Genomic DNA, 57,671 nt, shown 5'->3' with positions numbered 1-57,671 from the left:
TTAGTGTTATTATAAATATTATTATTTAATTAGAAATATACAATTTAAACACATACAATATAAACATAATATATTTATATTATTTTAAATGGGTTATTTTAAACAGTAATTAAATAAGATATTATTTTGTAAAAAATTATTTTCTATTTTTTTAATATTAATAAGCTCATTTTTCAATTTTTCTTAACAATGATAAGAGAAAAATGGAGTTTTACATCCTCTTTTACAATAAATAAAAATGATACTTTAATCTGGTGTTGTTCTCTAAGCTTAGAGCTATACAGATGTTATTGCTTATCATTAATAAAACTAATGTGATTGATGGCGTAGAGATTACAAAGGGCTAATTTTTTTGCATGTAATTCATATTTTTACAAGACTTTAAAAATAACACAGAAAAAATGAGAGAGGAAGGAATAGTGAACAAGAGTGATAAGCTTTTTCATTTTCTAGTGTTATGATTACTTTTGTATTTTATGGTTCATTCATTGTATGTATGATCAATTCCAAAATTTTTATTTTAAGCTTATAGTGAATCTATATTTTAAACTGTTATTGAAGTATTGTCGTGATTGAGATTAAAATATCACAGTAGTGAACACTCTGATTTAATAGAGAAGATTGTTTGCTAGCAAATAATCTATCCATATCAACGTTATTTAAATTTTTTCCAAAATATATATCTATGCTAATTTTCGTGATTGATATCTTTTCTAAGATGAAAAGGGGCATGAGCTGATTTGAATATCCATAAAATTTTTCATATTAACTCAAAAAATATACGATCACATCATTTTACGGCTATTCTAGATTATCATTTTGATAAACTGAAGAAGTATAACGATTAGCATTACAAAGGTTTGTGCAAAAATGCTTTTATTGGACATTATTAAATTTTTTATGATTTATATTTTTAATCATTTTATCTTGGTTAGAAAGAAGGTGTATTCATTTTTATTTCTCTATTTTATCTTAAAGTTGTGGAATTATATTAATGTTAGAAAGTTATAATTGTGGAAGACAATGAACTTTATTAAAATTATTCCACGTTTTTGTAGAAACGTATGGCTGTGAAATCGTTGAAATGTGTAATAGCTTATGGCATTAGATTTGGCGCATTTACCAAAGTTATCCCTTATCTTACTTAATTTAGCTTTTTCAATCAAAGAATTAAGCTGGTGCTTACGCTAATTGTAGCTGGGGCAAATATTTTTTCTTAATCTATACTAAGGAAAAATTATTTTATAAAAATATTTATTTTACTATATTATATAAAAAAATAAAAACATTGCGTGTAACTAAAAAACAATATATTGATATTTTTATATTATAAAATAATAATAATAGTTATGATAATAAATCTAAATTTATAATAAAAACAACAAAATAAATTTATTTTTATCATTAAATTACATAGTATAAATTACAAATAAAATAATTGACAACTCTTAAATAAACATGTAATGGATATATTACAAGTGTAATATAATATAAAAATAACAATTTAAATAAAATTATTAATTAAATTTTGTATTATATTTTTATTGTAATAAGATAAATATACTTTATTGATATATAACGGAATGTTTTCTATTTAGAGGGGCAGTAAAGAAAATTTATTTTATTAAATATTGTAATTAGGTGGTTATGATGAAAATATTCAAGCATTGTATAGTATGTTTTGTTGCAGTAGCGATTTTCTTTTCACAGATTTTAAGAGCCAATGCTGATTCTTTAAATGATAGATTTCAAAATGCTGGTTTTATTTCTGTAATGACACAAGAAAATAGAGTTATTAAAGCTGTTGGTATGATTATTAGCCAGTTTGGAGGACAAGGGGCTGAGAAAAATGTCCAAAAAGTTGCGGGTTTAATGGGGATGGAGACAGCGATTTTTGCTTTAATCGCATATTTTGTATATTTCTTTACTAGAAAGCCGCCGAGTCCTAACAGAGAGACAGGTGGAAGAACATTCGATGCTTTTGCTCATAGTTCATGGGCTTTGAATTAAAAGATATTATCCTTGATAAACTTTGAATTATTCTGTTATTGAATGTTTTATATTAAATAAATCGTGATATTTAATCACGGTTTATTTATTTTTTTTAATCTTAATGACATTGATAAGTTTATCCTTTTATATCATTAAGATATTGTTTTGTGGATGCCAGTATATGGTGCATTAAATTCAGCTAATCAGTTGCTTTTTAAATTTACTTAAATTTTTTCCTCTTCAAAATGCGCATTTTAGCTAAGTTTGTGGTTGATATTTTTTTATGATGAAAACGCGAATGCATTAATTGAGATATCCATAAACTTTGTATATCAACTCAAAAAATACAAGGTCACACAATCTTACGACTATTTGTGGGTTTTATGTTGATGAACTGAATAAGTATAGCGATGCGTCTTACAAATATTTGCAAAAATGCTTTTATTGGAATCTTTTAATCTCTTTGTGGTTTACAATTCATTTTATCATTTTATCTTAAGCAAAGAGAATGTGAATTCATTTCTATTTCTCTATTTTATCTGAGAAGGGTGGAGTTATACGAATGTCAAAAAAAGTCATGATCGTGGAAGATAATGAGCTTAATATGAAGTTATTTCGCGATCTTGTAGAAGCGAGTGGTTATGAAACCGTTGAAACGCGTAATGGTCTTATGGCATTAGATTTGGCGCGTTCATCAATGCCATCTCTTATCCTTGTGGATATCCAGTTGCCAGAGGTCTCTGGAATAGATGTTATTAAACAATTAAAAGAAGATGAAAAACTTCGATCAATCCCCGTTGTTGCTGTAACAGCTTTTGCTATGAAAGGCGATGAGGAGCGAATTCGTGCCAGTGGATGTGAAGAATATATGTCAAAGCCTATTTCTGTCCCTCATTTTATCACAATGGTAAAGCATTTCTTGGACTAAAGCTTGTTAAGTGGTGATAGAAAAAGCATTGAAAAGCTTATAAGATTGCTAAAGTTGTCGCGTAAATATTTTTGTGCTTCAGCACGTGGATATATTACAAGTTAGTAAAACAGATTTTAAAAATTGAAACTGAAGTTTTGAATTTTTTCGGTTTATTTTTCTTGCCTTTTATCTTAAGAGAAGAAGTTGTTTTGCATTCTTGTTTTTTCTAATCGGTATAGATTTGTTCCTACATTCATCTAAAAGTTTGTTTTAGTAGGGGAAAAAGCCCCGTTTTTGTCCGAGGCTTTATGCATTGCAAAAATTGAAATTAACGCTTTGAGAATTGGAAAGAACGACGTGCTTTTGCTTTACCGTACTTTTTACGTTCAACAACACGGCTATCACGGGTAAGAAACCCACCTTTTTTCAAGATTGAGCGAAGTTCTGGTTCGTAATAGGTTAAAGCTTTGGAAATGCCATGGCGCACTGCACCGGCTTGTCCGGAAAGACCACCGCCTGCAACGGTTGCAATAATATCAAATTGGGTATCCCTATTTGTTGCAACAATTGGTTGACGAAGAATCATTCTAAGAACAGGACGAGCAAAATATTTGTCAAATTCCTTATTGTTGATCGTGATTTTTCCAGAACCTGGTTTAATCCATACACGTGCAACAGCGTCTTTACGCTTTCCTGTTGCGTAAGCACGTCCTTGTGAATCAAGCTTTTGCACGTGAACAGGAACAACATTTTCATGTGTTTCTGTAATACTTGTTACTATGCTAAGCTCAGAAAGAGAATTAATTTCAGCCATAATCAAGCAATCCTTTTGTTTTTGCGGTTTAAAGCACCAACGTCAAGAGATTCAGGCTGTTGTGCTTCATGTGGATGTTGGTTTCCAGCATAAACACGCAGATTCTTCAATTGACGGCGACCAAGAGGCCCACGAGGAATCATACGTTCTACCGCTTTTTCAATAACGCGTTCGGGAAAACGCCCCTCAAGAAGTTGACGTGCTGTACGTTGTTTTATTCCACCAATATAGCCGGTATGCCAATAATATTTTTTATCCGTATATTTTTTGCCAGTGAGAGCTATTTTATCTGCATTAATGACAATAACGTTGTCACCATCATCAACATGTGGAGTAAATGTAGCTTTATGTTTGCCACGTAAGCGGTTCGCAACAAATGTGGCAAGACGACCTAAAACAAGGTTTTCTGCGTCAATAATAACCCATTTTTTCACCACTTCAGTTGGCTTTTGTGAAAAAGTTGCCATAGAAGTATCCTTTATTAGAACCCTTTTAATATAAGGGAATTTTTACTGTTTTGCGTTGAAAATTGTTACCATAGCGAAATATTTAACGCATACTACTTGCTCTGATATAATGTCTTTTGATTGACGTCAAGAGAAAATAAAAACTTTATAAAACAGCATGTTATGAGAGAGGTATTATAATACCATATTAAAGAAGTTTGTGGATCATTTAAATTTAAAATGAATGTTGCAAAAGACTATTTTATCTTTAACGCATGATTGTATTTTATCGTTCTTCATTATAAAATAAACAATAATGCAGTCGCCTCGTTATTTTCTCAATGTTGAATCTTCTGCTTGTGGTCAAGCTTGGTTAGATGCCCTTGATGTTCAAGGGATAAATAATGCGCGCGCTATTTCTCAAAAATTTGGTTTTCCAGATCAGCTAGCTCGAGTACTTTCAGCAAGAGATGTGGATGAAGCTGAGGCTGTTGCTTTTATTAATCCAACATTGCGTACGCTTATGCCTGATCCAGAAAGTTTTAGGGATATGCAATGCGCTGCAGAGCGTATTGTTAAGGCTCTTTTCAATCAAGAACAGGTTGCTGTGTTTGGTGATTATGATGTTGATGGTGCTTGTTCATCGGCACTTATAGCGCGTTTTTTTCGTTATTTTGGTATTGAAGTCAAAATTTATATTCCTGATCGTATTGTTGAAGGCTATGGTCCGAATGAACAAGCAATGAGGATGCTTGTGCAAGAAGGCGCTCGGTTAATTATCACTGTTGATTGTGGCGCAAACAGTCCAGATGCCGTAAAAGCAGCTAGGCTTGCTGGGGCTGATGTTGTGATTTTAGATCATCATCAAATGTCAGAGATTCATCAAGAAGCTATTGCTCTTGTCAATCCTAATCGTCCTGATGATTTTTCTGAACAGGGTCATTTATGTGCAGCGGGTGTTGTCTTTGTTACATTAGCTTGGGTTCATCATTTACTGCGGAAAAAACAATTCAAAGGGAAACTGCCTGATCTTCTCAGTATGCTTGATCTTGTTGCATTGGCAACCATATGTGATGTTGTTCCATTACAGGGGGTTAACCGTGCTTTTGTGATAAAAGGGCTGCAAGTTGCTCGTTCTATGCATAATCTAGGAATAACAGCTTTAACAAAGGTTGCACGAATAGGGGAGCCGCTTAATAGTTTTCATTTAGGTTTTTTATTAGGTCCTAGAATTAATGCAGGAGGGCGCATTGGTGATCAAGCTTTGGGAGCACGTTTGCTTAGTTGTGAGAATAAAGATGAAGCGGACAGAATAGCAGAACAATTAGATCGGCTTAATCAAGAACGCCAAGAAATGGAGAACATTCAATTAGCACAAGCGGAATCTTATATTACTTCTCTTTATCAAGATCAAGAAATACCATTGTCGCTTGTAATTTCTCATAAAGAATGGCATCCAGGAATTATTGGTATTCTTGCTTCCCGTCTTAAAGAGCGTTTTTTTTGTCCTGTTTTTGCTATTGCTTTGAAAGAAGATGGAAATGGCATAGGGTCGGGACGCTCAATTAATGGTATAGATTTAGGAGCACTCGTTCGTGAAGCTGTTACATTAAATTTATTAGAAAAAGGAGGGGGACACAGTATGGCAGCAGGAATTACAATTCAATCAACAAAAATTGAAATTTTTCGAAAATGGCTAGAAGAAAAAGTTTCTTTAATGGTTTCACAGTTGCGTGCAAAAAAATCTCTTAGTATAGATGGTTCTCTTTCTGCTTCCGGTGTTAATGAAGCGCTGTTTGAATTGCTTGAAAAAGCAGGGCCATTTGGGGCAGGGAATGCAACACCTGTTTTTGTTCTTCCCTCTCATCGACTGGTGAATCTATCTGAAGTTGGTAAAGGACATCTTCGCCTCATTGTATCTAATGTTGAAGGAAAAAAACTACAAGGAATAGCTTTTCGTGCTGTAGGGACATCACTTGGTGATTTTCTTTTTGAAAATATTGGTGAAATGATTCATTTAGCTGGTCATCTTAGTTTGAATTATTGGAATGGAACGATCAATCCGCAACTGCGCGTGATTGACGCAGCCGCAGTGGTTTGAAAGGGATATTTTTTATATTAGATGTCTAGATTAGAAGCAAAAGTAGAGTTTTCTTGTATGAAACGAAATCGTGCTTCTGGTTTTGTTCCCATGAGACTTTCTACAGTCTTTTTCGTTTCTTGTATTTCCACGGCATCAATAGAAACACGAAGCAATGTACGTTTTTGAGGATGCATAGTCGTTTCTTTAAGTTGTTCTGCGCGCATTTCACCCAGCCCTTTAAAACGCCCGATTTCGATTTTAGCTTTTCCAGTAAATTCAGTTTTGAGCAATTCATCCTTATGAATGTCGTCACGAGCATAAGCAACTTTTCCTCCTTGCGATATTCTATAAAGGGGAGGGACGGCAAGATATAAATGTCCCTGATGAATAAGGTCAGGCATTTCTTGAAAGAAGAAGGTAATGAGCAGTGACGCAATATGAGCACCATCAACATCAGCATCTGTCATGATGATAATACGTTCATATCTGAGATCTTTTTCACGATACTTGGAGCGTGTTCCACATCCAAGAGCAAGGATAAGATCGCTAATTGTTTGGCTTGAGTTCATTTTTTCATGTGCAGCACTAGCGACATTTAAGATTTTACCACGAAGAGGTAAAATTGCTTGGTTTGCTCTATTTCTTGCTTGTTTAGCAGATCCTCCTGCAGAATCCCCTTCAACAATGAATAGTTCAGCACCCAAAGCATGGTTCTGGCTACAATCTGCAAGTTTACCGGGCAGACGTAATTTACGGACAGCAGTTTTTCGACTTATTTCTCTATCTTGGCGTCGTCTAACACGTTCTTCAGCACGTTCGATAACCCAATCGAGAAGTTTTGTTGCTTCTTGTGGGGAATTTGCTAACCAATGATCAAAAGGATCGCGGATTGCATTCTCAACGATACGCTGTGCTTCAATGGTTGCTAATCGATCTTTTGTTTGTCCAACAAATTCAGGGTTACTGATAAAGACTGAAAGTATTGCGGCTGTTGAAATCATAATATCGTCAGACGTAATAATTGCTGCGCGCTTGTTTCCTATTAACTCAGCGTAGGATTTCAATCCACGCAAAAGAGCTTGGCGTAATCCTATTTCGTGTGTTCCGCCTTCTCCTGTAGGAATCGTATTGCAGTAAGATTGCACACAAGAATCACCACCATGCCAAGCGATCGCCCATTCAACGCAGCCATGGCCGTTATTTTGTTGTGTTTTGCCAGAAAAAATTTCTGACGTTACTCGATATTCATCTTTTAGTGACGCAAGTAAATAGTCTTTAAGCCCATCGGGAAAATGAAAAACAGCTTTTTCAGGAATATTTTTTGCGCCTTCAAGTATGACGGGATCACAACACCAGCGAATTTTTACGCCACCAAAAAGATAGGCTTTGGAGCATGTCATCTTATAGATTTTTTCTGGATCAAAAGCTGCTTTTTCACCAAAAATTTCATGATCAGGATGAAAACGAACGCGCGTACCACGACGATTATAAACATCTCCCAGATCTTCCAATCCAGATTGAGGAATACCGCGTGAGAAACGTTGGCGGTACAGTTTTCGTTCTCGTGCAACTTCAACTTCCATATCATCAGAAAGAGCATTGACGACAGAAATTCCTACTCCATGAAGTCCACCAGCAGTTTGATAAGCTTTTCCATCAAATTTTCCGCCTGAGTGGAGTTGTGTCATAATAACTTCAAGAGTAGATTTCTCGGGCATTTGAGGATGATTTTCGACAGGAATACCGCGTCCATTATCTGTAACGGTTATATAACCGTTCCTATCTAATGAGACTTCAATAGAATCTGCATAACCCGCAACAGCTTCATCCATCGCGTTATCAATAATTTCGGCAAATAAATGATGAAGTGCTTTACTGTCTGTTCCACCAATATACATTCCAGGGCGTAAACGTACGGGCTCTAACCCCTCAAGTACTCGAATAGAGAGAGCATTATAGTCATCTTCTTGCATATCTTTCGCACTTTTTTTTGAAATCATCGCTTTTGATTTCATTGGAGACTGCAGAGTGCTTTCTTTTGTATTTACCCGAGATTGGGCTTTATTTAAAACACTAAAAAGATCCTTGTTGTTATCGCTCATAGCGTTTAACTATCCACCTCATAAAATATTTATTAAAATAAATTTTATGCCTGTTTTTTATTTAAAAATCAATGCACTTAGGAAACATCAATTGTTGGACCAAAAATTTCTTCAAAAGCGTGTTTGAGAGCGATATCAATATCATACATTGTTACAGAGTACCCTAGATCAAGAAAGCTTGTTACACCATGGTTTGTAATTCCACAAGGAACAATTCCTGAATAATGGGCTAAATTAGGATTAACATTGATAGAAACTCCATGAAAGCTTATCCATTTGCGCACTCGAATGCCAATAGCTGCAATTTTATTTTCAGAAGAAAGATCATTTTGTTTTGATGGGCAATGAGGCTGTTTAATCCAGACACCAACGCGATCTTCTCGTCGTTCGCCTTTAATATTAAAATTTGCAAGCATCTGTATGATCCATTCTTCTAATGCACTAATGAAAGCACGAATGTCTTGTTTTCGGCGTTTAAGATCAAGCATGATATAAGCAATACGTTGTCCTGGACCGTGATATGTAAATTCACCTCCACGTCCTGCTTCATAAACAGGGAATAAATGGGGTGCTAAAAGATCTTTTTTGTTGGCACTCGTCCCCGCTGTATAAAGGGAAGGGTGTTCAAGAAGCCAAACTTGTTCATGTGCGGTTTTTGCAAGAATTTTTTCTACACGTTCTTGCATATAACGCAGAGCTTCAGGATACTCAACTAGATGATCACTTATCTTCCATTCAACTGGTGGATTGCCTAGAATTGCATTAAAATGATGTGATAAGTGATTACGATCCGTATGTTTCAATTCAAATGTCATTAGTAATATTTATCTTGATGTTTGAGTTTATATTGTAATCAGAAAAATAAAAAAAGAATAAAATTAAGAGATAGTTTATAAGAAGTGCAATGAATTTTATAAAAAAATCGTTATATGCTCGTTTTACCATCTTCCTGTTGCACCGCCACCACCTGATGATCCACCACCACCCCTAAATCCCCCTCCACCTCGAGGACCTCCGAACTTTCCACCAGGATATCTGCCACCGGCACTTAAGTTAAGAAACCAAGGTGTGAAGATAATCCCCATCCAAAGATACTTTTGTGGGCCTACTTTTTTACCAAAAATCATTGCAAGAATGGGCAAACCAACGACTATAAAGAGAATGAAAAACATGATTGTATTGATAATCATTTCTTCTTTTTCAGCTTGTTTACGTTGTTCTTCAACAGCTTTAGCTTTTTGATTGATTCGAAAAGAAAAATCAGCATCACTTTGTGTGATTACTTTGATAATTGCATGAACCGCTTCGACAATCCCTTTTTGATAATTTCCTTCACGAAAATTAGGAATCATGAAGCTATTAATGATGACAGAAGAAATGGCATCTGTTAGTTCTCCTTCCAGACCGTAGCCTACTTCGATACGTGCTGTGCGTTCATTTGGTGCAATGACCAGTAATACACCATTATTGATCTTCTTTTGGCCTAATCCCCATGTACGAAAAAGAGAATTGCTGTATGTTTCTATATCATTGCCCGAAAGAGTAGGGAGTGTGACAAGAACAATTTGATCTCCCGTTTTCTCTTCGAGTGCTGCCAGTTTTTTTATCAAGTCTTCCTTGGTTGCATTATCGAGCAAATGAGCTACATCATTAACATACCCTGTTAAATGAGGAAATTTTATTTGCGAACAAGCGATACTTCCCAATGCAGCAACTAAATACAGAGAGCAGATAAAAGCCCATAATTTTGGAAATACAATACGTTGCAAAGAGTATCGAAATAGTTTCATTAATTAAAATTAACCTTTGGTGTTTGTTGGCTATCTGTATCGATGGTAAAAGTTGGCATGGGTTTAGCATCGCGAAACCATAACTTTGCCCAAATCATCGTCGGCATTGTTTTGAGTGCAGTATTGTAGGCACGTACTGTTTCAATATAATCGCGGCGCGCAACGGAAATACGGTTTTCTGTTCCTTCTAATTGTGACTGAAGAGCAAGAAAGTTTTGGTTTGCTTTAAGATCCGGATAGTTTTCAACAACAGCCATAAGCCGCGAAAGTGCACTTGATAAGTTTGCTTGATTTTTGAGATATTGCTGCATAATTTCTGGATTATTCAACATATCTGCATTAATATTGACTTGCGTTGCTTTAGCACGTGCTTCAATTACATTTGTGAAAACGCTTTGTTCATGAGCTGCGTAAGCTTTAACTGTTTCTACAAGATTAGGGATGAGGTCTGTACGACGTTGATATTGATTGAGCACTTCACTCCATGCGGCGTGTGCTTTTTCTTCATTTGTTGGTATCGCATTGAATCCGCAACCACTTAAAAATGGCACTAACCATACCAAAAAAATAATAATTGAAAATCGTTTTAATATTCTAAACATTGAAGAAGTTTGTACATTTAACATAAAGATGTCTCCACAGATATTTTATGTATTATATAGAGTCTTTTTTCTTGGTGGAAAGTATTTTGAAATTTATAAACAGGCGTATTTATCAATAAATTGATATCTCTATGCGTTTTAGGTACGCTTAAGTGACTTGTTGATATTAAAATAATAATAGTAATATAGATGTCATCTTATAAAAGATCAATAATATTTATATCAATTATTATTACAGAAAATTATATTATTTTCGTAGGAGTTTTGGATTTCGCAACGTGCAGATAATAATTGGAAAAGAGAAAAATGTAAGGATCAATTTTATAGAAAAATAGAAGGTAAGGGCAGTTCTTATTTTCTTCCTTTAGAAGTTATGCTTAACGTATTGGATAAAAATACTTTTTAATTATGTATATCAGCAACTGTAAGGAGAGACAAAGTTCTATGATAGAAAGTGTCCAACAGCAAAGTGAAAAATTTGACGGATTGGCTGATGATTATAATCGCTATCGTCCTCGCTATCCCCTTACTTTATTTAAGACCATGCTCTTTCCTTTTAAGAACAAAAAGAATTTGTCCATCGTGGATGTAGGCGCTGGGACAGGCATCGCATTAGAGGGGATTGTTAAATTTTTAGGCAACGAGCACCAATATCATGCTATTGATGTATCGGAAGATATGATTAAGCAGGGACGAAGAAAATTTCCGAACGTGCGTTGGTATCAGGGCCGAGCCGAAGATCTATTGCCTCAAATAGGCAAGGTAGATCTTATCGTTGCAGCGCAGGCATTTCAATGGATGGATCGCCCTAAATTGCTTTGCGCTATTTCAGATCAACTTCGAGCCAATGGTGTCATGGCAGTTGTCCAAAATAATCGTGATTTCAAACATAGTGAATTTCTAGAGGCTTATGAGACATTGTTAGAGAAGATGAGTCCAAATTATTCCCGTTATTATCGTAATTTTGATTTTTTACAGGAAATGAGTGATGGCTTTGGGGTAAAAGCAGAAAAAATTTCTTTCCATACGCATAATTGGACGATGATGATCCCGTCTGAATTTTTTATTGGAATGAGCCGCTCTTCAACGCAAGCGCAACGCGCTATTGCGAGCCATGGAAAAGAATATTTGCGGCAATTGGTCGCATTGATAAAGAAATATGAAGTGCAAGGCAATTTGGAGATTTTGTATCGAAGTGAGCTCTATATGTATGCAGGATAATCCGATATCGATGATTGCTTTTGCTCTTTTAGCACATCAGAGTGGGCGCTATTCAGAAAATTAACGCATTATTAAGGCAGACTTTGAGGGAGAAAGGTTTTTTCTTCTTCAGCATTCACATTGACATCTTATTACCGCTGATTTTCATTGTTCATTTAATATGAGAGAGTTTAAATAGAAAACTTATGCTCTGCATTATAGCATCGAAGCGCTTTCTTTACTGCAGTTTAACAACAGATTATTTTATAAAATGGAAAGAGGTAGATTGAATAGAAATGTTTGATAATTCTTTGTTTTTATGATTGCTTTTTATTATTAAATGAGAGTGTTTTTAATAAATTTTGACAAAAATAACTGAAAAAGTACAAAAAATTATCATAATCAGAAATTTGTAGTAAAAAAGTAATGGCTTGGAAGAACCTTAAAAAAACAACTCATTTTGAAATTATCTCTAAATTTAGATTCAGTATAACAAAAAAGTAAAATATAAATATGCTATATGAAGCATTTCTCTTTTTAAAAGATATAATATAAAACAATATATTAATTATTTTTTTTGATATAAGAAAACTTCTTTTATTTTCTATTTTAAATAACGGGTTAGGCCGAGTCTTATGTGGTTTTATTGAAGATGTGTTTTTCAAGGTTTAATCTGGCGCTTTAAATACAATTTTAGAAGTGGCAAATAAGCTCAATTTCTTCTCTGTTGTGATGTGTTGAATAAGTTTTTAATTTTCTATAGAGTTTGATTTTTGCAATCATGATAGATTGTGACAGCTATCTATTTAAGGTTTTTATAAGTTTAGTAAGAATAGCTTGATAATAAATCCATTGAGTTTTCCATCTTTACGCTTCATAAAAGAATAAGCCTGCACCATCCACACTTTCATCTCCCAATGTTGCGACAGCCCTTGACACGGTTCATAAGAGGAGTTTTTAGTCCTTTTTTACAGTTTTATCCATACGCCAATCTCGCTTATTACGTGCAAGCGAATGGTTTTGATTTATTCAACATACACAGATTTGGAATGAGAGAGTTTTAAGATATTCAGCTCTCTCATTTAATATGCAGCATGCTAGATTATGATTATAAATTAAAGTGTTATCTATTTTTGAAATCCATTACTTTGGTTGTGCTTGTCAATATTTCATTTTCATTTATCGTCAACTATTCTACTTTTGGATAATGACTCCATTGTAAGGAATACCTTTAAGAAAGCATTATCGCTTTAAAGAGTCGTTATAGTTTTTTTGTTTTATAGAAAGATCAATAATGTTAAGCATTGTACTTTAATGAACGAAGAAAGAAAATCATGATGATTACACTAAAACCGGGCGAGGTAACGCTTAGTGAACTTAAAGATATTTATTTTAATGGAGAAGTGGGTAAACTTCATAATAATACGCATTTAGCTATCGAGAAAGGAGCGCAGCGCATTTCTGAAATTGCTGCTGGAAGTAAGCCAGTGTATGGTGTTAATACTGGTTTTGGGAAATTGGCTTCCATTAAAATTGATACGGACAATGTTGCTGTTTTACAGAGAAATCTTATTTTGTCCCATTGTTGTGGGGTGGGAGAACCTTTAGCAGAAAATATTGTGCGTTTGATAATGAGCTTAAAGCTTATCTCTTTAGGAAGAGGGGCTTCAGGGGTTCGTCTAGAATTGATAAATTTGCTGGAAAATATGCTTGCAAAGGGCGTCATTCCTGTCATCCCTGAAAAAGGGTCTGTTGGCGCTTCCGGTGATCTCGCCCCACTTGCTCACATGGCGGCTGTTATGATGGGAGAGGGAGAAGCATTTTTTAAAAATATTCGTATGAGTGGAGCAGCTGCGTTAGAAAAAGCGGGATTGTCCCCTATTATTTTAAAGGCAAAGGAAGGTCTCGCTCTTATTAATGGGACTCAAACCTCAACAGCCCTTGCACTTGCCGGTCTTTTTCGAGGTTATCGGGCATTGTGTGGTGGATTGCTGGCAGGAGCTTTGACAACAGATGCCCTCATGGGGTCAACGGCGCCATTTCATCCTGATATCCATATTTTACGAGGACATTATGGGCAGATTGCCGTATCGAAAACATTAGAAAAACTTGTAGAGAATTCAGAAATTCGTGCAGCACATCTACGGGGTGATGAGCGTGTACAAGATCCTTACTGTATACGTTGCCAGCCACAGGTGATGGGGGCATGTTTTGATATTTTGTTAGCCGCAGCAAAAACACTTATTATTGAAGCAAATGCTGTTACAGATAATCCTTTGATTTTAAGGAATGGTGAGGTTGTATCAGGTGGGAATTTCCATGCAGAACCTGTAGCATTTGCTGCTGATCAGATCGCTCTTGCTTTGTGTGAAATAGGATCTATTTCTCAGCGGCGTATTGCTCTTATGGTTGATCCAGCTGTTTCTTATGGACTTCCAGCTTTTTTAGCGCATAATCCAGGTCTTCATTCAGGTTTTATGATCGCTGAAGTAACAGCAGCAGCTTTAATGTCTGAAAATAAGCAAATGGCCTATCCTGCTTCCGTTGATTCAACACCTACTTCAGCTAATCAAGAAGATCATGTTTCAATGGCTTGCCATGGCGCTCGTCGGTTATTGGTCATGAGTGAAAACCTTTTTACACTTATTGGCATTGAAACGCTTGTTGCAGCACAAGGAATTGAATATCGTGCACCTTTAAAAACAAGTACTTTTTTGCAATCTGTTATGGAATGTTTACGAAAAAATGTTGCTTCTCTTAAGGAAGATCGCTATCTGGCTCCAGATCTTCATCGAGTACATATACTTGTGCGTGAAGGACATTTATTATCTGTTTTACCAGAAACAATTTTTCCTTCATTAAGTTTTCAATAGTATTTGTTTTAAGGTCAATGCTGAAGGGGGGATATTGAATTTTGAAACTTTCTCATATGAAAATATAGAGGAGCAATACTATATTTGAATTATTTAATAAAATGTATATTTATTACTGTATATATCTGATTTTTGTAGTTAACTAGATATTTTGTTATTTTATAGAAACTATAAAATTAAAGCACCTATATTTTCTGATTTATATCAGAAATTTTAATATAAGTTAAATAATATATACGAATTATATATTCGTGATATTATATTTTTATAAATATAAATTATGATATATGTATTGTATCAAGTAAATATAAAATTTTTATTTTATATTCTTCTTATTTTTAATACTTTATGAATTTTATAGTTCATTTCTGATATTTAAAATAAAAAAGGAGAAAAGAATGTTTAAAAGTGCTAAATTATGTGTTTCAATAACAGTTCTTTTTTTCTCTCAAATTCTTGAGATTCATGCAAATTTTAGGAGAGCTAGCTTTCCAGAGGAAGTTTTCATTATGATAGTGGCTCAAGAGAAAGAGCCTCTTATTTCAGCGAAAAACAAAGATTTTATTGCTATCTCAGGGCAAATTCCCAGAGGTAATGAGAACGCTATCATCGGACCAATAATCAAAGATGCTTTTTTTATCGTATATTTTTTTTTCATTGGAAAGCTTGTCGTTAAGACAGCTGGAGTTCTTAAAAGATGGGTTGTAGATAAATTTTCTCATGCTTTTGAAGACTTGCGAGATTCGTATTATCATTGATTGAGCTATTCAATTGGCATAAAAAGTTTGTTTTATGGGCTCAAAGAAAGTTTGCTTAAAGTAACAAAAAATTAATTTTATGCATAGTTAATGTGTTTGTTATGAATTTTTAGGCTTCTATTTCAGTGCACCGAAATAGAAGCCTAAAAGTTTAGATTACATTAAGGTTAATTTTCTCTGTAAAAAACTAGAGAATACGAAATGAATTAAATGACAATTGTGAAAAAATTCATTATCACTTTATTTGAATAAAATAATACGAAATTGTAGGCTATAAAAGCTGAATAATTCGCAATAAAAGTATTTTTTCATTGTTTAGAGCAAAGTGTTGGACTGGCTGGTCTTCGATGTTTTTTGAAATATATTTGTGAAAGAAACATGAGGCTTTATTTATCATAGGGCTGTTATCGTGGTGTGGATTGTCAGCATTTCAAAAAGTAAGGAAAGAAATGGCAATAAATGAACTGAAACGGGGTATGAGTAAGCGCCAAGTTATTTTTTTAGCTCTTGGTTCTGCTATTGGAACAGGTCTTTTTTATGGGTCTGCACAGGCAATTAAGCTTGCGGGTCCAAGTGTTTTGATTGCCTATTGTATTGCTGGTTTAGCTATTTTTATGGTTATGCGGGCTCTAGGAGAGATGATACTTCATAATCCATTGCCTGGTTCTTTTGCTCGTTATGCGGCAAATTACATATCACCATTAGCAGGTTTTTTAACGGGATGGACATATGTATTTGAGATGATTCTTGTTGGTTTGGCTGATATTACAGCTTTTGCGACTTATATGGGTTTTTGGTATCCTGATGTTGCTCCTTGGGTATGGGCACTGAGTATTACATTAATCATCACAGGCATTAATTTAGCTGCTGTAGAAGTCTATGGTGAACTAGAGTTTTGGCTCTCTTCTATTAAAGTTATAGCTATCATTGCGATGATTATTTTAGGAATAGCAATTATTTTTTGGGGGTGGGGTGAAGGTGCAGATTTTTCTACCGTTACTGTTCATAATTTATGGAAAAATGGTGGTATTTTTCCCAATGGTTGGTTTGGTTTTTTAGCTTGCTTTAGTGTTGTTGTTTTTGCTTTTGGTGGCATAGAAATTATTGGCATGGCAGTTATGGAAGTTCAAAACCCTCATCAAACGATTTCAAAGGCAATTAATTCTACTCCAGTTCGTATTTTGCTTTTTTACGTCATGACGTTAGCTATTTTAATGTCTCTTTATCCTTGGAATGAGATTGGTCTTATGGATAGCCCTTTTGTATCTATTTTTGAAAATCTTGGGATTTCGTATGCAGCAAATATTTTAAATATTGTTGTTGTTACAGCGGCTATTTCAGCAATGAATAGTGGAATGTATGGTGCTTGTCGTATGATCCATGGTTTATCGCAGGAAGGTTATGCTTTAAAAAAGTTTCAATATTTATCAAAAAATGGTATACCAGTTTTTGTTATTTTGATGATCTTCGGTATCTTTCTTCTTGGTGCTCTCCTTAATTATTTTTATCATGAAAAGCTTTTTTTTCTTATTGCCGCAATGGCAACATTTGCGACAGTTTTTGTTTGGATGATGATTCTACTTTCACAATTTTCTATGCGAATTAAGATGCCTAAAGAAGCACAGAATGGTTTAAAATTTCCCATTCCATTTTGGCCAATAGGGTCGATTTTTTCTATTTTATTTATGGTTTTTATTTTTATTCTCTTATGGTATTTTGATGAGACACGACCGGTTTTAATTATAGGTGTTAGTTGGATTGCTTGGCTTGTTGTTTGTTTCTATGTACTTAAACTTTATAATTTTAAGCAAAAGAAACGGCAATAAAATGTGAATAGAGATAAAACTCAAAACAAATAGCTGATGTCATCAGGAAAACAGGTGTTTGATTGTTATTCTCTAAAGGTTAGAACAATCTAGATTGAAAAAATCTGCTCGTTATTATTTTGCTTTGGAAGTTTTTGTGAGCCATTGCTTACGGTAACGACCAAATCATATAAATATTAGGCGTTTTTTGATGGTGAGCTGTGCTATCAATATAAGTCTTTCAGGTTAAAATGCCTAACAGCGCAAATAGATTTTACCAGATACAAGATTATAGGCAGATATCTTTTTCTAAACGTATTAATGAAGTTCTGTTTTACAAGAGAAGTTATTGTAAGAATTGTTTTTTTAAGCTCTTTAAAAAATTGGTTGCTTAAATTTTGTTGTTTAGAAAATTACTATTGCTTTTAGAAACGAAGATAAAGTTCTTTATGTCTTTTCTTGAAAAGAAGGGGTGAAGTTTTTTTTTCTATTCTTTTTTCTTAAAGAGAATTGGCGTTGGTAGAAAATAGTGGATAACAAAGTTACATGAGGCATTGTATCATTGTTTTTATAAAAACTTTAATAAACAGCAGCAAGATATTACAATAAAATCTCATAGAAGAGTAAATTAAAAAGAACAATGAACGTGTGACAGTTTTACGATTCTTATTATTATTGCTCTCACAAGAGGAAGGATCAAACTTATTTTTTATAATATTGATACGAGAGTAGTTTTTATTACAAGTGGAGGCGGACAAAATGTACTCCGCAATTGTATTTCGGTGCAAAATTATTCAATATTACCATAAAAGGCGCTCAAGAACACTACGACCAGAAAAAACAATCATCGGAAAGTGGCTTTTTACACGAGAAGTCTTCCAATAGCTCTGAAACACACACAACAACGATTCCGTTTATCCTTGAGGTAACAGGCAAAGTTGATATGGATGTACAATGAGATGCTACGATTATTGCTTCTCATCTGATTTCTGGTCAAGATATCAATGTAATGGAAGAAAGTATGACGGTTGTTAGCATGACAGACCATCATAGCGGTCATTCACAGAGGCATGAAACAGGTTTTGATGGGCATAGATTTGACTTTGTAAGCAGAATTATTGGCGGCAATGACTATACTTACGAGACAGCACCTGCTGGTAGTAACTGGTGGACAGAATGGTGGAGAGTGATCATGAATCCCATAAGCTCCCATACCTGTCTTGGAGATGCGGGTCCGAAATGCCAAAAGTTTTATGGCACATCTCATTTAGAACAAAAGCCTTGAATTAAATCATGGAGGAAAAAATGAAACAAACCTTAAAATTATTAAGTGCGATAATTCTATTGGGTATAGCTGGGTGCCAGTTTAATAAACCTCCTCCAGGAGAGGTGGCTACGTGGGAGAAAAATGGTGTTACTGATTTTACTGAGGTAGGAAAAGCTTTGTTAGAATGTGGTATGCCAAGCCTTATTGATGCCGATCCAGAAAACAGAAAACTCAGCTACAATGCATGGGCAACTATTGATGCCTGTATGGTTCAATCGGGATTTCGTGATAAAGTGGGGGGAGGGACTTGGTGCGAGAATCATAAAGCCGAAGATCTCCCGATTTGTCGTCCAGGCGCTGTTGTTCCACAGCGCAGTGTCAAGAAGCGCTTAAACAGCCCTTTTTGTAAAAAATATAAAAATGCACCTGAATGCAAACCTTAAGTCTTGCTGTTTGTGACGATCAACAATCCCTACCTTCATGTTTCTCATGCCCGTGTGGGGATGGCTTAATTCAGCATGTCAATGCTATTTATTTATGGGGACTACAACTGTTGGCGCAATAATATAAAATATCTATCTTGGTTGTAATCAAAATATTGAGAATAATTATATGCATAACGTTGATAGAATACGATTTAAGTAGTAATTTTGCTGTATTTTTGATATAATATCGGTGGCATAATTATCGGAAAGAGATAAATAACCATGAAGGTTGATAATGTTCATCGTTATTTTGGAAGTGAAAAAACAGCATGTAAAGTAATTTATGGATTGTTTCATAATATCAAATTATTCAAGGATAGGAAAATGAAGCAGATTTTAAAATTATTAAGTGGGATGACCCTATTTGTTATGGCTGGATGTTATCCAGAAAAGCCTTCTCAAACAGCTGTAGATGCATGGGAAAAGTCTGGTGCTGATCAACTTGAGATAAAAAAAGCTCTGTTAGAGTGTGGAATACAGTATCTTGATGGTCGTTTTGATACAGAAACAAGTACTGATGAGAGATTCAATGCAGAGGAGTCTGTGAATGCATGCATGATACAAGCAGGTTTCCAAGATAAATTGGGAAGGGTAAAGTGGTGTGAAAAGTATGAAAATCTTCCAATTTGTCAGCCTGATGCTGTTATTCCTCAGCGAAGTGTAGAGAGGCGCTTGAATAGTCCTCATTGTGAAGAGAACAAAGAGCAGCCCGAATGTCAACCTTAAATATTGATGCTGTTGTAATCAATAATCCTTATATTTTTGTTCTCGCAAGGGGGGCGGGATTGTTTTTCTCAATAGACTAGCAATCTTACATGTGAAAAAATTAGCACAGAGTTATAGGCTTTTTTATCGTAAATATTGAGGGAGGGGGAAAATGAAAAAAATATTGAAATTATTGAGTGCTATGATTTTTTTTAAGCTCTGTGGGATGTGTTAGTAAATCTCCCCCATCGATATTGGCATGAGGGGAAAAGCCTGGTGTCAATAAATCTATGGTTCAACAAGCACTGTTAAAATGTGGATGGAAACCAATCTACGTTTCTTCTGAAAATATGGATTCGCGTGCAAGTGAATTTGCAGCAATTTATGAGTGTATGACTAAAGCAGGTTATCGGTACAAATTGCAGGATTCAAAGGGAATCTATTTTTCATCAACACCGCGAAGTGATTCATTTTTAGTCAATTTAATGGTAGCAGGGTATCAGAAGGTTATGGACAATGATACTTTGAAACAAAAACAAGATTTGATGTTACGTCTTCAGAATGATAAAAAATAGAAAAGTTTTGAAAAAGTGACATAACAGTAAAATATATTCATCTTTAAAGTAATAGTTCAATGAAAATATTAATAGGGGTGAGGGAGTAAAAGTGCTGCTCTTTTACCCTCGATATAGTTATATTCATTAGAAACTAGCTTAGCAATGTATTATTTTCAGATGATAATAATATTGGGGGATGGTTAGCATTTTTAGAGAAGATTATTCAATATAAAAAATGGCAAAGAATAGCTTTGCTAAAATATCCTCTTTAACGATAATAAATAGATTATTTTTATAGAAATGAGTTTGATGAAATATTTTATTTTGATGTTTTTTAATTTCAGGAAAGTGAGTGTTTTATTGTATTTTAAATTTTATCAGAAGATATTAAAGCGTTATGCAAGTAATTTTGATGTAAATATCTTTTCATTTTATGGTCTATTTCGAGATGATATCTTTTAGAGTGGTTTATTGATGAATTGAAAACATTGATGATAGGAACTTACGAGAAAATTTATTCAATTTTTTCACTAGGTAGTTTACAGCTTTTATATAGAATTAGATACCTACATTAACTTATACGCTAGTGAGCATTTCCTTAGGTTTTTGTTGTAGAAGAAATGGTGCAATTATAACTTTTGTATAGTTTATTTCATAGTGTTGTGTTTTTATTAAGACATTTTGAGTTTTTAAATCTTAACAATTATTCTCATTTTATTGTATTTTTATTTTTGGGTAGTGAAAGAAATTTAAGATTATATCTCTCCAAAGTTTGCCTTTCTTCAAGTTTTTTTGAGATTATTTTTCCGACACTTTGTGTTGCCATTCTCAGCAATTGGGGGATTAGTTCTTTAAGAGAGCGTAATCCTAAATGGTATTATTAAGTTTTTTGTTCTTTCTTTACATAAAATACAAAACATATTATGAAATGATGTCATTTATCAGTAAAATAGTAAAATAACTTTGTTTGTTTTATTCTTATCGTATTTAATGTATGGTTTATTTTTTACCGGCATTTTTTGTGTTTGTTGAGAAAAAGAAAGTTTTGAAAATAATGATAAGCATGGTATCTAAAAATCGCTTATATTCGTGTGTTTTTACGGCTGCTATTTTTTCTTTTTTGTTAAACACAAATATTGAGGCACATTCTCGTTCATTTGTATTACTGTCATGTGATGAAAACAAATTACCTTATGAATGCAGAGATGGTGCAAAGCATACAATTAGTGATAAAATATATAAGTTCATTGCACCTGTTAAAGAAAAGAATGGGGAAGGTAGTTCTCTCATATTGCCTGCTGCTATAGTAGTACAGGAGCCTAATACAGTTATTCAGGCAATGCGTGTAGAGGTTGAAGGAATTTCAGGTATAGAAGATATTTATGGTGCTGTTGTATCACGAGGGGGAAGAATTGTTTTAAGCGATTCAGCTTTTAAAAATGTATCAGTAGGTCTTAAAGCTGATAGTGGAATAATTGAGGTCAATCGTGGAACAATTGAAGCTTCTCATATAGCTGCTTATGCAGAGAAGCAAGAAGCAGCTGTTAGGTTAACGAATACAAAAATTAAAGTAGAAGGTCAGGGTATTGGTCGAGAGAGTGCTCTTTTCGTTGGTGCTGATGCGGCCATTCAGATGACGGGTGGATTTATTGATGTAAATGATGCCGCTGCACTTTATGTGGGTATAAGGGGAAATGCAACTTTAGATGATGTTACCATTACTTCAAAACGTCAAAAAACAGAAGATAAAGAAAATACAAATGAAAAAATTGCGTATACAGTTTTCAATGTAGACCAGCGTGGTTCTGTTTATTTGAAGAAGACTAATATTGTTTCTACAAATGTTCATGTTTTAATGGTTGGACAAGATTCTAAGGCACAATCCAATGTTGGCTGGGATGAAAATATTTTAATTTCGCGGGTTAATATTGAAGATTCAACAATTAAGGCAATCGGTAACAAACATGGTATGCATTTTGAGATGGGGGGAGGGAACAATGCGTACGAACAAGGACTAGTTTTTTTGAAAAGGACGGTTTTTGAGGTTGCAGATGGAACAGCTATTCATAGTCATAACAGTCGTAGTTATATTGCAGTAACAGAAGGCACAAAAATTTTTGGTGACTTATTATTAACAGCTGAAAAGGGGGGGGCTGTAGCGATTTTGGCTGATTCTTCTTCATTGATAGGAGGAACTCGTGTTGCTGATGGTTCTATTGCTGAGCTTTATTTAACAGGAGGATCAAAATGGTTCGTAACAAAAAGAAGGGCGATAGATTCACATATTGCAAACCGTACAAGTTCATTTATTTCATTTGTAAAACTTTCTGATAGTTTGATTGCTTTTGAAACGCCAATGTTTCAGGAGTATCAGACACTTTATATTGGGAAGGGAGAGAAAGAAGTTTATAGTGCGCAAGATAGTGCAGATATTTATCTCAATACACATCTCAGTCGTGATGGTTTGCTTGATAATAAACAGACTGACCGACTTTTGATACATGGTGATGTTTCTGGGAAAACCACAGTTTATGTGCAATTTGTTCCAGGAAATCAGGGGGAGATAGCAACCGGTGAAAAGGCTCATAGTATTTCACTTATTCAGGTTTCTGGAAAAGCGGCAGAAGATTCTTTTCAGTTAGATCGTGCTTATATTGCATTAGAGGGTTTGCCTTACCAATATTATCTTCATGCTTATGGTCCGAATTCTTCTCTTGGAAATGCACAAACTTCTCAAAGATTGGTTGAAGGAGATGGAGACTTTTGGGATTTCCGCCTTGAAAGTAAATATATTCAGCCTGTTTTAGAGGTGTCTGCTATTCCCCCTTCTGAGTTAAAGGTCAGAGAGGTTGTTCCACAAGTTCCGACCTATCTTTTGTTACCAAATGCTTTGTTTCATGTTGGACTCATGGATATTCGTCATCAACAAAAACAGTTGCAAGCTACGCGGTATATTTCTCGTAAATTGTTAAAAAACGAAGAGAATTTTGCTTTATCTATTCACAGTTATGGTGGGCGTTATCGTTATGTCTCAGATCTTTCTACACTTAAATATGGGTACGATGGTCATGTTGATTATAACGCTATAAAAACAGATATTTTGCTCAAAACAATAGAAAGCGCATATAGTACGACATTTTTTGGGATTATGGGAACCTATGGAAAGCTTTCCTTACAACCTCGTAACGTGGAACGAAGCCAAAAGAGTACGTTTAATAAATGGTCATTTACGGCATACGCTAGTGTGGAAAACAACACTGGTTTTTATGTAGATGGTCTTTTATCTTATGGTTTGTTTAAAGGGGATGTGCTTACCCATGCTTGGGGTAAGACGGCGACATTAAAAGCAAGTCCTTTGAACGTTTCCTTTTCTGCTGGTAAAGTGTTTATGACAGGATATGAAGATCTTATTTTTGATCCGCAACTTCAGCTTATTTATCAACATCTTCAATTTAATAAGTTTCGTGATATTGATGGATTTGATGTTGAGATGAAAAAAATAGGTCAATGGTTGGTGCGTATCGGTGGGCGTTTAAATAAAACATTTTCAGCATCTGAAAAGGATCGTATCACTTCTTTTTATGGCAATATTCATCTTACTCATTGTTTTGATAAAGAAAAATTTGTTCATTTTAAAGATGTTTTCCAGTTGAGTTCTTTTGGTTCTTCCTTAGAGGTTGGCTTGGGTGTCAATTCACAGTTTTCTTCTAAAGTTACACTTTACAGTGATCTTGGCTATCAGCATACGTTAACAAAGGCGGGTTTTTCTGGAGTTCGTTTTTCTGGTGGATTGCGCTATCATTTTTAATCACTCTTTTTAAAAATAATAAATGTGATTTTCAAAATCTTGTTCTGTTGTCGAGAACTAAAACCATTGTTTGTGCAGAATTTTTTAACAATAGTCCCATGTGCTTTAATAAATATGAAAGTATCACGTTGATTTATTTTTATTGAGTATAGCATTTCTTAAATGCTTTTAAAAAATTGGTCTATTAGATTTTAAATTTTTTTGTCTTGTTTTGGCTATAAATATTTGGGATACCTTCGTTATCATCTTTTTAAAAGAACAGCATTGTTATCTTATTATGCCATAAAACACCGTTGTGTAAGGTATGCTGATATCAGGCATGAAAAAAGGCAGGGGAATATTGTTTGTGCTGATTGAGAGCCTTTGCTTTTAAGGATATGTGAAGGGAAAGAATGCACAACTCTATAGTTTCATGGATAATGGGCATTTTTCTACTTGTAAATTTTGCAAAAAGCGTTTTTGAAGCTTTGGAATCGAGTGTATTATTGTAAGTGGGGAATAAGAAAAGTGGCAAAGTGTGCTTCCTTTCACCATAAGATTCACTATCTTCAATTTTAAAATCAAGATAAATCCTTTGAAGAAATTGTTAGAATTGTTGCTGAATAGATGAATAAGACCGTTGTTTTGTTTGTTAAATAGAGATGAAATATAACTTTTAAATCAGAGTGAAAGTGGTAAGATTTTCTGCTTTCTTTGAGGCGGGGGGAGAAGAGGTTGATCATATCGAAAAAGTCGATGACAAGTTTTCTTTATGATTTGAAATATGGAGATATTGAAGAGAGTCTATTAAAATGGGGTGTAAAAGTAGATCATCGCTTCCTCAATCATTAGGTTTTGAAAAGGATAAAAGAAATATCTTTATCGGCTTATTGATAAATATGGTATTTCCAGTGGGTGCAGTTTTACGCGCTTGTTTTAAGAAGTTTTCTCAACGTTCCAAAAGTCCTTTCGCGACGGCATTTTTGAATGGTCTAACGGTAAATCCATTGAGCCTCCCATCTTTACGCTTATGAAGTAACAAGCTGGCACCATCACACACTTTGCCAGCCTCCAATGTTTTTTGCTACAGCTCTTGTCGTAAGATGATGCATAAGAGGCATTTTTACTCCTTTTGTAACGTGTAAGAAAATTGTTTTGACTGATTTAATATAAACAGGGTTGGGATGAGAGAGTTCTTCAATATTGGGAACGCTCATTCAACATGCAAAACAATAAATTGTTTTTATAAGTCAGTATTTTGCCATATGATGCTTAAAGTGTCATCAAGCCATTTATGGTAATTGCACGCTTCTTTGTTTGAGGCATGAACAGAGAAAATAAAGCCAGGATATCCACCAAATGCTGGTGGAGGTGGTGAAATATGATCCGTTTCAAAGAAAATGATAGTTCTGCTAGTTTGTGGATGTTGTACGACCTTATCGAGACCTAAAAATCCAGAGAAGCGTCCATACCCATGAAGAGGAATAATATAATTTGCAGCCACTTTTTTAGCTGGGAGGACATCAGGAAGATCTAAATTTTGTTCAGCTAAAGCGGCATTCATACAGAGTTTTGCAAATGAAATTCCTGTACCTTGTTCTACAATAAAATGGGAGACACCTGACCCACCTATACGAGCGCCGATCTCAATGATATAAGGTAAATTATTAGCATCTAGGCGTAGCTCTACACGGGCAGCCCCCATATTTATACCAAGAGCTTTGACTCCAGAGCATGCAGCCTCACATAAAGCAATAATTAAAGGATCATCTATATCACAGCGTTGACGATAAATTGTTTCTTCAAACCATGGTCCTTCAGGTTGTCCTTTGTCGCCAACGGCTAAAACATGCACACCTGCTGTATCAACAAAACATTCTACGACAAATTCTTTTCCTGGCAAATATTGTTCTACAATTAAACCTACAGGTTTATTTTTATCATTAAAACGTGCCATATCTTTATGCTGAATATTCCATACAGCTTTGATGAGCTTAGAAAATTCTTCAGGATTTTTAGCTAACATGACGCCTGTACTCGCCCATCCAGAGACGGGTTTAATAACGAGCGGATAGTCTAAGGTTTGTGTTTGTGATAGGTCTTCTGGATTATCTATATACAGAAATTTTGGTGTTCTTAAGCCTGCTTTAGCAAAAGCTTGACGCATGAGATATTTGTTTCTGGTTAATGCTGCTACTTCTGGTTCAATACTTGGAGTGTTGATTTTTTTGGCAGCCAAAGCTGTCCATAGAATGGCTTCTTCGCGAAGGGTCATAACCCCAGCAATATTGCGTTCTTTTACGCCTACTGCAAAAGCGTCTAGAGCTGCCTCTGGCTTATCAAAAACAGGAAGTTGCCAAGTTTCACTGACTGCTGCGGGGTGTTGAATAGGAGCGCTTTCAGCGGTATCATAGATCATTACTAATTCGATATTAGCTGCTTGTGCTGCTTCAAATATAAACGGGAGCTTTGTATTGCGCTGGCAAACTAACGCGAGTTTTTTCATTTTGTTTCCTTATTAAATTTGGAATTTGTGGCACGACGTTTTTGTTGCCATCCAGATACCTTTGATGCATCTATAAATAAGAATGTCATTCCTATAACAGCCATCATCATAGCAATTATTTTGATAATGTTGAGAGAAGGGCTCGAGCCGATTATCCATTCACATGTAACCACTGCAAAAGGGGATAATACGCCAATAGTGTTGGCGTATAATACACCTCCCTCAGCTAAAACTTTTTGGTATAAAACGTAAACTGGTGCCGAGCAAATAGTTCCTAAAATCAATATCTTAAATACATCTTCTAACTTAAGATATAAGAGTGGGGCAGGATCAAAAATGAATAATGGCATAAATGATGCGGCAGAAATTGTTGTAATCCAAGCCAGTGAGGTGAGCAAAGGTAAATGTTTAAGATAACGTTTAGACAATAAGCCATAAGCAGAGTAAGAAAGTGCTGCTGTTAAGGCAAGACCTACTCCTATCAGGTTATAATATCCACCTTCTCCACTGTTTATATTGAATGCTACAGCTGCTACACTGACAATTATCACTCCACTAAGCTTCAGCCATGAGAATTTAAGGACATTTGTCAATGCACCTAATATATAAGTAATCCCTGGAATAGTAGCGAGCACCATGGTTAAATCACTAGCTTTGAGTGATTTTAATGCACCAAAACTGCATACAAAATACAGCGAAAATCCTAACACTGAGAGAATAAAAAAAGCAGGTATCATGGAAAGCAATGGTAGGGATCTGAAAACGGCTTTCTCACGAAATAGTGCAATTAACCATAAGGTGGCAGCAGTGGCAAACAACCTAAGTCCAACTGCATACATGACGGGTATATTGCTAACCAAATTCTTAGATAATAACCAACTTATGGAAAACAATGCTAGAATAGCAAAGGTAAATAGGAATAACCGTCCTTTTAAGAAACTCAATGATTTAATCCCACAATAATGTACTGTGCATAAGATGATGTTGAAAAGTTAAATCGTGACTTTGAGGTCTGTGGTTTTCCAAGATTATCTTGGATATAATCCTTAGCTCCTGCCAAATAAGCATCATCATCTAATGCTTCAAGTGCTTCTATAGCTGCAATCATCAATGCTATTACTTGTTTGAGATGCTCCAAATTAAAGATACCTCCTTGATCCGTTTCAATCAATGCTTTGTTTCACATCAATATTTCAAAAAGCAAGATCCCTGTACCAGCATCGAATGTTATATGCTGATCAGAATCTTTTGGATAACGAAATATGCGTTCTAAGAGGATAAATTCAGTTATTTCTTTCCAAAACTTTGAACAGTCTTCTAGCATAATACGCACTGTAACTAAGTTAACTTTAATTTCTTCTAGAAGATCTGTAAACCAATTTAATTTTATATACAGATTCTTATCTAATGGTTGCGGTCCAGTATGATGTGCATAGTCATGATAATACCCCCATAAACAGTGAACATCGTAAATGTCTTCTTTAGATAAGTTACGACTATGCAATTGACTGAACAGGAATTTACTATCTCGACCGAGTAAATTTTCAGCTTTCACAATTGTTTGCTTGTTGTAAATATCAAAGAGTTTGCTGAACAAACAAAGCAAATGCTTGTTTGTCAATTTTTTTAGCAGTTGCACAGATTTTGGGAATAAAACAATGTAATTGCCTTCTAAAAAACCTTTTGATGCTCTTCCCATTTTTATACATTGAAAAGGTGATACATAATCCTTTGTATATTTTGAGGCGTCGGCAAGATAGTCCGTTTCATGACGATATCCTGTCTAATTCCAGTCGGAATCCTTCTGGATCGGGACCATTTGTTGCACGCATTGGAGCCAAGAAAAATAGGGGAGCATCTGTTAATGGCGCTTTGAAAGCAGTCAAGGTGTTATCAAGTTTAGGAGGGGTAGTTAAACCGCTGAGCATTCACTGATGAAGATCATCAGAAGTGGTCACCAAAAGTTCCGGAGATAATCCGTCAATTATATCTGCATGATGATTGAGTAGAGTGATCAATTCATTGATTATATCACTATCTGCTGAAGTTGGTTCCTTAATGCTCCCATCTCGTTCTTGACGCATACGGAATTTGTCAACCAAGTTAACAATAGAAAGAGGAGCTTCAGATTGTTTTATAATGAGCTGACTTTAGCGAATGGAGCAAGAAAGCCATTGGCACTTGTCCAAAATTTTTCATAATATTCAGCTTATAACGGTTTGCTGCAACCGATGTTGTGATACTAGCATCGGCTTTTTCAGCCTTACAAAGAACGGCTGCATCAGCATTGCTGTTGGCAAATACTTTGTCATATTGATGAGCTACCAGAGATTGCGGAGTAGGACGAGTCGCTACGATTATAATTTTGTCTTGTCATTGCCCTATTGCCATAAAATATCGTTATTTAGGGGAGTTATTAGGGAGAAAAGATTCTATGCAGGGGGTGTTTATTGGATATGTTAGAGAATTATTGGAATGGTGAAGCAAAGGTTGATGATGTGTAAAGCACACTGTTCTTTTGGGGATAATAAGCTTTTTTCTACTTTAAAATTTTGCAAAAAGTATTTTTTAGCTGTTCGTATCGAGTGCACTATTGTAGGTGGATAACGAACAGAGTGTTAAAACACGATTGCTTTTACCATCTCATTCAATATATTTAACTTTTTAATTAAAATAATATTTTTAAAAAATATTCTACAGTTGTAACTGTATTGAATATAGGAAAAGGTATCACCATTGGCTTGTTTGTGAAAGAAAGATGAAATATGATTCTTAAATTAGAGTGAGGTTGGCAAGAATCTTTTTCCTTCTTTGAGGTGTGGGAAGGGTGGATTAAATCTTATTAAAATATATAAAACTTAGAAAAAATAGTCTCTTTCTTGAAAAGATCAGAGGTAAACAATATGCGTGAGATTTTGGATCATTTTGATATGCCATTGAATAAAAAGATTTCTGTTCAACAGACTCAAAATCTTTCATGCCAATCACACCCAAAACGATTTTATAAACAAGTGAAAATTGCTTGTGAGGAAAGAGGTTTTACTATCTTATTAGATGAACGTTCTGTTAAGACGCCCGCAAGGCGTCATTTTTATGTGCCAACGCAAGTGTTTGCTGAATTCGTTGCTCAGGAATTTGAGAGCCAAAAGCACGTTGTTGATCCTGCAAAAATGCCGATGACGCGTTTGGTTAACACAGTTATTGATGGTATCGCTGATGATATGCAGGCTGTGTTTGAAGATTTATTGCGTTTCGTTGTATGTGATATGATCTTTTATCGTGCGCAGACACCTAAAGAGCTGGTGCAAAAACAATCTAAACAGTGGGATCCTTTATTAGATTGGGCAGAAGAAAAATTGGGGGCGCGATTTTATTTGACAGAAGGGCTAATGCATGTGGAACAATCACCAGAAGCACTTCAAGCAGTCAGTAATTATTTACGTAGAGTTGAATCTCCTTATATGCTTGCTGCACTTCATCTGATGACGACCTTAACGGGATCTGCTCTCATTGCTCTTGCGGTTGCTGCGGGAAAGATTGATGCTGATCATGCATGGTCTATTGCCCATTTAGATGAAGATTGGATGATGGAACAATGGGGAACGGATAAAGAAACAATAGCACGCCGTGCTCATAAAAAAGTTGAATTTAATGCTGCGGTTACAATTGCTACAGTATGTTTATAAGATTTCTTTATTTCCTTGGGCTTTTTAAAGAAACATCTCTCAAAGAGTACCCAAGCCCATTTCACGGTGACAACCATGAATGGTATAACGATAAAGCCATTGAACACCACCATCTTTACGCTTGTGAAGAAGCAAGCCAGTACCATCATACACTTTACCAGCTCGTAGGTGTTGCGAACAGTCCTTGGTATTTGAGAGGGTTCATAAGAGGCATTTTTAGTTCTTTCTTGTACAGTTTTTACTCATATGCTAGCCCCGTTTTTGACGCGCAAGGAAATGGTCTTTATTGATTCAATATACACAGATTTGAAATGAGAGAATTTTACAATATTTAGCTTTCTAATTCATTTATAAATCAATGTGTTGTTTTTGCTGTTACATTATTTTTGTGATTTTGAGAGGATTGATTTTTACTTTTTCAAGTCCAGGAAATATTTCATTGGTTATGTTTAAGATTGCTTCGTCATTACCACGGATAAAATACCATTCATTATCGTGAAGGAGGGCAATAATTTCAGTTTGAATAGAGCATTTTTTTCCAGCATTTGTTGCGGTTACAAGCTCCACGGGTATAACAAAATAAGGAATGCCATTATCAAGTGTCCCTTCACGTTTTTGTTTTTGATCAATGTTGATTGTTTCAATCTTGTAACTTTCTGCCAACCGTTCTATTTGGCTTTTCATGATTTGTAGAAATTGTGATTGATTAAGATTTTTTTTGGCGGTTAAGCGGTTGATGATTTGGGGAGGAATAGCATTTAAGATGGCATTTGCATCGGCATTTTTAAGTGCTTTACTATAAGCAGATGTTGCTTTCTCAAGAGTTGTAAGCTTTTGGTTGGTTATTGTATGTGCTTTAGTTGTTGATGTGATAAAGACAATGCATAAAAGAACGGGAACGAGAAAACAAATTCGCGGCATTAGAAACCTTTGTTAATTCATTTGAAGAGATTCAACACATTATAAAGGAAAAGCGGATGAGCAAAAAGCCTCTTGCGCTTTTGCATGAGACGAATATCCACAAAAATGGAGGCTTTTGCCTCCATTTTTAAAATCAAAAGAATGCGTATTAATTGTTTAAACAGAATAGTACATATCAAATTCAACAGGATGGGGTGTTGTTTCGTAACGCAAGACTTCTTGCATCTTTACTTGAATGAAGGAATTAATCTGATCATCATCAAAAACGTCGCCAGCTTTAAGAAAGCCACGATCTTTGTCAAGTGCTTCAAGCGCTTCACGCAGGCTTCCTGAAACAGTAGGGATTTCTTTAAGTTCCTTTAAGGGAAGATCATAAAGATCTTTATCCATAGCATGTCCGGGATGAATTTTGTTTTTGATACCGTCAAGACCAGCCATTAAAAGGGCTGCAAATGCCAAATAGGGATTTGCTGTTGGGTCTGGAAAACGAACTTCTACGCGTTTTGAATTTGGTGAGGAGCTCATTGGAATACGGCAAGATGCAGAACGATTACGTGCTGAATAGGCAAGAAGAACAGGAGCTTCATAACCAGGAACCAAACGTTTATAGGAGTTTGTGGATGGGTTGGTAAAAGCATTTATTGCTTTTGCGTGCTTAATAACACCACCGATAAAAAACAGACAGGTTTCTGATAGTCCAGCATATTCATTTCCTGCAAAAATGGGTTTGCCATCTTTCCAAATGGAAATGTGGACATGCATTCCAGAGCCGTTATCACCAAAAACTGGTTTTGGCATGAAGGTTGCTGTTTTCCCATAACTGTTTGCTATTTGATGTACAACATATTTAAAAATTTGCATCTTGTCAGCCTCGCGAACAAGTGTATCAAAACGAATACCCAATTCATGTTGGCCCGCTGCTACTTCGTGATGGTGTTTTTCGACCTGTACACCCATATCTTTGAGTGCTGTGAGCATTTCAGAACGCATATCTTGGCAAGAATCAATTGGCGGAACAGGAAGGTAGCCTCCCTTTATTCGTGGGCGATGCCCTAGATTTCCTGTTTCATATTCCGTATCATCATTGGAGGGAAGTTCACTTGAATCGAGTTTAAACCCTGTGTTGTAAGGGTCCGTTTTATAGCGCACATCATCAAAGATAAAAAACTCTGCTTCTGGACCCACATTGATTGTATCTCCAATGTTTAAAGATTTCATATAAACCTCAGCCCTTTTGGCGATAGAACGAGGATCTCTACGATAAAATTCACCAGAGACAGGGTCAAGTACGTCACAAAATATGACCAAAGTAGATTGAGCAAAAAAAGGATCAATATGTGCTGTTGCTGGATCTGGCATTAAAACCATGTCAGATTCATTAATTGTTTTCCAACCAGCAATTGAAGAGCCATCAAACATAACACCATCACTAAAAGTATCCTCGCTGATTTCTGCGATATCCATTGTGATGTGATGCAATTTTCCTCGTGGATCAGTAAAACGTAAATCAACAAAACGGATTTCGTTGTCTGCAATCTGTTTGATAATATCTGATGCGGTTGTCATATTCAATTTCCTTAATGTGGCGTTGAGGTGGATAAAAAGACTAATTTTTTCGTTATCTATTAAAGGGCATCGATCCCAGTTTCGTCAGTCCCTATACGAATGGCATCATCAATGGAAAAGACAAATATTTTTCCATCTCCTATATGTTTAGTTTGGGCTGCTTTACGTATTGCATCAACAGTTTGTTCCAGTTTGTCATCGGACACGACAATTTCAATTTTTACTTTAGGGAGAAAGTCAACAACATATTTCGTCCCACGATAAAGTTCTGTATGTTCCCTTTGACGACCAAAACCTTTCGCTTCTGTTACTGTAATACCATGTAACCCAATTTTTTGAAGCGCTTCTTTCACTTCATCAAGTTTGAAAGGTTTTATAATGGCTTCAATTTTTTTCATGCTGAAATTATCTCCAACGTTATTTTGTCTTTTTAGACTGCATCACATTATATTGACAACTGTAAGATGTCCAACAGATACTTTGTGCACAAAAAGTCGGAAATGATGATACTATATATTCTTGGAGAGGCGCTTCTTTTGTAAAATTAAAGTGAAATATTATTGTTTTGGAAAAAACTTATAATCCTTATAAGCGAATCAAAATAATATCATTAAGAGAGTTTGCTTCCTTTTTGGGGGATAATGCATTGACTTATAAGGATAATTAGACGTTTTCTATATGGCATGAGGAATTCTAATAGCGTAAGATTTTCTCATTTTAGATCGTCTCATCAAAGTTATATCCTTGTATATCAAGAGATATGAGTGTGTGGATAAAAACATTTGAAAAAGGAATATAAATGCTTTTTATGAAAGCTCTCGATAACCAAAGGTTATTACAATATTAGAGATTAGGGGAGAGCGCAAATATTGGAAATGAAGGTGTTAGTTTGCACTTGCTTAAAAGCACAAAGATAGTGGTGTATAATAATTAATTTACCATTCTCAGGTGATGTCGTGAACTGGATTTGGGAGTGTTGAAAAATATTTTTTAAAACAAGCGTGTGAATTGGCAACGCAAATATATTCTATTTGGGGCGTTTTGTTTTTCGTGAGGAGCGAGATCTCATTAAAGAATGCGATAAACAAAAGCGTGAAGCAATGCGCAATCTTCATTCTTTTTAAAATATTGCTGTAGATGTTTTTGAAAATCGTAAAGATGAATTAAAAGGGGAGGGTAAAGATGGAAACTGGTTTATACCCTTAAAACTTCATATCCTTTCAAAATTAGGTTGTCTTCTCGTTTCAGAGATTACACCCAATAGAGCTATGCAATATGTTTGCCGCTATTTGACAATACAAAAACTAAAATAAAACAGCTTATAAAGCGCTAAATTGTTTTTAGTCTTTGCTTCCAACATGTTGCACCACTGGAATTAGGTGTTGGTTTACAGGTAACAATAAAAGTACAGGCTTTGTTCGTATGCTGTATTTTATAAGGGGAAGCATTTTTAAGAATTGGAATTATAGAGGGATGGGCGCAGTAAAACATCTTTTAGAAATTTTCCTGTATAGGAAGCGGGAATTTTAATAATGTCTTCAGGGCGTCCAATTGCAACGATTTCTCCACCGCGATCTCCACCTTCTGGTCCTAAATCAATAATCCAGTCGGCTGTTTTTATAACATCAAGGTTATGTTCAATGACGATGACTGTGTTGCCTTGCTCGACTAGTTCGTGAAGCACTTCAAGAAGTTTGGAAATATCATGAAAATGTAAACCTGTTGTCGGTTCATCCAAAATATAGAGTGTACGTCCCGTTGTTTTACGAGAAAGTTCTTTCGCAAGTTTTACACGTTGTGCTTCCCCACCAGAAAGTGTGGTTGCTTGCTGTCCTACTTTTATGTAACCCAATCCTACTTTAATGAGAGTTTCCATTTTATTATGAATAGCGGGAATAGCTTGGAAAAATTCTTCTGCCTTTTCAATTGTCATATCCAAAATATCGGCTATAGACTGTCCTTTGAATTTTATTTCTAGTGTTTCTCGGTTATAGCGTTTTCCTTTACAGACATCGCAAGTAACATAGACATCAGGTAAAAAATGCATTTCAATTTTGATGACTCCATCACCTTGACATGTTTCGCAACGTCCTCCTTTAACATTAAATGAAAAACGCCCAGCTTTGTAACCGCGGGCTTTTGATTCTGGAAGATCGGCAAACCACTCACGAATCGGTGTAAAAGCACCTGTATAGGTTGCGGGATTAGAGCGTGGGGTGCGTCCAATAGGGGACTGGTTGATATCAATGACTTTATCAAGAAATTCTAGTCCTTCAATTTTGTCATAGCTGGCAGGGCTGTGATGAGAGCCCATGATATGATGTGATGCTGCTTTGAAAAGCGTTTCAATAAGAAATGTTGACTTTCCTCCTCCAGAAACACCAGTTATGCATGTGAAGGTTCCAAGAGGGATGTTTGCATTGATATTTTTGAGGTTATTGCCTTTGGCACCGATGATTTTAAGTGTTTTCGATTTTGATATTTTACGCCGTTCTGTTGGCATTCTAACAGCCATTTTTCCTGAAAGGTATTGGCCTGTGAGAGAGGCTGAATTTTCTATAATTTCCTGCGGTGTTCCTTGTGCTACGATTTTTCCACCATGAACGCCCGCGGCCGGCCCCATATCGACAACATAGTCTGCCGTGAGAATAGCATCTTCATCATGTTCAACGACAATAACTGTATTGCCAAGATTGCGCAAATGCTGCAGCATTTCCAAAAGGCGTTCATTATCGCGTTGGTGTAAACCGATAGATGGTTCATCTAAAATATAAAGAACGCCTGTAAGACCAGAACCAATTTGAGATGCTAATCGAATACGTTGGCTTTCTCCCCCTGAAAGCGTTCCTGAATTTCGAGACAAGGTAAGATATTCCAATCCTACATGATTTAAAAAAGCCAAACGTTCACGAATTTCTTTTAAAATACGTACGGCGATATTACGTTGTTTTTCTGTGAGATATTGATGAACATTGGCAAACCAATCATCTGCTTGTGAGATGGAAAGATCTGATATTTGCCCAATATGCATTCCGTTGATTTTTACAGCAAGTGCCTCTGGTTTTAAACGATAACCGTGACAAGCCGGACAGGGCGAAGAAGACATATAACGTTCGATTTCTTCTCGAGACCAAGCAGAATCGGTTTCTTTCCAGCGTCTCTCCATATTAGGGATGATTCCTTCAAAAGGTTGGGTCGTTTTATGCGAACCAGAATTATTTTTATAGATAAAAGAAATTTCATCTCTTTTTGTACCGTAAAGAATAGCCTGTTGTGCTTCATTAGAGAGTTCACACCATTGATCTGTGAGTTTGAAACCGTAAGCTTTTCCTAATGCTTCTAAGGTTTGTTTATAGTAAAGTGAATCTGATTTAGCCCAAGGGGCAATGGCGCCATTCTTGAGGGTAAGATTTTTATTGGGCACAATTTTCAGTGGATCCATTGCTTTTTTTATGCCCAGTCCATCGCAGAGAGGACAGGCGCCAAAAGGATTATTGAACGAAAAAAGGCGTGGTTCAATTTCAGGAATAGAAAAACCCGATACAGGGCAGGAAAACTTTTCTGAAAAAATGAGCCGTTTGTGTGTATCATTTTTTGATTTATGAGCAGATTCCTTTGTCGTTTCTTTTTGTGCTAAGGGTTGGTCTGCCATTTCAGCAATGGCAAGCCCATTTGCTAGCTGTAAACAGGTTTCTATACTATCAGCTAAACGAGAGGTGATATCCTTTTGTACAACAATGCGGTCTACCACGACATCGATGTCGTGTTTATATTTTTTATCAAGAGGTGGAATATCAGCGATTTCATAGAATTTTCCATCAACTTTAGCGCGTTGAAATCCTCTTTTTAAAAGTTCTGTTAGCTCTTTTTTATATTCTCCCTTTCGTCCTCGCACCAAAGGGGCCATAATAAAAATTCGCGTTCCTTCTGGTAAGGACATAATTTGATCCACCATTTGGCTTACTGTCTGGCTTTCAATAGGAAGTCCTGTCACAGGAGAATGAGGAATGCCAATACGGGCAAAGAGAAGACGCATGTAATCGTGGATTTCAGTAACGGTACCTACCGTTGAACGAGGATTGCGACTGGTTGTTTTTTGTTCAATGGAGATAGCGGGAGAGAGACCGTCTATGCGGTCGACATCGGGTTTTTGCATGACTTCCAAAAATTGGCGTGCATAGGCCGAAAGGCTTTCGACATAGCGACGTTGTCCTTCAGCGTAAATTGTATCAAACGCTAAGGATGATTTCCCTGATCCAGAAAGTCCTGTTATAACAATGAGTTTATCACGAGGCAGATCGAGATCAATATTTTTAAGGTTATGCTCACGTGCACCGCGAATGGAGATATATTTTTGATGAGTCATACTTTATCCTTGGCATATGTGGCAAAAATTGAGCACCTAAAATGGAATAAAACTGTTTTTTTAGAATTACAATGTGTTTAACTGCTTTAATGCAAAAGGAAGGTATAAGTTTTGTGAAGAAAATACAAATAAGCAGCTTTTTATTCTCTCGAGGTGGAATAAACTATGCGTTTTTATCATCTTTTGTTATAATTACACTGAATACAATATTGGTAAAGGATAGCAATACCTATATTGATGGTCAATTGCGACATGTAAATTGAAGGTCAAGATGGTTATAACTGTTATAGAACAGAGTATTTTACAAATTAAAATTTTGGAGTTTATGCGATGGCTGGTAGCCTTAATAAAGTTATTTTAATTGGTAATCTTGGTGCGGACCCTGAAATCCGCCGTTTGAATTCTGGTGATCAAGTGGCAAATCTGCGTATTGCTACTTCAGAAAGTTGGCGCGATCGGAATACAAATGAGCGAAAAGAACGCACTGAGTGGCATAGTATTGTTATTTTTAATGAAAACCTTGTCAAAGTTGCAGAGCAATATTTAAAAAAGGGGAGCAAAATTTATATTGAGGGGCAGTTACAGACACGAAAATGGCAAGATCAAAATGGAAATGACCGTTATACGACAGAGGTTGTTTTGCAAAAATACCGTGGTGAATTACAAATGCTTGATGGGCGCGGAGCAGCGGGTGGAGAGCAGGGAGCAAGTCAAGGGGGGAGTTACAGTGGTGACTTTGCTAATAGTAGTTCAAATCAAAGAAATACTTTTGGTCAAAATAATAACCAATTAGGAGAAAGTTTTTCACACAAATTAGATGATGATGTTCCTTTTTAAGAGGCTTTAAAATTGCAGTATTATGATTGCTTTATGGTTTGTTTGTTTTAGATTTTTGAAGTTTAGCAAAGTGAAAGTTGTTAATTATTATTGGTAATTTAAAATATAAATTAATAACATCTTGAAAAATATTGTTAAATTTCTTTTTTGTTATGGGAGAGAAATTAGCATTTTTGTGTATTTTTCGATATAAACCGATATAAATAAAGTGAAATGATTCTTTTTTGAAAGTTTTTAAATTGTGACCGATCTTACTCCACACCCAGAACGTGATGTGCTGACCGGTATTGAACCAATCAGTATTATTGATGAAATGCAACGCTCCTATCTCGATTATGCGATGAGCGTGATTGTTTCGCGTGCACTCCCTGATGTCCGTGATGGTCTTAAGCCTGTTCATCGACGTATCCTTCATGCTATGAATGAGATGGGGCTTTCTTTCAATAAGTCGTATCGTAAATCTGCTGGTGTTGTTGGTGAGGTTATGGGAAAATTCCATCCTCATGGTGATGCTTCAATTTATGATGCTTTGGTGCGTATGGCGCAGGACTTCTCTTTGAGAAATCCATTGATTGATGGTCAGGGGAATTTTGGTTCCGTTGATGGTGATCCACCTGCAGCTATGCGCTATACTGAGTGTCGTTTAGAAAAAGTTTCAGAAGAACTTTTAGCTGATATTGATAAAGATACTGTTGATTTTCAGGATAATTACGATGGGCGTGAGCGTGAACCGGTTGTCTTGCCAGCACGTTTTCCCAATCTTTTGGTTAATGGGTCAGGGGGAATTGCTGTGGGAATGGCAACCAATATTCCTCCCCATAATCTTGGTGAAGTCGTTGATGGTTGTATTGCTTTGATTGATAATCCTGATATCACACTCGATAAAATAATTGAAATTATTCCTGGTCCGGATTTTCCTACAGGGGGTATTATCCTTGGCCACTCTGGTGTCCGTTCAGCTTATGAAACAGGGCGGGGTTCAATTATTATGCGTGCTAAAGTTGATATTGAAGAAATTCGTAGTGGTCGGCAGGCAATTATTGTGAGTGAGATCCCTTATCAAGTTAATAAGGCCACAATGATTGAGAAAATGGCCGAATTGGTGCGCGATAAACGCATTGAGGGAATCTCTGATTTACGTGACGAATCGGATCGTGATGGATATCGCGTTGTTATTGAGTTGAAAAAAGATGTTGTTGCGGAAGTTGTTTTAAATCAATTATATCGTTATACGCCGCTGCAAACTTCCTTTGGTTGTAATATGGTTGCGTTGAATGGGGGAAAACCCGAACAAATGACGTTGCTTGATATGCTTCGTGCATTTGTTTCTTTTCGGGAAGAAGTTGTCAGTCGGCGAACAAAATATCTTTTGCGTAAAGCGCGTGAGCGGGCCCATGTTTTGGTTGGTCTTGCCCTTGCAGTTGCCAATATTGATGAAATTATAGCGCTTATTCGCAAAGCTCCTGATCCACAGACAGCACGTACACAATTAATGGAACGACGTTGGCCAGCGATGGATGTCGCGCCTTTGATTAAACTTATTGATGATCCTCGTCATATTATCCACGAGGATGGTACTTATAATCTCTCTGAAGAACAGGCACGTGCTATTTTAGAATTGCGTTTGCAACGATTGACAGCCCTTGGACGTGATGAAATCGCTGATGAATTGAATAAAATTGGTGTGGATATTGCTGATTATCTTGATATCTTAGCATCGCGCGTACGCATTATGGGTATTGTTAAGGACGAGTTGAGTGCTCTGCGTGAGGAATTTGCAACACCGCGACGTACCGTATTTGGTTTTGGTAGCGCTGAGATGGAGAGTGAAGATCTGATCGCGCCAGAGGATATGGTCGTAACGGTGAGCCATAGTGGCTATATTAAGCGCGTACCTCTTAATACCTATCGTGCGCAACGTCGTGGTGGTAAAGGGCGTTCTGGTATGTCCACGAAGGATGAGGATTTTGTAACACGGTTGTTTGTCGCCAATACGCATACTCCGGTTCTTTTCTTTTCATCACGTGGGATTGTTTATAAGGAGAAAGTTTGGCGTTTACCGCTAGGTACACCGCAATCACGTGGGCGGGCTTTGATCAATATGCTTCCCTTACAACAAGGTGAACGCATTACGACAATTATGCCTTTGCCTGAAGATGAAGCAAGCTGGAGCGCATTGGATGTCATGTTTGCGACAACACGTGGAACTGTGCGTCGTAATAAGTTGTCAGATTTTGTTCAGGTTAACCGTAATGGTAAAATTGCAATGAAACTTGATGAGGAAGATGAAATTCTTTCTGTCGAAACTTGTACAGAACATCACGATGTCGTTCTAACAACAGCGAATGGACAGTGTATCCGTTTTCCAGTTGTTGATGTGCGTGTCTTTGCGGGGCGTAATTCTGTGGGAGTTCGTGGTATCAATTTGGCTAAAGGCGATAAAGTCATTTCAATGACAATTTTAGAGCATGTCGAGGCAACGTCCATTGAACGTTCTGCTTATATTAAACGTGTCATGAATGAGCGGCGTGCTGCTGGTGCAGATGCTGATGTTGAAGATATTGTCATTCTGGATGATGAAGATGGGGGTGTTGAAACAGAGTTAACAGATGAACGTTATGCAGAACTTCATGCACGTGAACAAATGCTTTTAACAGTGAGTGAATTTGGTTATGGTAAACGTTCTTCTTCCTATGAGTTCCGGATTTCGGGGCGTGGTGGAAAAGGGATTCGTGCAACAGATCCATCTAAAACAGCTGAAATTGGTAAATTAGTAGCGGCTTTTCCGGTGAAGGCGCAAGACCAAATTATGTTGGTGTCAGATGGGGGGCAGCTTATTCGTGTCCCTGTTGAGGGAATTCGTACTGCTGGGCGCTCAACTAAGGGAGTCACAATTTTTAATACAGCCAAAGGTGAAAGAGTCGTATCGGTTGAACGTATTTCTGAGCCTGAAGATGATACGAGTTCATTGGATGATGAAGGTGAGAAGTATTCTGATACGATTGATATGAGCGAAGAAAAGTAATTTTTAAGAGGAAGGAGTAAAATCATGAAAATTGCTCTTTACGCAGGTTCGTTTGATCCTCTTACAAACGGTCATCTTGATGTTTTAAAAGGGTGTTTTGTGTTAGCTAATAAGGTGGTCGTCGCTATAGGTATACAGGGTGACAAAAAAGCACTCTTTAGCTTTGAAGAGCGTGTTGGTTTTATTACCCAAGTAGGGAAAGACTTTTTCGGTGCAGATTCTAATCGGTTGCAGGTTCTTTCATTTAATAACCTTCTCATTGACAAGGCACGTGAAGTTGGTGCTTCATTTCTCGTTCGCGGATTACGTGATGGTACTGATCTTGATTATGAAATGCAAATGGCAGGGATGAATGGCATTCTGGCTCCTGAATTGCAAACTGTTTTTTTGCCCGCAAGTGTTTCTGGGCGTGCGATAACGTCTACATTGGTACGTCAAATTGCCTCTATGGGAGGTGATGTGACACCATTTGTGCCGCCCAATGTTGCACAAGCTTTGCGCTCGAAATTCCAGTCTTTAGAGGAGAATAAGTGTGTTTCGTAGAATTTTTGCTGTTTTGATATGTGTATTTTGTTTTTTTTCATTGTCCGCTGTCGCTGGTAATTCTAGTCCAGCGAGTGATTCAAGCCTTCTTGTTTTATCTCTCAAAGATGGTGATGTCATTATTCGCCTGCGTCCTGATTTGGCGCCAAAACATGTTGCGCAAATCAAAAGATTAACAGAGGAGGGGGCCTATAATAATGTTGTGTTTCATCGTGTAATTCCTGGCTTTATGGCGCAAACTGGTGATGTAGAATTTGGAAAAAAAGGCAGTAGAGATTTTGATCTGAAACGCGTTGGTATGGGGGGATCAAATTATCCCAATATACCGGCTGAGTTTTCAAAGCAGCCATTTAAGCGTGGTACTGTTGGGATGGCACGTTCACAAGATCCAGATTCCGCGAATTCTCAGTTCTTCATTTGTTTTGATGATGCTGCTTTTTTAAATGGTCAGTATACGGTTGTTGGGGAAGTAATAAAGGGGATGGATGTTGTTGATAAAATTAAAAAAGGTACCACAAGTAATAATGGATCTGTAGAAAATCCAGATGTTATTAATGCTGCTACTTTACAAGTTGATAGATGAAGCAAAGGAGCTTTTCATATGATTGAGGATAAAAATCCGGAAAATACTTTAATTCTTGAAACAACAAAGGGCAGAGTTGTTATTGAGCTTTTTGCTGATTTAGCGCCTTGTCATGTTGCACGTATCAAAGAACTTGTCCGTGAAGGTGCTTATGATAATGTTATTTTTCATCGCGTTATTGATGGCTTTATGGCGCAGACTGGAGATGTGCAATTTGGAAAGAAGGATGGTGAAAAATTCAATTTATCACGTGCTGGTATGGGGGGGGCAGAAAAACCAAATTTAACAGCAGAGTTTTCAAATCTTTCTCATAAGCGTGGTACAGTTTCTATGGCACGGAGTCAGAATCCAAATTCTGCTAATTCTCAGTTTTTTATTTGTTTTGCAGATGCTCCGTGGCTTGATCGTCAATATTCCATATGGGGGCAGGTTGTTGAAGGTATGGAAAATGTTGATAAAATTAAACGTGGTGAACCTGTTGCAGACCCAGATTCAATTACCAAAGCCATTATTGCTGCGGATGTAGAATAGTATAAATTATACTGGTTTCAATTGTAAGTTGCTAAGAGAAAATTCTCCTATCTGATATAGGGTGGTGATCAGTGATTACAGCTTAAATTCCTAACAGAGTTCAGCTGCTATGCCTTTATTCTTTCTACCAAGTTTCTTTTAATTTATGGATTTAGAGAATTTTGTTTGCTGTATTGGGGAAAGGTTGTGATTTGTTTGGGTGTTTTCTCGAACGAAGAGACCGCTCAATTGGGTGGAAGACGTAAAGATGAAAATAAAAGGCTCATCTTGCTCTCTCCTTTTTAATTCAGCTTTACTTTTTCAAAAGTATCTAAAGCAATGTCTTTTAAATAATGAAGATGACGCATTGCCTTATGCTTTGGTTCCTCTTGTTTTTTAATAAGAGGAACACTCATTACGTGGAATAGAGCGCCCCAAATAGAGTTACGCATTTACGCGCTTTTTTAAAGAAACATCTCTCAGTCTATTCCAACATTCATTTAAACTCCCTCATCTTTATGCTTGTGAAGGAGCAAGCCAGTATCATCATATGCTTTTTTCAGCCTCCAATGTTATAACAGAGCCTTTGGTATGTGTAGTTTGACAGTAAGTTTCGCAGTAAGTGGGAAGAGGTGGGATTAGTTAGGAATACGTGATAATTTACTATTTTATGTATAAAATTTAGCATTAAATGCGTATTTTGTCAAAATGGATTTTGACATTTGAAATTGCCAAAAAGAGCTAAAAATAACGAAATTTGGAATTTTGGAGCAAAAATGATAAAAGGCTTTGAAAGATCTTTTAAAATCCTTTGAAGATTTTTAAAAAGTCTGTGAAATCCCAGAAAACCGCCTTTGAAGACCCTTTGAGAGCCCCTTAAAAATCATTTGAAAAAAATAAATTGATGCAAAACCCGATGATAAGCTACAGTATGTGAGAATCTTAAAAAAGTGCTTTTTTTTAGTGTTTTTATTTACACGTTAATCTCTCTTGTGATGTGCAAGAAAATGATTTTAGTTATTTTAACGTATACAGATTTACAATAAGAGAAGCTATCCCTTCATTCAACATATAGAAATGAATTATTATTATAAATCAATGTATTGATGCTGTTTCTAAATATTGTCGTTAATAGGATATTCTATCAAAGTTTGGCTTTTACATCTTAATACGGTTTGTTCGATGTAATTTGAGTATGAATAGCCTATTTTATTGTACTTACTATTTATAGGGTTCGTCGTTTTTTAAAATTGTTTTTGCGTTTCATAATAGGTGGTTCATTTTATTTTTATCCCATGTGGGTAATGATCTTACAGTTTAATTAAGGATTTTTCCTGTTAGATTGAATGAATTATTTTTTCATGCTTGTGCTTTTTAAAAAATTTTGATGAATCTATCAATGTGGATGATACAAGGTAAGGTTTTAAAATAGAGTATTACATTTGTGATGTTGGTTGTCTTGTACAATCTGGAGAGCCTTTTAACGCCATATTATATGAATATATTGCGCAAGATAATGAAAATAAAATCATGATTTTTTTTATTTGCAATTGCAATGGAGCAAAGATGTAATCTCTAGGCTTGTGTTTTATGAAGTTATATCTAAATAACTTTAGAGATAGGTTTCTTTCTAGATTAGTACATTGATTTATAACGGATAAATTATTATTTTGTCCATTGAAAGAGCGCTTTGAATATTGTAAGATTTTCTTATTTCAATTTCTCTTATATTGACTTCTTCTCCATCCTAAAGGGTGAATTTTCTACAAGTGTCGGTTTGTAAGTCTTTTTTTTTCACGGTAGGGGTCTCTTACAGATTATTCATGCGGTTGAATTAATCAAAATCATCCCTTTTGCTCGTCACAAATGAGATTGGCGTGGGGAAAAACTATTGGAAAAAGCTCCCTTTTATGAATTATCTCAAGGGCTATCTCAATGTTGTGAACGGATAAATGATAATATGCATTTGCACTTTTATTAAGCGTAAGGCTCTCGGTGCCCGATAGATGAAAACTTTTTATCTGTAAAAGTTAAAGAATATTGTAAGTTGTACAATGCGTTCATAACTTTCTTCTATTCGTACGAAATTATTACTTATGAAAGTACGTAAAGATGAGATTGTTGAGATAATAATTTTGCAGTTCTGTTAAGGCTTTAGTGCGTTAAGCATAGGTATTTTGAGGTGTGATATTATAAGGATTTTACTTGTTTTCTGGAGCTAGATTATCACTTTTATTATGTTGATTTCTTAACAAGAAATGTTCTTTTATCTCGTTTAATTTTTGATGCTGATTACAATATTGAGCGAATCAAAAATTAATTCATAAAGCTTATGACAATGCTCGTAAGGGGATATCTTTTTTCTTTCTACAGAGATATGCATTGATGGAATCAAAAAGACGAGAGTTATGATAAAGACATTTCATTATAGAAAAATTGCTCAAGATGGGTATGCACGTCGAGGCGAAATTATAACGGGGCGAGGATGCGTTCGTACACCCGCATTTATGCCAGTTGGGACGGCAGGAACCGTTAAGGCTATGTATATGGATCAAATTCGTGATCTTGGTGCAGATATCATTTTGGGAAATACTTATCATTTAATGTTACGTCCAGGAGCTGAACGTGTTGCACGTTTGGGAGGATTACACGAATTTTCACGCTGGAGCGGACCTATTTTAACTGATTCTGGAGGCTTTCAGGTGATGTCGCTGGAGGGAATCCGTAAAATTACTGAACAAGGTGTGATTTTTCGCTCTTACATTAATGGCGCTTACTATGAAATGAGTCCAGAGCGTTCTATCGAAATTCAAGGGCTTCTTGATGCGGATATCCAGATGCAGTTGGATCAATGTATTGCATTACCCGCCACTGAAAAAGAAATGGAAGAAGCTATGGAACTTTCATTGCGGTGGGCGCTGCGTTGTAAAACAGCTTTTGGAGATCAGCCAGATAAAGCATTGTTTGGGATTGTTCAAGGGGGTGATAATATGAAACTGCGTGAGCGTTCTGCTCAAGCATTAAAAGAAATGGATTTAAAAGGTTATGCTATTGGAGGGCTTGCTGTTGGTGAGCCGCAGAGTGTTATGACAGCAGTATTGGATACTACTTGTCCGATTTTACCAGAGGATAAACCACGCTATCTTATGGGAGTAGGGACACCTGATGATATTTTACAAAGTGTTGCTCGTGGTATTGATATGTTTGATTGTGTTATGCCGACGCGTGCAGGACGTCATGGTTTAGCTTTTACCCGCTTTGGTAGAATTAATTTGCGTAATGCGCGTTATGCAGAAGATCCACATCCTCTTGATCCACAGTCACTTTGTCCAGCAGCACATGATTATAGTTGTGCTTATTTGCATCATTTGATCAAATCTGGTGAATCTCTTGGGGGGATGTTGTTGACTTGGAATAATCTTTTTTATTATCAACAACTTATGCAGGGAATTCGTGATGCCATTGAAGAAGGTTGTTATGCTGATTTTTGCGCTGAAACGCGTGCTCTATGGGCACAAGGACGCTAAAATATTAATCGAAATATAGCACCTTATTTTTTTATTGAATTTATTCTCGCACTTACAAATTTAGCTAAAAATATGAAATTAGAAACATCTTCCAAAATTATAAAATCCACTATCTTAAGATATAACAGTGCGGTTTTATAGGGCATATATTCTCTTTCTAAGTACTATATAAAACAGAAACTGTTACTCCGGTACGCGCTACCTGATCCGGAGAAAAACAGTTTTTCTGTTTCTGATGACTGTTTACAGCAACAATGTTAATGAGGCGTTAGCGAACTCTTAAAGAAGTATGAAAATTGTACTTTTATGAGCTACTTGGTATTTTTTATTACTAAAGTTAAAGAATGGATTATATACAATCGAACAGATAGATTTTTAGAAAATTAAAATAAAGTTAAAATAAAATTACAAAATTTTAAATGTTGTAATTTTATTTTTTAATTTTTCATATATAAATATTCTTTAAAATATATTTATGTAATATTATTAATATTATAAAACTATAGATATAATGTTATAATAAATTAAATATTAATCACGATAATTGTCATATTTATAAAATATCAATAAATATACTTATACAAAATTTGTTATATTTGTTTTTTGCTTTGTTTATAGAATTTATCTGAAAATAATCATAATATATTTATGTGAATATTTTAATTTACAGATAGTGAGTTAGATATCTGATGCGATTCCTCTGTTAGATGAGGGAGGGCTAAAGATGTCTAAAAGAGGGTATTTAATAAATCTAGAAACCAAGCACTATTATCATGAGAATTTTTAAAAGAATTTATAATAATTTATAAAAATGGCATAAAGTTGAAATTATAACTTATCGATTTGGAGGGTCTGTATTCAGGTAGCAAAAATAAAGCAACAATAATTTTAGGGGAGACGTTTTATCTTTGTATCAAAATAATGATGAGATATTATTCACTTGTTGAAATGCATTCTTCAGAAAATTTTAGAATTATTTATAGGATATAGTATGTCGTTGCAAAATAAAGCTTTCATTGTAAAATTACAATGACTGAAAAGAGGAGGTAAAGTTTATTATCTGGCAGATCTGATAAAAATAGGTAAATACGTCTGTGACCTTGAGGTTTTCAAAGGTTTTTCATTAAAGAATCTTACTTAAAGCTTCATAAAATGCTTTATATATCAAAATATTTCTAAAATTTTATTAGGGACTATTGGGCATGCGTATAACAATGTTTTGAATTTTTGTTTGTGTGTATTACAGATATCTACAGTTAAAACTCCTATCCAGAAGTGATGATATGAAGGATTTTTATCAACAAAAGGTTCTTGCATTGGGAATTGATTCGAGAATACGGCGTTTAATAATTTTAGCTCTTGCTGTGGGGAGTTTTGCTATTGGTACTGCAGAGTTTGTCGCAATGGGGCTACTACCAGAGATGGCACGAAGTTCCTATGTTGATATTCCTACCGCTGGTCAATATATTTCTGCTTATGCATTAGGAGTTGTGATTGGAGCACCTCTTTTAGCTGTGGCAACAGCTCAGGTATCACGCAAAACTGTTTTGATAGGATTGATGCTTTTTTATGCTTTAGCAAATATCGCTAGTGCCTTTTTTTCTGATTTTAGCATATTAGTCGTATTACGCTTTCTCAGTGGACTTCCCCATGGAATCTATTTTGGACTTGCGGCTATGGTTGCCTCTTCAATGGTCGAAATGAAAGAACGTTCTAAAGCTGTTGGATATGTTATGCTCGGCTTAACAATTGCAACCGTTTTGGGAGCACCCAGTGCTACTTGGATTGGTCAACTTATTGGTTGGCAGATTGCTTTTATCCTTGTGGGTATGATTGCTTTATTGTGTAGCTTGCTTATTTGGAATTTTTTTCCTTGTGATTCAATTTTTCCAAAAACGAATCCTTTGCAAGAAATGGGTGCATTAAAGCAAAAGCAGGTGTGGTTTCTTTTGTTGATGGTTTCGGTGGGAGCGTCAGGATTATTTTCTGTTTTCACTTATATCAAGCCAACGTTAATGCATATTTCTGGTGTTTCACTTGAGTTGGTACCATTTATCATGCCTTTAGTTGGATTGGGTATGGTGGTAGGAAATCTCTTGGGGCCTAAATTAGCCGTTAAAATTGGTATTTCGCCGATGATATTTTTTTCTATGCTTTGGAGCGTATTTGTTTTTTTTCTTTTTTTCTTTTTATCCTATGCTCCGTTAACAGCGGCAATAGGATGCTTTTTTGTTGGAACTTCTTTTGCTGCTATGCCTTCTATACAAACAAAAATTATGGATGTTGCACTACAGGGACAGATTTTGGCAGGAGCATTAATGCAGTCTGCTTTTAATATTGCCAACGCTCTTGGTGCAGAATCTGGAGCATTAGTTTTAAAATTGGGCTATAGTTATGAATATACAGCTGTTTTAGGAAGTGTTCTAACTTTGTGTGGATTAATGGTTTTTTGCATCTCATGGTATATGGAGAAGCATGCTTAATATTTTTCATTTTTTAAATGAAGAAGGAATTTTTATATTTATTTTTAGTTATTGGAATGTCCTGTTGGGTTTTTTAATATGCAGTAAGAAATGCGCAGTGCTAATGGAATAGCAAGACAAAATAAAAGACCCATGAGCACTATAAGAAGAGTTTTTGCTGCTAAGATCATTCCTATTGTTCCTCCAGGATTAAAGAGGCCAGCAAGATTGGTGATAACTCCTGCTAGAGTTGCACTTAAGGCCGCTGAAAATAGTTGTACAGAGGTAAGGGATTCACTGGCACGGAGAGCATCTTCATCATTTGCACATTGTAAGATCCTTGTGAGCAAATGTGGCCATGCTATGCCCGCACTGATTCCAATAAAAAACAGTGCTAAGCAGATCATAAAAATATATTCAAGTGTGGAAACTTCTGTTGGAATGAGCCATAAAAGAATAGCTATGCCTAATAGTTTTAATAGGGGGGAGTATATAATGATGTTGCGAATTTTTTTTTCCGATACACCAGCGCTTGAGAGGGCTCCACATGTCCATCCTAGGCTCATAAGTGCTGCTATGTAACCAGCAAGAAGTGGAGTTTGTCCATGAAGCTCTTGAAGAAAAAGTGGGAAATAAAGCTCCATACTATATACGACTGTCGTCATAACGAGTATTAATGCGTAAACAGGAAAAATTTCAGAAGAAAAAGAAAAGGATTTGCGTGGCAACATAGGATGAAGGGTAGATGATTCGATTTTTGCTAGGACAAAGAGGAGACTAAGTCCGATAACTAATCCGCAAATTTTGGCCATTGTTGTGTCCATAGCTCCTCCAACAGAAATGATAAAAATCAATAAGGTGAGTGTGAGAAGCTGGAGCAGAGGGAGAGGGGTTGTTGGAATATAATTTTCATTCTTTTGGGGTAAAAATTTAAAGGCTATGAGTGAGAATAATATAGCTAATGCACCAATGATCCAAAAAGATGCTCTCCACATGCCATAATATACAGAAATTCCTCCGATTGCTGGTCCTAACAAGGTTGATATTCCCCACATTCCAGAGATGACACTTAATGCGTGTGACCATAAAGATGGACTGAAAACAATACGTACCATGGAATAGGATAAGGATAACAAAGAACCACTTCCAAATCCTTGAATAAAACGTCCTATTAAAAATAATGGCATAGATGAAGAAATGCTGCACATGAAAGTGCCTAGGGTAAAGATAAGTCCAGAGAGAACATAAGTGTTGCGAGGACCTAATTTCCCTAATATTTTTGTTGCAAGTGAAGTCCCAAGAAGTGAAGCTGTAATAAAGACAGTTGCCACCCAAGAATAATATATTTCATTGCCAATATGATTCATAAGAGAGGGCAAAATAGTAATAACAATATAAACGTTGGTAGCGTGTAACACAACACCGCCTATAAACGTCAAAAAGCAAAGACCATTTTTACCTAATAAAAGCGCAGACCAGCTTTGTTTTTTCACTGTTTTTGCTATTTAATAAAATTTATCCTCTTTTTATTTATAAGGCAGTTCTTTAAATTTGCCAAGAGAAATTCAAAGCTCTGTTTAGAGCTTTGAATTTTAATTTAAGTAATAACTTAATTGCCCATTGCTTTTTTGAGATTCTCATCAATTTTATTGAGGAAACCTGTTGTAGAAAGCCACTTTTGTTTAGGCCCAATCAAAAGTGCGAGATCTTTAGTCATAAAACCTTCTTCGACGGTTTTAATACAAACTTCTTCCAATGTCGTGGAAAAGTTTTTTAACTTTTCATTGTTATCTAGTTTAGCACGGTGCGCTAGTCCACGCGTCCATGCAAAAATAGAGGCAATGGAATTTGTTGATGTTTCTTCACCTTTTTGATGCTGACGGTAATGGCGTGTTACGGTGCCGTGTGCTGCCTCTGCTTCAACAATTTTGCCGTCAGGTGTCATGAGAACAGAAGTCATGAGACCCAGAGAACCAAAGCCTTGGGCAACAATATCAGATTGGACATCACCATCATAGTTTTTACATGCCCATACGTATCCACCTGACCACTTTAATGCAGAAGCAACCATATCATCAATAAGACGGTGTTCGTAATATAATTTACGGTTTTCAAATTCATTTTTAAATTCCGTATCGAATATTTCTTGAAAGATATCTTTAAAACGACCATCGTAAGTTTTTAGAATGGTATTTTTTGTTGAAAGATAAACTGGAACATTTCGTTGTAGTCCATAATTAAAGGATGCGCGGGCAAAATCACGAATTGACTCATCAAGGTTATACATAGCCATGGCAACCCCTGCGCTTGGAGCATCAAAAACATCATGTTCAATAACTTGATTATCATCACCGACAAATTTAATACTTAATTTCCCTTTTCCTGGAAATTTAAAATCTGTTGCCTTGTATTGATCACCAAAAGCGTGACGTCCGATAATAATTGGCTTTGTCCAGTTAGGAACAAGGCGAGGGACATTTTTACAGATAATGGGTTCGCGAAAAATGACTCCTCCTAAAATATTGCGGATTGTGCCATTAGGTGATTTCCACATTTTTTTTAGGTTAAATTCTTTAACGCGTGCCTCATCAGGTGTGATGGTTGCGCATTTTATACCAACCCCATATTTTTTGATAGCATTGGCAGAATCGATAGTTACCTGATCATTGGTTGCATCACGATTTTCGACGGAAAGATCATAATATTTTAGATCAATGTCGAGGTAGGGATAGATTAATTTATCTTTGATATATTTCCAGATGATGCGGGTCATCTCATCCCCATCAAGTTCAACAACGGGGTTTTCTACTTTGATCTTTACCATTAGAAATCCTTTTTCTTTTAAGCGATACTATTTGTATAACACTTTCAAGTTTATAATGAAAAGTAAAAACAGGGGAAAAAAGCATTCAAATATGAGCTTTTAGAATATATTATCAATAGAGTGTAAAATTTTGTTGGAGGGTTTAATTTTTGAAAAGAAGTGATGTGTTTGCAAATCTATAATTATTCTATGATTGATGAGGAATCTGTTTAATAGATTAAGGTAGTTAGATCATCGGGGGATCGAGATTATACATTTTTATTATCAGAGATTCCATTTAATAAGTTGATCGTATTCTGAATTATAGTTTCTTGATTTGTTGTGTTAGGTGAATAAGAAACTATTTTTATATTTCTATTTCAATTTTAAGCTTACGGTCTGTTTGTTTATAAAAAGTTTAATGTGATAACAATGGCACTGTAATTAGAAATGCTTCATATAAAATGCGTTTGGGATAAACTTCAATTTTGAAGGTTGGAAAATACGCAAGGATATGACTTATAAAATTACCGTATCGCGAGCTAGAATCTTCTAACTTTTATGTTTTATCGATTCTTATTGTTATTAACTGTGCACAGTAAAGCACTATCCTCGAAATGCAACAAAGAAATTAATCACCTAATGATTCTTGTACCCTTTTTACGAAGAGATTCCTTTTAAAATCTTATTCCCTCGTTTTTATTTATGCATCCCTCATTTTTAAAAACACAAATAAAATGAATATATTACACATAGAAAAAAGAAACATGGTACGCCCAAGGGGAATCGAACCCCTGTTTCCGCCGTGAAAGGGCGATGTCCTAACCGCTAGACGATGGGCGCAAACCAATGATGAGGCTTATAGAGAGGATCTTTTTACTTCGCAAGCCCTCTGTGTCATTTTTTTTGAAAAAAGTGTGTTTTATTGAATAATTTTTGAGCGATTTCTGTTTGGATTGTTTTTTTCAGTTTGAGGAGTAGGCAAAAATGATCAAAAACAGCATTTTTAATGTATTTATTTTTTGCATATTTTATCGTTTGTTATCTTTGCTCACCATATGAGAATATTATTTAACTTGCTTGAAAGAGCCTTTATACAGAAGACTTCTCATTTGAGTTTATCATAAAGCAAAAACTGTATAATTTATGAAGTAGAAAGACAATATTTATTACCAAATTGACAAATAATACCAATCATACAAAAGTTTTTTGAGGAACAAGCCACAGATTCCTTTCAGTTTAACAAAATATAAAAAGATTCTTTATAATAAAAATATTAAAGCAATTTTTACAGAATATATTAAAAAATAATTTTCTTATATTTACTTTTACATGACTGTAAAATTTTTAAAATTAAAAACCATTCATTTGTTCTTTTACATATTGAGAAGTTCTTGATTTGAAAATGAATTAGCGTGGATAAAGGGTAAATTGAGTTTTTTGTCACTTCAATTCGCTAGTTTTGCAAAGAGGTGGTAATAAGTTGAGATAAAATATTCGAATTTTGCAAATTTATTCTCCATATTTATAATATTTCAGAATTATGGTGTACACATATCAAGTCTTGTTTTTTACTTTAATGTAAGGTTCTATTTTGATATATGAGTGCGTTAAGATTTTTGCATTAAAGATTTATAGTTAAAGCTATGGAATGGTAGGAAGGAATGTGTTATCATTTACTGATTTACTTTATTTTATTCATTCCCTTAATTTATCATATGAAAGAATGTTTTTTGTTCCATACTTGTTGATTTAGAAGAGATGTTTTTATTCTTTCTTACCAATTCTTCAATATTCTTTAACTGGTTATTGATTATTTTTTAGAACTTTTCTTTATGGAAACTTGCATTTATAAGTTTTACAGATTTTCATTCTGAATTAGATATTTTATAAAGATTCTGAAATCTTTGAAGACAATAAATATTATATTTTTAGGAATGTTGATTGAACAAGCGGGGATAATTCTATTAGAAAAAATGAAATGAATAGAACAGGGTATTTCTTTTGTTTTTATGAACATAAGTACTTTTTGTGTTGATTGGCACATCATTTAAACGATTTTTCAATGAAGATAGGGATCAGTGGTTAATAATGGCAGAAGCTTTAAAAGTTGGTGTTGCGGGACTTGGTACAGTTGGTACTTCAGTTGTTCGAACTCTATGTGAAAAAGCGAATAGTTTAGCTTGTCAATGTGGACGATTCATCAAAGTTGTTGCTGTTAGTGCGCGTGATAAAGGCCGCAATCGTGGAATTGATCTTAGTGGTATAAAATGGTTTGATTCACCTGTGGAGTTGGCTGCTTCTGATGAGATTGATGTTTTTGTAGAGTTAATTGGTGGTGAATTGGATGTGGTGTATACCGCTGTTAAGAGAGCGCTTGAGGCGGGACATCATGTTGTAACAGCCAATAAAGCTCTTCTTGCTCAACATGGAGTAGAGCTCGCTATAATTGCAGAAAAAAAAGGTGTTTTTCTTCATTTTGAAGCAGCTGTTGCTGGGGGAATTCCTGTTATCAAAGCGATGAGAGAATCACTTGTTAGTAATCGCATATCGCGAATTTATGGTATTCTCAATGGAACCTGTAATTATATATTAACACGTATGTTTACGGAAGGTCTTTCATTTAAAGATTGTTTAGCAGATGCACAGAGACTTGGGTATGCTGAAGCAGATCCAAGTTTTGATATTGAGGGAAATGATACTGCTCATAAATTAGCTTTGTTGACAAGCTTGGCATTTGGAACTGCTGTTTCGTTAGATGATGTTTATGTTGAAGGAATTCATAATATTTCGCAAATTGATATTCGAGCAGCTGATGAATTGGGGTATCGGATTAAGCTTTTAGGGGTTGCATTAAAAACGGATTCTGGAATAGAGCAACGCGTTCATCCAACAATGGTACCAACATCCTCGATGATTGCACAGATAAATGGTGTAACCAATGCTCTTTCTATTCAAAGTGATTTATTAGGTGAATTACTGTTTTCTGGTCCCGGTGCCGGAGGAAAGGCAACAGCATCAGCCGTTATTGGTGATTTGGCTGATATAGCAAAAGCACGTTCTGGTTTTCAGTATGCACCTGTTTTAAGACGCCCAGCATTAGAACTTGCTCCTCATAAAAAAGCACGTATTTCGCATCATGCAGGTGGTTATTTTATTCGTTTAAATGTTCATGATCGTACTGGTGTTTTTGCCGCGGTCGCAAGGCATATGGCTGATAATCACATCTCATTGGAGTCGATTGTTCAAAGATCTTTTGTAGAAGATCAAATTGAAAAAACAATTATTTTAATTACGCATGAAACAACAGAGGTGAATGTACGACAGGCACTTGCAGAAATTGAAAAAGATGGACATCTTGTTGCAAAATCTCAATTTATTCGTATTGAACCTATGGCAGAGAATTGATAACTTTCTTGATAATGACAAAAAGGTAAGCTTGAGTTCTTTTGTCTCTTGTGGAAAATTTTCATCTTTGCCAAAAACTTTATTCTTAGTATTTAATAAGGACTCATATTTTTTCTGGTATTCATTCGGTAGGATTTTTTCATATGCCCACAACTCAGAAGATTTTAAATGGACTTGATCGTATTTTGACACTTGAATTGGTACGTGTTACTGAACGTGCTGCTGTTGCTGCTGCACGCTGGCGCGGACGTGGCGATGAAAAGGCTGCGGATCAAGCTGCTGTAGATGCAATGCGGCAGGAACTTAATCGATTGCCTATTGATGGTACAGTGGTGATTGGTGAAGGTGAGCGGGATGAAGCGCCTATGCTTTATATTGGAGAAAAAGTAGGTCTTCAAAGTGGATTGGCGATCGATATTGCACTTGATCCACTAGAGGGAACAACACTTTGTGCTAAAAATATTGCCAATTCTTTGGCTGTGGTTGCAATTGCTGAAAAGGGTAACCTCCTTTATGCTCCTGATGTTTATATGAAAAAAATTGCTATTGGTCCTGGTTATCCAAAGGGAATAGTAGATATAGATGCTTGTCCTGCCGATAATATCCATGCTCTTGCAAAGGCTAAAGGAGTAGCCGTTAATCAGATTACTGTTTGTATTATGGATAGACCTCGTCACGAAAAATTGATTGATGAAGTACGAGCAACAGGAGCAGCGATTCGCTTGATTGGGGATGGAGATGTGGCTGCTGTTATTGATACAACTGATCCAGAAGAAACAGGTATTGATATCTATATGGGGATTGGTGGAGCTCCAGAGGGGGTTTTAGCTTCTGCTGCTTTGCGCTGCATTGGGGGACAGATGCAAGGTCGTTTGCTGCTTGATACAGAAGAGAAAATTGCTCGTGCAGCTAAAATGGGGATTAGTGATCCCAATAAGGTTTATACAATGGAAGAAATGGCAAAGGGTGATGTTTTGTTTTCAGCAACAGGGGTGACAGATGGTAATATGCTTTCTGGCGTTAAATTCACGCCTCGCTATATTCAAACAGAAACTCTCGTAATGCGTTCCCATACGGGAACAGTCCGCAATATTAAAGCACAGCATAAAGATTATTCAAAATTTGATTAATATTTTTTGTAGTCGCTAAAAAATAGAGAAACTTTTTAGTGAGCACGTACGCTTCCATGAAGGTAGATATGTATTCATGGAAGCGTTATAAATATAAAAATATCTCATTATTATGAGAGCTGGATAGAATGTACCCAGCCGTTTTTGTCTTCTATGTCCCCTTTTTGAAGGCCAACCAATTGTGTACGAAGCTGCTTTGTAATTTCTCCAACTGTTTCATTTCCAATAATAAACTCTCCCCCTTTATATTTAAAACGACCAATTGATGTGACAACGGCAGCTGTACCACAAGCAAAGACTTCTTTAAGATGTCCACTCTTTGCATCTTCTTGGAGAGATTTAAAGGAATAAGGACGCTCTTCTATCTCTAATCCTATTTGTTTTGCCAATTCTAAGAGCGAATGACGTGTTATTCCTGGAAGGATTGTTCCATTAAGTGGAGGAGTTACGAGTGTATTATTGTCCATAATAAAGCAGACATTCATACCACCAAGTTCTTCAATCCATTCATGTTCAACCATATCGAGAAAGAGCACTTGGCTACAATTGTTTTCAGTTGCATTTTTTTGTGCAAGTAAGCTCGCTGCATAGTTTCCACCACATTTGGCAGCCCCTGTCCCCCCTGGACCGGCTCGACTATAATCTGTTTCAATCCAAACGCTGACAGATTTTTCTTCTCCTTTGAAATAGGATTCAACTGGAGAGGCTATGATACAAAAAAGATATTCTTGAGAAGAGCGAACACCCAAAAAGCTTTCATTGCCAAACATAAATGGACGTATATAGAGGCTAGCATTGGGATGGTCGGAAACCCATTTTTGATCAATTTTTACTAATTGATGAACGGCATCTAGAAAAATATTTTTTGGTAATTCTGGCATCGCTAACCGTTGTGCTGATTCTATAAAGCGTTGTGCATTGGCATCAGGACGGAAGAGCAAGATGCGTCCATCTTTTGCACGATATGCTTTTAAGCCCTCAAAAATTTCTTGTCCGTAATGCAAAACGGTACTTGCAGGATTAATTTCTAAAGCTTTGTATTGAGAAATGATGGCATTATGCCAGCCTTTGTCTTCAGTCCATTGAATAGTACACATGTGATCTGTAAAAAACTGACCAAAACCGGGACTTTGTAGAATTTTTTCACGTTTTTCTTCTGACAGAGGAGATGGGTGTTTTTCTATTTTAAAGGGAAGCGATGATATGGGAGATTTCATAAAAAACCTTCTGAGTATGTTTCATTTTTATTAATAAAAATAATGAAATATTTTAATTATAACTCTATTATTAACAAAACCTTTGTGTCAATGTTTTATTATAGAATACAAAGGGGTTTATTATAGAATTCAAAGGCTAGGGTAGGGTGGATATTTTAATTCTATCCCTGCCTCTTCTCCTCAACTTTATGAAGTAAGCTGGAACTTTTGTCTATAATTATCGTTTTCTCACAATAAGTATCTGAATAATTTCATATATGCATATTTTCTAGAAATTTAAAGGTAAGGGAATTGAGAAAAGGAATCCACTATGATTGATAAAAATTATCACACATATGAAGAACGTATGGCCGCAGAAAGAAGAGGTCGTGAACAACCTGTTTCAATCGCTAAGGGTATTTTTGC

At 35.7% G+C, this 57,671-nt stretch carries 43 protein-coding genes, 1 tRNA gene and 1 pseudogene (1 of these 45 only partly in view); 24 read left to right on the top strand and 21 right to left on the bottom strand.

Going from position 1 to position 57,671, the window contains the following annotated elements:
• Positions 1-1,650: 1,650 nt before the first annotated feature.
• Both ACFIM8_RS04115 and ACFIM8_RS04110 read left to right on the top strand, forming a co-directional pair.
• Positions 1,651-2,010 carry a hypothetical protein gene (locus ACFIM8_RS04115; RefSeq protein ID WP_375606730.1) on the top strand — a complete coding sequence of 120 codons (360 nt, stop codon included), beginning with the start codon at positions 1,651-1,653 and terminating at the stop codon, positions 2,008-2,010.
• 544 nt (positions 2,011-2,554) lie between these two features.
• Positions 2,555-2,920, top strand: coding sequence for a response regulator (locus tag ACFIM8_RS04110; RefSeq protein ID WP_345096953.1), 366 nt, complete (start codon positions 2,555-2,557; stop codon positions 2,918-2,920).
• 78 nt (positions 2,921-2,998) lie between these two features.
• Here ACFIM8_RS04110 and ACFIM8_RS04105 read toward each other — a convergent pair whose 3' ends face one another.
• The 3 genes from ACFIM8_RS04105 to rplM form a co-directional block, all read right to left on the bottom strand.
• Positions 2,999-3,076 carry a hypothetical protein gene (locus tag ACFIM8_RS04105; protein ID WP_375608704.1) on the bottom strand — a complete coding sequence of 26 codons (78 nt, stop codon included), beginning with the start codon at positions 3,074-3,076 and terminating at the stop codon, positions 2,999-3,001.
• 154 nt (positions 3,077-3,230) lie between these two features.
• Positions 3,231-3,716 (bottom strand): 30S ribosomal protein S9, encoded by a 486-nt coding sequence (gene rpsI, locus ACFIM8_RS04100; RefSeq protein ID WP_015856545.1) that lies wholly within the window; start codon positions 3,714-3,716, stop codon positions 3,231-3,233.
• A gap of 2 nt (positions 3,717-3,718) precedes the next feature.
• Entirely contained in the window at positions 3,719-4,183 is a 465-nt protein-coding gene (gene rplM, locus ACFIM8_RS04095) for a 50S ribosomal protein L13 (protein WP_375606694.1), read from the bottom strand.
• A gap of 295 nt (positions 4,184-4,478) precedes the next feature.
• On the opposite strand from rplM, the gene recJ reads away from it, so the two are divergent.
• Positions 4,479-6,263, top strand: a complete 1,785-nt coding sequence (gene recJ, locus ACFIM8_RS04090; RefSeq protein WP_375614551.1) for a single-stranded-DNA-specific exonuclease RecJ — start codon at positions 4,479-4,481, stop codon at positions 6,261-6,263.
• 17 nt (positions 6,264-6,280) lie between these two features.
• Here recJ and parE read toward each other — a convergent pair whose 3' ends face one another.
• The 4 genes from parE to ACFIM8_RS04070 all read right to left on the bottom strand — a co-directional run bounded on the left by parE (position 6,281) and on the right by ACFIM8_RS04070 (position 10,763).
• Positions 6,281-8,347 (bottom strand): DNA topoisomerase IV subunit B, encoded by a 2,067-nt coding sequence (gene parE / locus ACFIM8_RS04085; protein WP_375608695.1) that lies wholly within the window; start codon positions 8,345-8,347, stop codon positions 6,281-6,283.
• A gap of 77 nt (positions 8,348-8,424) precedes the next feature.
• Positions 8,425-9,162, bottom strand: coding sequence for a lipoyl(octanoyl) transferase LipB (lipB, locus tag ACFIM8_RS04080; RefSeq protein WP_375606691.1), 738 nt, complete (start codon positions 9,160-9,162; stop codon positions 8,425-8,427).
• A 123-nt stretch (positions 9,163-9,285) separates the two neighbouring features.
• Positions 9,286-10,137, bottom strand: coding sequence for a TPM domain-containing protein (locus ACFIM8_RS04075; RefSeq protein ID WP_375606690.1), 852 nt, complete (start codon positions 10,135-10,137; stop codon positions 9,286-9,288).
• The gene (locus tag ACFIM8_RS04070) at positions 10,137-10,763 is read right to left on the bottom strand and encodes a LemA family protein (protein ID WP_375606689.1); all 627 of its coding nucleotides are present in this window, start codon (positions 10,761-10,763) and stop codon (positions 10,137-10,139) included. Before ACFIM8_RS04070 ends, ACFIM8_RS04075 begins: the two co-directional genes overlap by 1 nt.
• Before the next feature lie 420 nt (positions 10,764-11,183).
• On the opposite strand from ACFIM8_RS04070, the gene ACFIM8_RS04065 reads away from it, so the two are divergent.
• The 9 genes and pseudogenes from ACFIM8_RS04065 to ACFIM8_RS04025 all read left to right on the top strand — a co-directional run bounded on the left by ACFIM8_RS04065 (position 11,184) and on the right by ACFIM8_RS04025 (position 24,197).
• Positions 11,184-11,960, top strand: a complete 777-nt coding sequence (locus ACFIM8_RS04065; RefSeq protein ID WP_375614550.1) for a class I SAM-dependent methyltransferase — start codon at positions 11,184-11,186, stop codon at positions 11,958-11,960.
• 1,313 nt (positions 11,961-13,273) lie between these two features.
• A complete protein-coding gene (gene hutH, locus ACFIM8_RS04060; protein ID WP_375608697.1) occupies positions 13,274-14,812 on the top strand; it encodes a histidine ammonia-lyase in 1,539 nt (512 codons plus the stop codon).
• 398 nt (positions 14,813-15,210) lie between these two features.
• Positions 15,211-15,570, top strand: coding sequence for a hypothetical protein (locus tag ACFIM8_RS04055; protein WP_375614549.1), 360 nt, complete (start codon positions 15,211-15,213; stop codon positions 15,568-15,570).
• 449 nt (positions 15,571-16,019) lie between these two features.
• Positions 16,020-17,396: an amino acid permease gene (locus tag ACFIM8_RS04050; protein ID WP_375606685.1), complete on the top strand. Its 1,377-nt coding sequence runs from the start codon at positions 16,020-16,022 to the stop codon at positions 17,394-17,396.
• Positions 17,397-18,396: 1,000 nt separating this feature from the next.
• Complete coding sequence (locus ACFIM8_RS04045; protein ID WP_375606684.1) at positions 18,397-18,660, top strand: hypothetical protein; 264 nt, start codon at positions 18,397-18,399, stop codon at positions 18,658-18,660.
• A 20-nt stretch (positions 18,661-18,680) separates the two neighbouring features.
• Positions 18,681-19,085, top strand: coding sequence for a hypothetical protein (locus tag ACFIM8_RS04040; protein ID WP_375606683.1), 405 nt, complete (start codon positions 18,681-18,683; stop codon positions 19,083-19,085).
• A gap of 366 nt (positions 19,086-19,451) precedes the next feature.
• Positions 19,452-19,853 carry a hypothetical protein gene (locus ACFIM8_RS04035; RefSeq protein ID WP_375606682.1) on the top strand — a complete coding sequence of 134 codons (402 nt, stop codon included), beginning with the start codon at positions 19,452-19,454 and terminating at the stop codon, positions 19,851-19,853.
• A 151-nt stretch (positions 19,854-20,004) separates the two neighbouring features.
• Positions 20,005-20,407: pseudogene (locus ACFIM8_RS04030) on the top strand (hypothetical protein).
• Between the two features lie 1,036 nt (positions 20,408-21,443).
• Positions 21,444-24,197 (top strand): autotransporter outer membrane beta-barrel domain-containing protein, encoded by a 2,754-nt coding sequence (locus tag ACFIM8_RS04025; protein ID WP_375614548.1) that lies wholly within the window; start codon positions 21,444-21,446, stop codon positions 24,195-24,197.
• A 1,222-nt stretch (positions 24,198-25,419) separates the two neighbouring features.
• On the opposite strand, the gene ACFIM8_RS04020 is transcribed toward ACFIM8_RS04025, so the two are convergent.
• The 4 genes from ACFIM8_RS04020 to ACFIM8_RS04005 all read right to left on the bottom strand — a co-directional run bounded on the left by ACFIM8_RS04020 (position 25,420) and on the right by ACFIM8_RS04005 (position 28,381).
• On the bottom strand, positions 25,420-26,682 hold the full coding sequence (locus ACFIM8_RS04020; protein ID WP_375614547.1) for an acetyl-CoA carboxylase biotin carboxylase subunit family protein: 1,263 nt from the start codon (positions 26,680-26,682) through the stop codon (positions 25,420-25,422).
• Positions 26,679-27,542, bottom strand: coding sequence for a DMT family transporter (locus ACFIM8_RS04015; protein ID WP_375606728.1), 864 nt, complete (start codon positions 27,540-27,542; stop codon positions 26,679-26,681). The genes ACFIM8_RS04020 and ACFIM8_RS04015 overlap by 4 nt, the downstream gene beginning before the upstream one ends.
• A gap of 80 nt (positions 27,543-27,622) precedes the next feature.
• Positions 27,623-27,820, bottom strand: coding sequence for a hypothetical protein (locus tag ACFIM8_RS04010; protein ID WP_375606678.1), 198 nt, complete (start codon positions 27,818-27,820; stop codon positions 27,623-27,625).
• Between the two features lie 42 nt (positions 27,821-27,862).
• A complete protein-coding gene (locus ACFIM8_RS04005) occupies positions 27,863-28,381 on the bottom strand; it encodes a hypothetical protein (RefSeq protein ID WP_375614546.1) in 519 nt (172 codons plus the stop codon).
• A gap of 32 nt (positions 28,382-28,413) precedes the next feature.
• Here ACFIM8_RS04005 and ACFIM8_RS04000 point away from each other — a divergent pair, with 32 nt between their 5' ends.
• Complete coding sequence (locus ACFIM8_RS04000) at positions 28,414-28,617, top strand: hypothetical protein (RefSeq protein WP_375606676.1); 204 nt, start codon at positions 28,414-28,416, stop codon at positions 28,615-28,617.
• On the opposite strand, the gene ACFIM8_RS03995 is transcribed toward ACFIM8_RS04000, so the two are convergent.
• Positions 28,611-28,766, bottom strand: coding sequence for a hypothetical protein (locus ACFIM8_RS03995; RefSeq protein WP_375606675.1), 156 nt, complete (start codon positions 28,764-28,766; stop codon positions 28,611-28,613). The two genes, ACFIM8_RS04000 and ACFIM8_RS03995, sit on opposite strands and share 7 nt — an antisense overlap.
• 819 nt (positions 28,767-29,585) lie before the next feature.
• Here ACFIM8_RS03995 and ACFIM8_RS03990 point away from each other — a divergent pair.
• Positions 29,586-30,368, top strand: coding sequence for an ATP12 family chaperone protein (locus ACFIM8_RS03990; protein WP_375606674.1), 783 nt, complete (start codon positions 29,586-29,588; stop codon positions 30,366-30,368).
• A 375-nt stretch (positions 30,369-30,743) separates the two neighbouring features.
• Here ACFIM8_RS03990 and ACFIM8_RS03985 read toward each other — a convergent pair whose 3' ends face one another.
• The 4 genes from ACFIM8_RS03985 to uvrA form a co-directional block, all read right to left on the bottom strand.
• Complete coding sequence (locus ACFIM8_RS03985; protein WP_375606673.1) at positions 30,744-31,289, bottom strand: hypothetical protein; 546 nt, start codon at positions 31,287-31,289, stop codon at positions 30,744-30,746.
• Between the two features lie 156 nt (positions 31,290-31,445).
• A complete protein-coding gene (gene glnA / locus ACFIM8_RS03980) occupies positions 31,446-32,855 on the bottom strand; it encodes a type I glutamate--ammonia ligase (protein ID WP_375606672.1) in 1,410 nt (469 codons plus the stop codon).
• Between the two features lie 59 nt (positions 32,856-32,914).
• Positions 32,915-33,253 (bottom strand): P-II family nitrogen regulator, encoded by a 339-nt coding sequence (locus tag ACFIM8_RS03975; protein WP_375606671.1) that lies wholly within the window; start codon positions 33,251-33,253, stop codon positions 32,915-32,917.
• A 1,052-nt stretch (positions 33,254-34,305) separates the two neighbouring features.
• Positions 34,306-37,221: an excinuclease ABC subunit UvrA gene (gene uvrA / locus ACFIM8_RS03970; protein ID WP_375606670.1), complete on the bottom strand. Its 2,916-nt coding sequence runs from the start codon at positions 37,219-37,221 to the stop codon at positions 34,306-34,308.
• Between the two features lie 330 nt (positions 37,222-37,551).
• Between uvrA and ssb the strand changes: the two genes are divergently transcribed.
• From ssb to ACFIM8_RS03945, 5 genes are all read left to right on the top strand, one after another.
• Entirely contained in the window at positions 37,552-38,058 is a 507-nt protein-coding gene (gene ssb / locus ACFIM8_RS03965; RefSeq protein ID WP_375606669.1) for a single-stranded DNA-binding protein, read from the top strand.
• A gap of 241 nt (positions 38,059-38,299) precedes the next feature.
• Positions 38,300-41,083, top strand: coding sequence for a DNA gyrase subunit A (gyrA, locus tag ACFIM8_RS03960; protein ID WP_375606668.1), 2,784 nt, complete (start codon positions 38,300-38,302; stop codon positions 41,081-41,083).
• Positions 41,084-41,107: 24 nt separating this feature from the next.
• A complete protein-coding gene (gene coaD / locus ACFIM8_RS03955; RefSeq protein WP_375606667.1) occupies positions 41,108-41,626 on the top strand; it encodes a pantetheine-phosphate adenylyltransferase in 519 nt (172 codons plus the stop codon).
• The gene (locus tag ACFIM8_RS03950; protein WP_375608383.1) at positions 41,616-42,209 is read left to right on the top strand and encodes a peptidylprolyl isomerase; all 594 of its coding nucleotides are present in this window, start codon (positions 41,616-41,618) and stop codon (positions 42,207-42,209) included. Before coaD ends, ACFIM8_RS03950 begins: the two co-directional genes overlap by 11 nt.
• Before the next feature lie 18 nt (positions 42,210-42,227).
• The gene (locus tag ACFIM8_RS03945; RefSeq protein ID WP_375606665.1) at positions 42,228-42,740 is read left to right on the top strand and encodes a peptidylprolyl isomerase; all 513 of its coding nucleotides are present in this window, start codon (positions 42,228-42,230) and stop codon (positions 42,738-42,740) included.
• Between the two features lie 281 nt (positions 42,741-43,021).
• Here the strand turns inward: ACFIM8_RS03945 and ACFIM8_RS03940 are convergent, their stop codons facing one another.
• Positions 43,022-43,171, bottom strand: coding sequence for a hypothetical protein (locus ACFIM8_RS03940; protein WP_375606664.1), 150 nt, complete (start codon positions 43,169-43,171; stop codon positions 43,022-43,024).
• Positions 43,172-45,127: 1,956 nt separating this feature from the next.
• Here ACFIM8_RS03940 and tgt point away from each other — a divergent pair.
• Both tgt and ACFIM8_RS03930 read left to right on the top strand, forming a co-directional pair.
• Positions 45,128-46,246 carry a tRNA guanosine(34) transglycosylase Tgt gene (tgt, locus tag ACFIM8_RS03935; protein WP_375606663.1) on the top strand — a complete coding sequence of 373 codons (1,119 nt, stop codon included), beginning with the start codon at positions 45,128-45,130 and terminating at the stop codon, positions 46,244-46,246.
• 1,283 nt (positions 46,247-47,529) lie between these two features.
• Positions 47,530-48,729, top strand: a complete 1,200-nt coding sequence (locus ACFIM8_RS03930) for an MFS transporter (RefSeq protein WP_375606662.1) — start codon at positions 47,530-47,532, stop codon at positions 48,727-48,729.
• A gap of 44 nt (positions 48,730-48,773) precedes the next feature.
• Here the strand turns inward: ACFIM8_RS03930 and ACFIM8_RS03925 are convergent, their stop codons facing one another.
• The 3 genes from ACFIM8_RS03925 to ACFIM8_RS03915 all read right to left on the bottom strand — a co-directional run bounded on the left by ACFIM8_RS03925 (position 48,774) and on the right by ACFIM8_RS03915 (position 52,354).
• Positions 48,774-50,201 carry an MFS transporter gene (locus ACFIM8_RS03925; protein WP_375614545.1) on the bottom strand — a complete coding sequence of 476 codons (1,428 nt, stop codon included), beginning with the start codon at positions 50,199-50,201 and terminating at the stop codon, positions 48,774-48,776.
• A gap of 116 nt (positions 50,202-50,317) precedes the next feature.
• Positions 50,318-51,532 carry an NADP-dependent isocitrate dehydrogenase gene (locus ACFIM8_RS03920; RefSeq protein WP_375614544.1) on the bottom strand — a complete coding sequence of 405 codons (1,215 nt, stop codon included), beginning with the start codon at positions 51,530-51,532 and terminating at the stop codon, positions 50,318-50,320.
• Between the two features lie 747 nt (positions 51,533-52,279).
• Positions 52,280-52,354 (bottom strand) — tRNA-Glu (locus tag ACFIM8_RS03915).
• A gap of 1,248 nt (positions 52,355-53,602) precedes the next feature.
• Here ACFIM8_RS03915 and ACFIM8_RS03910 point away from each other — a divergent pair.
• On the top strand, positions 53,603-54,919 hold the full coding sequence (locus ACFIM8_RS03910) for a homoserine dehydrogenase (protein WP_375606659.1): 1,317 nt from the start codon (positions 53,603-53,605) through the stop codon (positions 54,917-54,919).
• 143 nt (positions 54,920-55,062) lie between these two features.
• Positions 55,063-56,049 carry a class II fructose-bisphosphatase gene (gene glpX / locus ACFIM8_RS03905; protein WP_375606658.1) on the top strand — a complete coding sequence of 329 codons (987 nt, stop codon included), beginning with the start codon at positions 55,063-55,065 and terminating at the stop codon, positions 56,047-56,049.
• Positions 56,050-56,159: 110 nt separating this feature from the next.
• On the opposite strand, the gene ACFIM8_RS03900 is transcribed toward glpX, so the two are convergent.
• Positions 56,160-57,266: a branched-chain amino acid aminotransferase gene (locus tag ACFIM8_RS03900; RefSeq protein WP_375608328.1), complete on the bottom strand. Its 1,107-nt coding sequence runs from the start codon at positions 57,264-57,266 to the stop codon at positions 56,160-56,162.
• A 310-nt stretch (positions 57,267-57,576) separates the two neighbouring features.
• On the opposite strand from ACFIM8_RS03900, the gene ACFIM8_RS03895 reads away from it, so the two are divergent.
• Positions 57,577-57,671: the 5' portion of a hypothetical protein gene (locus ACFIM8_RS03895; protein ID WP_375606656.1), read on the top strand. 181 nt of this gene lie beyond the right edge of the window; the window shows 95 of its 276 coding nt (coding positions 1-95); it begins with the start codon at positions 57,577-57,579; the stop codon falls past the right edge of the window.

The sequence above is a fragment of the Bartonella sp. AC535YNZD genome, assembly GCF_042196625.1.
Lineage (GTDB): Bacteria > Pseudomonadota > Alphaproteobacteria > Rhizobiales > Rhizobiaceae > Bartonella.
This window is presented reverse-complemented; position numbering and strand designations above follow the sequence as displayed.

What these genes read in the sequence shown, in the direction of transcription:
- hutH (WP_375608697.1), top strand. Translation starts at nt 13,274, where the DNA reads ATGATGATTACACTAAAACCGGGCGAGGTAACGCTTAGTGAACTTAAA.
- rplM (WP_375606694.1), bottom strand. Translation starts at nt 4,183, where the DNA reads ATGGCAACTTTTTCACAAAAGCCAACTGAAGTGGTGAAAAAATGGGTT.
- recJ (WP_375614551.1), top strand. Translation starts at nt 4,479, where the DNA reads ATGCAGTCGCCTCGTTATTTTCTCAATGTTGAATCTTCTGCTTGTGGT.
- ACFIM8_RS04110 (WP_345096953.1), top strand. Translation starts at nt 2,555, where the DNA reads ATGTCAAAAAAAGTCATGATCGTGGAAGATAATGAGCTTAATATGAAG.
- ACFIM8_RS04040 (WP_375606683.1), top strand. Translation starts at nt 18,681, where the DNA reads ATGAAACAAACCTTAAAATTATTAAGTGCGATAATTCTATTGGGTATA.
- ACFIM8_RS04075 (WP_375606690.1), bottom strand. Translation starts at nt 10,137, where the DNA reads ATGAAACTATTTCGATACTCTTTGCAACGTATTGTATTTCCAAAATTA.
- ACFIM8_RS03975 (WP_375606671.1), bottom strand. Translation starts at nt 33,253, where the DNA reads ATGAAAAAAATTGAAGCCATTATAAAACCTTTCAAACTTGATGAAGTG.
- ACFIM8_RS03920 (WP_375614544.1), bottom strand. Translation starts at nt 51,532, where the DNA reads ATGGTAAAGATCAAAGTAGAAAACCCCGTTGTTGAACTTGATGGGGAT.
- ACFIM8_RS04115 (WP_375606730.1), top strand. Translation starts at nt 1,651, where the DNA reads ATGAAAATATTCAAGCATTGTATAGTATGTTTTGTTGCAGTAGCGATT.
- ACFIM8_RS03945 (WP_375606665.1), top strand. Translation starts at nt 42,228, where the DNA reads ATGATTGAGGATAAAAATCCGGAAAATACTTTAATTCTTGAAACAACA.
- ACFIM8_RS03930 (WP_375606662.1), top strand. Translation starts at nt 47,530, where the DNA reads ATGAAGGATTTTTATCAACAAAAGGTTCTTGCATTGGGAATTGATTCG.
- lipB (WP_375606691.1), bottom strand. Translation starts at nt 9,162, where the DNA reads ATGACATTTGAATTGAAACATACGGATCGTAATCACTTATCACATCAT.
- ACFIM8_RS04020 (WP_375614547.1), bottom strand. Translation starts at nt 26,682, where the DNA reads ATGAAAAAACTCGCGTTAGTTTGCCAGCGCAATACAAAGCTCCCGTTT.
- ACFIM8_RS03900 (WP_375608328.1), bottom strand. Translation starts at nt 57,266, where the DNA reads ATGAAATCTCCCATATCATCGCTTCCCTTTAAAATAGAAAAACACCCA.
- ACFIM8_RS03990 (WP_375606674.1), top strand. Translation starts at nt 29,586, where the DNA reads ATGCGTGAGATTTTGGATCATTTTGATATGCCATTGAATAAAAAGATT.
- uvrA (WP_375606670.1), bottom strand. Translation starts at nt 37,221, where the DNA reads ATGACTCATCAAAAATATATCTCCATTCGCGGTGCACGTGAGCATAAC.
- ACFIM8_RS03910 (WP_375606659.1), top strand. Translation starts at nt 53,603, where the DNA reads ATGGCAGAAGCTTTAAAAGTTGGTGTTGCGGGACTTGGTACAGTTGGT.
- ACFIM8_RS04070 (WP_375606689.1), bottom strand. Translation starts at nt 10,763, where the DNA reads ATGTTAAATGTACAAACTTCTTCAATGTTTAGAATATTAAAACGATTT.
- ACFIM8_RS04065 (WP_375614550.1), top strand. Translation starts at nt 11,184, where the DNA reads ATGATAGAAAGTGTCCAACAGCAAAGTGAAAAATTTGACGGATTGGCT.
- tgt (WP_375606663.1), top strand. Translation starts at nt 45,128, where the DNA reads ATGATAAAGACATTTCATTATAGAAAAATTGCTCAAGATGGGTATGCA.
- parE (WP_375608695.1), bottom strand. Translation starts at nt 8,347, where the DNA reads ATGAGCGATAACAACAAGGATCTTTTTAGTGTTTTAAATAAAGCCCAA.
- rpsI (WP_015856545.1), bottom strand. Translation starts at nt 3,716, where the DNA reads ATGGCTGAAATTAATTCTCTTTCTGAGCTTAGCATAGTAACAAGTATT.
- glpX (WP_375606658.1), top strand. Translation starts at nt 55,063, where the DNA reads ATGCCCACAACTCAGAAGATTTTAAATGGACTTGATCGTATTTTGACA.
- ACFIM8_RS04025 (WP_375614548.1), top strand. Translation starts at nt 21,444, where the DNA reads ATGATAAGCATGGTATCTAAAAATCGCTTATATTCGTGTGTTTTTACG.
- coaD (WP_375606667.1), top strand. Translation starts at nt 41,108, where the DNA reads ATGAAAATTGCTCTTTACGCAGGTTCGTTTGATCCTCTTACAAACGGT.
- ACFIM8_RS04050 (WP_375606685.1), top strand. Translation starts at nt 16,020, where the DNA reads ATGGCAATAAATGAACTGAAACGGGGTATGAGTAAGCGCCAAGTTATT.
- glnA (WP_375606672.1), bottom strand. Translation starts at nt 32,855, where the DNA reads ATGACAACCGCATCAGATATTATCAAACAGATTGCAGACAACGAAATC.
- ACFIM8_RS04045 (WP_375606684.1), top strand. Translation starts at nt 18,397, where the DNA reads ATGACGGTTGTTAGCATGACAGACCATCATAGCGGTCATTCACAGAGG.
- ACFIM8_RS04055 (WP_375614549.1), top strand. Translation starts at nt 15,211, where the DNA reads ATGTTTAAAAGTGCTAAATTATGTGTTTCAATAACAGTTCTTTTTTTC.
- ssb (WP_375606669.1), top strand. Translation starts at nt 37,552, where the DNA reads ATGGCTGGTAGCCTTAATAAAGTTATTTTAATTGGTAATCTTGGTGCG.
- ACFIM8_RS04005 (WP_375614546.1), bottom strand. Translation starts at nt 28,381, where the DNA reads ATGGGAAGAGCATCAAAAGGTTTTTTAGAAGGCAATTACATTGTTTTA.
- ACFIM8_RS04035 (WP_375606682.1), top strand. Translation starts at nt 19,452, where the DNA reads ATGAAGCAGATTTTAAAATTATTAAGTGGGATGACCCTATTTGTTATG.
- ACFIM8_RS03940 (WP_375606664.1), bottom strand. Translation starts at nt 43,171, where the DNA reads ATGCGTAACTCTATTTGGGGCGCTCTATTCCACGTAATGAGTGTTCCT.
- ACFIM8_RS03985 (WP_375606673.1), bottom strand. Translation starts at nt 31,289, where the DNA reads ATGCCGCGAATTTGTTTTCTCGTTCCCGTTCTTTTATGCATTGTCTTT.
- ACFIM8_RS03995 (WP_375606675.1), bottom strand. Translation starts at nt 28,766, where the DNA reads ATGCGTCAAGAACGAGATGGGAGCATTAAGGAACCAACTTCAGCAGAT.